This is a genomic window from Commensalibacter papalotli (ex Botero et al. 2024), assembly GCF_947179115.1.
GTDB lineage: Bacteria > Pseudomonadota > Alphaproteobacteria > Acetobacterales > Acetobacteraceae > Commensalibacter > Commensalibacter papalotli.
The window spans coordinates 57,672-115,342 of the sequence record NZ_CAMXCI010000002.1; the positions used below are offsets into that span (position 1 = coordinate 57,672).

General features: G+C 37.0%; 55 protein-coding genes (1 of these 55 only partly in view). 26 read left to right on the forward strand and 29 right to left on the reverse strand.

Going from position 1 to position 57,671, the window contains the following annotated elements; all coding sequences use genetic code 11:
- Positions 1–58: 58 nt before the first annotated feature.
- The 6 genes from QMN76_RS05540 to QMN76_RS05565 all read left to right on the forward strand — a co-directional run bounded on the left by QMN76_RS05540 (position 59) and on the right by QMN76_RS05565 (position 7,434).
- Entirely contained in the window at positions 59–1,261 is a 1,203-nt protein-coding gene (locus QMN76_RS05540; RefSeq protein WP_034339880.1) for an MFS transporter, read from the forward strand.
- 23 nt (positions 1,262–1,284) lie between these two features.
- Positions 1,285–2,394: an S-(hydroxymethyl)glutathione dehydrogenase/class III alcohol dehydrogenase gene (locus QMN76_RS05545; RefSeq protein ID WP_282024389.1), complete on the forward strand. Its 1,110-nt coding sequence runs from the start codon at positions 1,285–1,287 to the stop codon at positions 2,392–2,394.
- Between the two features lie 164 nt (positions 2,395–2,558).
- The gene (gmk, locus tag QMN76_RS05550) at positions 2,559–3,206 is read left to right on the forward strand and encodes a guanylate kinase (protein ID WP_034339875.1); all 648 of its coding nucleotides are present in this window, start codon (positions 2,559–2,561) and stop codon (positions 3,204–3,206) included.
- A gap of 28 nt (positions 3,207–3,234) precedes the next feature.
- Complete coding sequence (gene rfaE1, locus QMN76_RS05555; RefSeq protein ID WP_282024229.1) at positions 3,235–4,680, forward strand: D-glycero-beta-D-manno-heptose-7-phosphate kinase; 1,446 nt, start codon at positions 3,235–3,237, stop codon at positions 4,678–4,680.
- Positions 4,681–4,712: 32 nt separating this feature from the next.
- A complete protein-coding gene (locus tag QMN76_RS05560) occupies positions 4,713–5,858 on the forward strand; it encodes an AGE family epimerase/isomerase (protein WP_282024227.1) in 1,146 nt (381 codons plus the stop codon).
- Positions 5,859–5,928: 70 nt separating this feature from the next.
- A complete protein-coding gene (locus tag QMN76_RS05565) occupies positions 5,929–7,434 on the forward strand; it encodes a replicative DNA helicase (protein ID WP_282024225.1) in 1,506 nt (501 codons plus the stop codon).
- On the opposite strand, the gene QMN76_RS05570 is transcribed toward QMN76_RS05565, so the two are convergent.
- Together QMN76_RS05570 and QMN76_RS05575 are read right to left on the reverse strand one after the other, a co-directional pair.
- Entirely contained in the window at positions 7,431–8,156 is a 726-nt protein-coding gene (locus QMN76_RS05570; RefSeq protein WP_282024224.1) for a hypothetical protein, read from the reverse strand. The two genes, QMN76_RS05565 and QMN76_RS05570, sit on opposite strands and share 4 nt — an antisense overlap.
- 530 nt (positions 8,157–8,686) lie before the next feature.
- Positions 8,687–8,911 (reverse strand): hypothetical protein, encoded by a 225-nt coding sequence (locus QMN76_RS05575; RefSeq protein WP_282024222.1) that lies wholly within the window; start codon positions 8,909–8,911, stop codon positions 8,687–8,689.
- Positions 8,912–9,096: 185 nt separating this feature from the next.
- On the opposite strand from QMN76_RS05575, the gene QMN76_RS05580 reads away from it, so the two are divergent.
- Positions 9,097–9,732: an FMN-dependent NADH-azoreductase gene (locus QMN76_RS05580; RefSeq protein ID WP_282024220.1), complete on the forward strand. Its 636-nt coding sequence runs from the start codon at positions 9,097–9,099 to the stop codon at positions 9,730–9,732.
- An 87-nt stretch (positions 9,733–9,819) separates the two neighbouring features.
- Positions 9,820–10,389, forward strand: coding sequence for a DUF4385 domain-containing protein (locus tag QMN76_RS05585; protein ID WP_282065820.1), 570 nt, complete (start codon positions 9,820–9,822; stop codon positions 10,387–10,389).
- A 121-nt stretch (positions 10,390–10,510) separates the two neighbouring features.
- On the opposite strand, the gene QMN76_RS05590 is transcribed toward QMN76_RS05585, so the two are convergent.
- The 15 genes from QMN76_RS05590 to QMN76_RS05655 form a co-directional block, all read right to left on the reverse strand.
- Positions 10,511–11,056, reverse strand: a complete 546-nt coding sequence (locus tag QMN76_RS05590; RefSeq protein WP_282024216.1) for a hypothetical protein — start codon at positions 11,054–11,056, stop codon at positions 10,511–10,513.
- Between the two features lie 17 nt (positions 11,057–11,073).
- The gene (gene purH, locus QMN76_RS05595; RefSeq protein WP_282024215.1) at positions 11,074–12,648 is read right to left on the reverse strand and encodes a bifunctional phosphoribosylaminoimidazolecarboxamide formyltransferase/IMP cyclohydrolase; all 1,575 of its coding nucleotides are present in this window, start codon (positions 12,646–12,648) and stop codon (positions 11,074–11,076) included.
- Between the two features lie 40 nt (positions 12,649–12,688).
- A complete protein-coding gene (gene rapZ / locus QMN76_RS05600; protein WP_282024213.1) occupies positions 12,689–13,639 on the reverse strand; it encodes an RNase adapter RapZ in 951 nt (316 codons plus the stop codon).
- A 246-nt stretch (positions 13,640–13,885) separates the two neighbouring features.
- Complete coding sequence (locus tag QMN76_RS11015; RefSeq protein ID WP_408869458.1) at positions 13,886–14,101, reverse strand: T6SS amidase immunity protein Tai4 family protein; 216 nt, start codon at positions 14,099–14,101, stop codon at positions 13,886–13,888.
- Positions 14,102–14,297: 196 nt separating this feature from the next.
- Positions 14,298–15,116, reverse strand: coding sequence for a metal ABC transporter permease (locus QMN76_RS05605; RefSeq protein WP_282065822.1), 819 nt, complete (start codon positions 15,114–15,116; stop codon positions 14,298–14,300).
- Positions 15,117–15,143: 27 nt separating this feature from the next.
- Positions 15,144–15,899, reverse strand: a complete 756-nt coding sequence (locus tag QMN76_RS05610; protein WP_282024212.1) for a metal ABC transporter ATP-binding protein — start codon at positions 15,897–15,899, stop codon at positions 15,144–15,146.
- Complete coding sequence (locus tag QMN76_RS05615) at positions 15,896–16,789, reverse strand: metal ABC transporter solute-binding protein, Zn/Mn family (RefSeq protein WP_282024211.1); 894 nt, start codon at positions 16,787–16,789, stop codon at positions 15,896–15,898. The genes QMN76_RS05610 and QMN76_RS05615 overlap by 4 nt, the downstream gene beginning before the upstream one ends.
- 253 nt (positions 16,790–17,042) lie before the next feature.
- Complete coding sequence (locus tag QMN76_RS05620) at positions 17,043–17,990, reverse strand: electron transfer flavoprotein subunit alpha/FixB family protein (RefSeq protein WP_282024208.1); 948 nt, start codon at positions 17,988–17,990, stop codon at positions 17,043–17,045.
- Between the two features lie 2 nt (positions 17,991–17,992).
- Positions 17,993–18,742 carry an electron transfer flavoprotein subunit beta/FixA family protein gene (locus QMN76_RS05625; protein WP_034339832.1) on the reverse strand — a complete coding sequence of 250 codons (750 nt, stop codon included), beginning with the start codon at positions 18,740–18,742 and terminating at the stop codon, positions 17,993–17,995.
- 40 nt (positions 18,743–18,782) lie between these two features.
- Positions 18,783–20,420, reverse strand: a complete 1,638-nt coding sequence (locus QMN76_RS05630) for an electron transfer flavoprotein-ubiquinone oxidoreductase (RefSeq protein WP_282024206.1) — start codon at positions 20,418–20,420, stop codon at positions 18,783–18,785.
- 109 nt (positions 20,421–20,529) lie between these two features.
- Complete coding sequence (locus QMN76_RS05635) at positions 20,530–21,180, reverse strand: hypothetical protein (RefSeq protein ID WP_034339826.1); 651 nt, start codon at positions 21,178–21,180, stop codon at positions 20,530–20,532.
- Between the two features lie 18 nt (positions 21,181–21,198).
- Positions 21,199–22,560, reverse strand: coding sequence for an oxygen-independent coproporphyrinogen III oxidase (gene hemN / locus QMN76_RS05640; RefSeq protein WP_282065833.1), 1,362 nt, complete (start codon positions 22,558–22,560; stop codon positions 21,199–21,201).
- Between the two features lie 18 nt (positions 22,561–22,578).
- On the reverse strand, positions 22,579–23,415 hold the full coding sequence (locus QMN76_RS05645; protein ID WP_034339822.1) for an OmpW/AlkL family protein: 837 nt from the start codon (positions 23,413–23,415) through the stop codon (positions 22,579–22,581).
- Between the two features lie 310 nt (positions 23,416–23,725).
- Positions 23,726–25,444: a stimulus-sensing domain-containing protein gene (locus QMN76_RS05650; protein WP_408869459.1), complete on the reverse strand. Its 1,719-nt coding sequence runs from the start codon at positions 25,442–25,444 to the stop codon at positions 23,726–23,728.
- A 115-nt stretch (positions 25,445–25,559) separates the two neighbouring features.
- Positions 25,560–26,273 carry a response regulator transcription factor gene (locus QMN76_RS05655; protein ID WP_034339818.1) on the reverse strand — a complete coding sequence of 238 codons (714 nt, stop codon included), beginning with the start codon at positions 26,271–26,273 and terminating at the stop codon, positions 25,560–25,562.
- Positions 26,274–26,549: 276 nt separating this feature from the next.
- Between QMN76_RS05655 and grpE the strand changes: the two genes are divergently transcribed.
- The 6 genes from grpE to trmB all read left to right on the forward strand — a co-directional run bounded on the left by grpE (position 26,550) and on the right by trmB (position 33,461).
- Positions 26,550–27,173 carry a nucleotide exchange factor GrpE gene (gene grpE, locus QMN76_RS05660; protein ID WP_034339815.1) on the forward strand — a complete coding sequence of 208 codons (624 nt, stop codon included), beginning with the start codon at positions 26,550–26,552 and terminating at the stop codon, positions 27,171–27,173.
- Between the two features lie 228 nt (positions 27,174–27,401).
- Entirely contained in the window at positions 27,402–29,321 is a 1,920-nt protein-coding gene (dnaK, locus tag QMN76_RS05665; protein ID WP_282024200.1) for a molecular chaperone DnaK, read from the forward strand.
- Between the two features lie 131 nt (positions 29,322–29,452).
- A complete protein-coding gene (gene dnaJ / locus QMN76_RS05670) occupies positions 29,453–30,580 on the forward strand; it encodes a molecular chaperone DnaJ (RefSeq protein ID WP_034339810.1) in 1,128 nt (375 codons plus the stop codon).
- 28 nt (positions 30,581–30,608) lie between these two features.
- Positions 30,609–31,406, forward strand: a complete 798-nt coding sequence (gene dapB, locus QMN76_RS05675; RefSeq protein WP_034339807.1) for a 4-hydroxy-tetrahydrodipicolinate reductase — start codon at positions 30,609–30,611, stop codon at positions 31,404–31,406.
- Between the two features lie 101 nt (positions 31,407–31,507).
- The gene (gene metK, locus QMN76_RS05680; protein ID WP_282024197.1) at positions 31,508–32,695 is read left to right on the forward strand and encodes a methionine adenosyltransferase; all 1,188 of its coding nucleotides are present in this window, start codon (positions 31,508–31,510) and stop codon (positions 32,693–32,695) included.
- A 19-nt stretch (positions 32,696–32,714) separates the two neighbouring features.
- Positions 32,715–33,461, forward strand: a complete 747-nt coding sequence (trmB, locus tag QMN76_RS05685) for a tRNA (guanine(46)-N(7))-methyltransferase TrmB (protein ID WP_034339802.1) — start codon at positions 32,715–32,717, stop codon at positions 33,459–33,461.
- On the opposite strand, the gene QMN76_RS05690 is transcribed toward trmB, so the two are convergent.
- Positions 33,458–34,108, reverse strand: coding sequence for a DedA family protein (locus QMN76_RS05690; RefSeq protein ID WP_084051572.1), 651 nt, complete (start codon positions 34,106–34,108; stop codon positions 33,458–33,460). The genes trmB and QMN76_RS05690 overlap by 4 nt on opposite strands.
- A gap of 540 nt (positions 34,109–34,648) precedes the next feature.
- Between QMN76_RS05690 and QMN76_RS05695 the strand changes: the two genes are divergently transcribed.
- Positions 34,649–36,577 carry an alpha/beta hydrolase family protein gene (locus QMN76_RS05695; protein WP_282024193.1) on the forward strand — a complete coding sequence of 643 codons (1,929 nt, stop codon included), beginning with the start codon at positions 34,649–34,651 and terminating at the stop codon, positions 36,575–36,577.
- Positions 36,578–36,996: 419 nt separating this feature from the next.
- Positions 36,997–38,541: a multicopper oxidase CueO gene (cueO, locus tag QMN76_RS05700; protein ID WP_034339797.1), complete on the forward strand. Its 1,545-nt coding sequence runs from the start codon at positions 36,997–36,999 to the stop codon at positions 38,539–38,541.
- A gap of 1 nt (position 38,542) precedes the next feature.
- On the opposite strand, the gene QMN76_RS05705 is transcribed toward cueO, so the two are convergent.
- Together QMN76_RS05705 and QMN76_RS05710 are read right to left on the reverse strand one after the other, a co-directional pair.
- The gene (locus tag QMN76_RS05705; protein ID WP_282024191.1) at positions 38,543–38,698 is read right to left on the reverse strand and encodes a putative hemolysin; all 156 of its coding nucleotides are present in this window, start codon (positions 38,696–38,698) and stop codon (positions 38,543–38,545) included.
- Between the two features lie 338 nt (positions 38,699–39,036).
- Positions 39,037–39,939, reverse strand: a complete 903-nt coding sequence (locus QMN76_RS05710) for a glycosyltransferase family 2 protein (protein WP_282024190.1) — start codon at positions 39,937–39,939, stop codon at positions 39,037–39,039.
- A 215-nt stretch (positions 39,940–40,154) separates the two neighbouring features.
- On the opposite strand from QMN76_RS05710, the gene hdeA reads away from it, so the two are divergent.
- The 4 genes from hdeA (at position 40,155) to QMN76_RS05730 (ending at position 44,547) form a co-directional block, all read left to right on the forward strand.
- On the forward strand, positions 40,155–40,475 hold the full coding sequence (hdeA, locus tag QMN76_RS05715; protein ID WP_282024189.1) for an acid-activated periplasmic chaperone HdeA: 321 nt from the start codon (positions 40,155–40,157) through the stop codon (positions 40,473–40,475).
- A 164-nt stretch (positions 40,476–40,639) separates the two neighbouring features.
- Positions 40,640–42,019, forward strand: coding sequence for a D-arabinitol 4-dehydrogenase (gene dalD / locus QMN76_RS05720; protein ID WP_034339786.1), 1,380 nt, complete (start codon positions 40,640–40,642; stop codon positions 42,017–42,019).
- A 102-nt stretch (positions 42,020–42,121) separates the two neighbouring features.
- Entirely contained in the window at positions 42,122–43,396 is a 1,275-nt protein-coding gene (locus tag QMN76_RS05725) for an MFS transporter (protein ID WP_034339782.1), read from the forward strand.
- 362 nt (positions 43,397–43,758) lie between these two features.
- Positions 43,759–44,547, forward strand: a complete 789-nt coding sequence (locus QMN76_RS05730; protein WP_034339777.1) for a hypothetical protein — start codon at positions 43,759–43,761, stop codon at positions 44,545–44,547.
- Positions 44,548–44,685: 138 nt separating this feature from the next.
- Here QMN76_RS05730 and QMN76_RS05735 read toward each other — a convergent pair whose 3' ends face one another.
- Both QMN76_RS05735 and ubiA read right to left on the reverse strand, forming a co-directional pair.
- Positions 44,686–45,342 (reverse strand): class I SAM-dependent methyltransferase, encoded by a 657-nt coding sequence (locus QMN76_RS05735; protein ID WP_282024186.1) that lies wholly within the window; start codon positions 45,340–45,342, stop codon positions 44,686–44,688.
- Positions 45,342–46,253 (reverse strand): 4-hydroxybenzoate octaprenyltransferase, encoded by a 912-nt coding sequence (gene ubiA, locus QMN76_RS05740; protein ID WP_282065840.1) that lies wholly within the window; start codon positions 46,251–46,253, stop codon positions 45,342–45,344. Before ubiA ends, QMN76_RS05735 begins: the two co-directional genes overlap by 1 nt.
- A 115-nt stretch (positions 46,254–46,368) precedes the next feature.
- Between ubiA and QMN76_RS05745 the strand changes: the two genes are divergently transcribed.
- Genes QMN76_RS05745 through QMN76_RS05755 form a run of 3 tightly spaced genes read left to right on the forward strand, consistent with a single transcriptional unit; the run spans position 46,369 to position 49,171 of the window.
- Positions 46,369–47,103 carry an RsmE family RNA methyltransferase gene (locus tag QMN76_RS05745; protein WP_034339771.1) on the forward strand — a complete coding sequence of 245 codons (735 nt, stop codon included), beginning with the start codon at positions 46,369–46,371 and terminating at the stop codon, positions 47,101–47,103.
- A 53-nt stretch (positions 47,104–47,156) separates the two neighbouring features.
- Positions 47,157–48,542: a glutamate--cysteine ligase gene (locus tag QMN76_RS05750; RefSeq protein WP_034339769.1), complete on the forward strand. Its 1,386-nt coding sequence runs from the start codon at positions 47,157–47,159 to the stop codon at positions 48,540–48,542.
- 41 nt (positions 48,543–48,583) lie between these two features.
- Positions 48,584–49,171, forward strand: a complete 588-nt coding sequence (locus tag QMN76_RS05755) for a tetratricopeptide repeat protein (protein ID WP_282065842.1) — start codon at positions 48,584–48,586, stop codon at positions 49,169–49,171.
- Positions 49,172–49,251: 80 nt separating this feature from the next.
- Here the strand turns inward: QMN76_RS05755 and QMN76_RS05760 are convergent, their stop codons facing one another.
- Positions 49,252–50,523, reverse strand: a complete 1,272-nt coding sequence (locus QMN76_RS05760) for a DUF2130 domain-containing protein (RefSeq protein ID WP_282065843.1) — start codon at positions 50,521–50,523, stop codon at positions 49,252–49,254.
- 485 nt (positions 50,524–51,008) lie between these two features.
- On the opposite strand from QMN76_RS05760, the gene QMN76_RS05765 reads away from it, so the two are divergent.
- From QMN76_RS05765 to QMN76_RS05775, 3 genes are read left to right on the forward strand one after another with little or no spacing between them, the layout of a single operon-like run.
- Complete coding sequence (locus QMN76_RS05765) at positions 51,009–52,298, forward strand: NAD(P)H-binding protein (protein WP_282024177.1); 1,290 nt, start codon at positions 51,009–51,011, stop codon at positions 52,296–52,298.
- Positions 52,299–52,730: a DUF2269 family protein gene (locus QMN76_RS05770; RefSeq protein ID WP_282024175.1), complete on the forward strand. Its 432-nt coding sequence runs from the start codon at positions 52,299–52,301 to the stop codon at positions 52,728–52,730.
- 4 nt (positions 52,731–52,734) lie between these two features.
- The gene (locus tag QMN76_RS05775; RefSeq protein WP_282024173.1) at positions 52,735–53,202 is read left to right on the forward strand and encodes a DUF2269 family protein; all 468 of its coding nucleotides are present in this window, start codon (positions 52,735–52,737) and stop codon (positions 53,200–53,202) included.
- Between the two features lie 27 nt (positions 53,203–53,229).
- Here QMN76_RS05775 and QMN76_RS05780 read toward each other — a convergent pair whose 3' ends face one another.
- The 6 genes from QMN76_RS05780 to QMN76_RS05805 form a co-directional block, all read right to left on the reverse strand.
- Positions 53,230–53,760 (reverse strand): 6-pyruvoyl trahydropterin synthase family protein, encoded by a 531-nt coding sequence (locus QMN76_RS05780; protein WP_282024171.1) that lies wholly within the window; start codon positions 53,758–53,760, stop codon positions 53,230–53,232.
- Entirely contained in the window at positions 53,761–54,489 is a 729-nt protein-coding gene (gene queC, locus QMN76_RS05785; protein ID WP_282024169.1) for a 7-cyano-7-deazaguanine synthase QueC, read from the reverse strand.
- A complete protein-coding gene (gene queE / locus QMN76_RS05790; RefSeq protein WP_282024168.1) occupies positions 54,489–55,127 on the reverse strand; it encodes a 7-carboxy-7-deazaguanine synthase in 639 nt (212 codons plus the stop codon). The genes queC and queE overlap by 1 nt, the downstream gene beginning before the upstream one ends.
- Positions 55,128–55,265: 138 nt before the next feature.
- On the reverse strand, positions 55,266–55,859 hold the full coding sequence (locus QMN76_RS05795; protein WP_282024166.1) for a YebB family permuted papain-like enzyme: 594 nt from the start codon (positions 55,857–55,859) through the stop codon (positions 55,266–55,268).
- A gap of 84 nt (positions 55,860–55,943) precedes the next feature.
- The gene (locus QMN76_RS05800) at positions 55,944–56,618 is read right to left on the reverse strand and encodes a LolA family protein (protein WP_282024164.1); all 675 of its coding nucleotides are present in this window, start codon (positions 56,616–56,618) and stop codon (positions 55,944–55,946) included.
- A 52-nt stretch (positions 56,619–56,670) separates the two neighbouring features.
- Positions 56,671–57,671, reverse strand: partial view of an iron-containing alcohol dehydrogenase gene (locus QMN76_RS05805; protein ID WP_034339749.1) — the 3' portion only. It continues 163 nt past the right edge of the window; the window shows 1,001 of its 1,164 coding nt (coding positions 164–1,164); its start codon lies beyond the right edge, outside the window — the gene reads right to left on this strand; the stop codon is at positions 56,671–56,673.

Sequence of the window (57,671 nt, forward strand, 5' to 3'; positions counted from 1 at the left end):
AATTTAAAAATACTTAACGTGAAATAATGTTTTTAATTTCAGCATAAGAATGATCCGTATGAACAAATGGTCTAAAAATCAAATTAATACTGTTTTCGCCGCTGTAAGTAGTTGGGGATTAGATGCTTTTGACTTTTTCCTCCTCATTTTTGTTATCAGCGATATTGCTCACACTTTTTCTGTTACAAACAAAGAAATCTCTCTAGCTATTTTTATAACTTTAGCTTGCCGTCCAGTTGGCGCTATTTTTATTGGAAAAATGGCAGAAAAATATGGACGAAAACCCGTATTAATGGCCAATGTTGCAGCATTTTCTATTCTTAGTGGATTATCTGCCTTTGCCCCAACATTAACGATATTTCTTGCTATTCGATGTTTATATGGCATTGCAATGGGAGGAATTTGGGGCGTTGCCTCGGCATTGGCATTTGAAACCATTCCTTCCAAAGCAAAAGGCTTTGTTTCTGGATTATTCCAAGCAGGATATCCCCTTGGATATCTAAGTGCAGCTGTTGTTTACGGGTTATTTTTTGATCATGTTGGTTGGAGAAATCTGTTCTTAATTGGTACATTTCCTGTTTTCTTGGTTGCTTTTATCTATTTCTTTGTCGAGGAATCTTCTGTCTGGAAACAGGCTAAAAATGAAAAAAGACAGAATTTACCAATTATCCCCATCATGATACAAAACTGGCATATTTGTATTTTCGCCATTATCCTTATGATGTGTTTTAATTTTTTCAGCCATGGGACCCAAGATGTCTATCCTCTTTTCTTAAAAGAACAACATCATTTAAATACACATACAGTCAGTATCATAGCAATTTGCTATAATATTGCGTCTATTATTGGTGGGATTTCTTTTGGAACTTTATCTCAAAAAATTGGCCGCCCCAAAGCCATTATAATCGCTTCCTTTTTTGCACTTTGTGCAATCCCTTTATGGGCATTTTCAAGCAACCTCGTCCTCTTAGGGCTAGGCGCTGTTATGATGCAACTTATGGTACAAGGCGCATGGGGAATTATTCCAATTTACCTAACAGAGTTAATGCCTCACAATACAAGGGCTGTTTTACCTGGTGTTGCCTACCAACTTGGAAACTTACTGGCTTCTGTTAACCTTCCATTACAAGTCTATATTGCTGAAACTTATGGTGGTAATTACAGTATTGCGCTTGCTTCTATCGCCATGATGGCATCAATTTGTATTATGCTTTTAATGTTTTTTAATATAAAAAGAGCTTCATCACTGATTTCAATATAAAAGGACTTCTTAGGGTGGAATTTATAAAAACACGCGCTGCGGTTGCATGGAATGCAAAAGAACCTTTAACCATTGAAGAGGTCGATTTAATGCCTCCTCAAAAAGGCGAAATATTAATTCGTATCGTTGCAACTGGTGTTTGTCATACAGATGCCTATACATTATCTGGGGCTGATCCTGAAGGAATCTTTCCGACTATTCTAGGACATGAAGGGGCTGGTATTGTTCAAGCTGTTGGTGAAGGTGTTACCAGTATTTCTGTAGGCGATCATGTTATTCCTCTTTACACCCCAGAATGTGGAAAATGTGACTATTGTCTTTCAGGTAAAACCAATTTATGCCAAGCCATTCGTATAACCCAGGGCAAAGGGCTTATGCCTGATGGAACCACACGTTTTTTTAAAGATGGTAAACCTATTTTTCATTATATGGGCACATCAACTTTCTCTGAATATACAGTCGTTCCTGAAATTGCTGTTGCTAAGATCAGCAAAGATGCGCCTTTGGAAAAAGTATGTTTATTAGGCTGTGGTATCACAACAGGTATGGGGGCCGTCACCAATACTGCCAAAGTCCAACCAGGCGATTCTGTTGCTGTTTTTGGGCTGGGTGGGATTGGCTTATCCGTCATTATGGGCGCAAAAACTGCACAAGCAGGCCGTATTATTGCGATTGATATTAATACTGACAAATTCGATCTGGCTAAAAAACTTGGGGCAACAGATTGTATTAATCCAAAGGATTACCAAGACTCTATTCAAGACGTAATCATTAAATTAACCAACGGTGGGGTAGATTTTTCTTTTGAATGTATCGGTAATGTCAAAGTTATGCGCTCTGCTTTGGAATGCTGCCACAAAGGTTGGGGTGAATCTATCATCATTGGTGTTGCTGGTGCTGGCGAAGAAATATCAACCCGCCCTTTCCAACTGGTGACAGGGCGTGTATGGCGCGGCTCTGCGTTTGGAGGGGTCAAAGGACGTTCTCAATTACCAGGTATTGTAAATGACTATCTACAAGGTAAGTTTAAACTGGAGGATTTTATTACCCATGAATTACCTCTTGATGAAATAAACAAAGCGTTTGACCTCATGCATGAAGGAAAATCTATTCGTACTGTCATTCGCTACTAGCTTTATCGATCACTCATCTCCCAACAAAATGAATTGGGAGATGAAGAATAGTCTTCTAATTTTTAATAATTATTTTTAAAAAATTACCTTTATCTTCCTTATTTATGAAATAAACAATTTCTGCTATAAACAAACAGAATTGACGCTTCATGAAGGAATTTTTTATGCTAGAGCTCCCCTCTCAATCCACACAACCCTCAACTAGAGGAATTTGTTTTGTTCTTTCTGCCCCTTCTGGTGCAGGAAAATCAACGATTGCTAATGCACTTAGAGCTTCTCAGAAAAATCTTTTTCCTTCTATCTCTGTAACCACACGCCTACCTCGCCCTGGAGAAACACACGGTATACATTATCATTTTATTTCCAAGGAACAATTTGAAGATCAGGCTAAGAATGGTGAGCTTTTAGAATGGGCAACTGTTTTCGATAAAGGGTATGGCACTCCCAAAGCCGCAGTAGAACAACAATTAGCCGAAGGAAAAGACCTGATTTTTGATATTGACTGGCAAGGCCATCGTCAAATCAGAGAAGCATTACCCAATGATGTCGTCAGTATTTTTATTCTCCCTCCTTCTATTGAAGAGTTAGAAAAGCGCTTAACCAACCGAGCCTCAGACCATGTCAATGAAATTAATAAACGCATGGACGCCGCGTTAAACGAAATTTCACATTGGAGAGAGTTCGATTATGTTATTATTAATAATAAATTAGACATTGCTATTTCTGAATGTGAAACTATTCTGTCTTGTGAACGCTTAAAAACAAAACGTCAAACTTTTCTAACCAATTTTACCAACAGCTTTTCACGTTAACTCTATCTAAATAAAGAAAGTTACCAAGATGGACTTCTCCAAAATTACGATTTTATGTATTGGTGATGTCATGCTAGACCGTTTCATATATGGCAATGTTCAGCGCATATCTCCTGAAGCTCCTGTTCCTGTTCTACAATTAAATAATAAAAAGGAAATGCTAGGAGGAGCAGGAAACGTTACTAATAATATTCTATCTCTTGGAGGAAAAGCCATCTTGATCGGCCTTATTGGTCAAGATGAGTATGCAGGAAACATTAAAAGACTAACGAACGAGAAAAATATTACCGATCATTACCTCGTTAAATCTCAATACCGTCCTACCATTTGTAAATCTCGCTTTATTGCTGCCAATCAACAAGTTATTCGTGCGGATGAAGAAAGTCTAATTCCCTTACATCATGAAGAAATTGCACAACTTTTAAACTCGATTGATCAAACTATTTCACAAGCAGACGCCATCATCATTTCAGATTATGGTAAAGGTGTATGCCATCCAATTGTTATAAAACATACAATGGAACAAGCTAAACAGCATCAAATTCCTGTTTTTGTAGACCCCAAATCTTCTGATTTCTCACTTTATCAATATGCAACCTGTGTTACCCCTAATACCAAAGAGGCCAGTGCCGCTGCACAATATATTCTAGAAAATGATGAAGATTTTGAGCAGGCTGGTGAAGCATTATTAAATGCTACTCAAGGACAAGCAATCCTTATTACCAGATCAGAAAAAGGCATGACCCTTGTTGAACGAGGCAAACCCGTTACAACGATTCCGTCTCGTGCTAGAGAAGTTTTCGATGTTTCTGGTGCTGGGGATACGGTTATCGCAACCTTAACTCTGGGTTATGCTGCGGGATATAGCCTGTCCGAAGCGATGCATATCGCGAATGCTGCAGCTGGAGTGGTCGTTGCCAAAGCAGGCACCTCTACCACCTCTATTGCAGAGGTTTTAAACGAACTCAAAGCACAAGATCCACGCAGTTTTTCTGAAACTATTGCTCCGACTTTGCTACATCCAGACCAATTGCTGGAACAAGTCAAATTATGGAAAAAACAAAATCTTGTTGTTGGATTTACGAACGGATGTTTTGATATTATTCATCCAGGTCATATCGCACTGCTTAAAAATGCACGCACCCAATGTGATCGTTTAATCGTTGCTTTAAACACTGACCGCAGTATCAAGGCTCTTAAAGGTGAGCAAAGACCTATTAATAACTTAATCAGCAGATCTCAAGTCATGGCTGCAATACGATACGTAGATGCTGTCGTTGCCTTTGATGAAGATACACCTTTTAATCTGATTCACCTTTTTAAACCTGATATCTTGGTCAAAGGGGCGGATTATTATAATAAAGAAGTGGTTGGTCGCGACATCGTTGAACAAAATGGCGGAAAAGTTATCTTGGCAGATTTACAAGAAGGCTTTTCTACAACCAATATTATTGATAAGATTGCTGGTTCTTAGGGCTTTTGACGTTTATACATCATGGAAAAAAAATGAGCATTCCCCATCATATTCGTTATCAACATGACCTTTTTACTCGTTGGTTATTTGATTCTGCTCTTCCTTATTGGGGAACAATTGGTGGGGATGGCTCTTCATACAAACCGTTTCAATGGGGAGCACATGAACAGCTACAAATGGATGGCTCTCCTGATTTTCCTGGGTATAAACGTCTCCGTGTTCAGGCTCGTCAATTATATAGCTTTACCCAAGGTGCCTTAATGGGTTGGACACAAGCAAATTCTATTACCGAGCAAATCTATAACTTTATGCAAAATGCTCAATTAGGCGAAGGCCATTGGGCCAAGACCTTAACTCGTGAAGGAAAAGTTCTAGATTCATCCTCTGATTTATACGATCTAGCTTTTACTATTTTTTCTTTGGCTTGGTATGCTCGTCTCAGCAATAATCAACGCCCTATCCAACAAGCCCGTCAAACAATTCAGTGGATTGAACGTTTTATGTCATACCCCCAAGGAGGATATAAAAATATTATTCCTCTAACTCACGGATATAGGCAACAAAACCCACATATGCATTTACTAGAAGCTGCTTTGGCACTGTATGAAACAACAGGTGCAGAGCAAGACCTTATTATGGCGCATAAACTCATCCATCTATTTAAAACTAAATTCTTTAATCATCAATCTGGTGTTTTAGAGGAATATTTTGTTGAGAACTGGGCTCCAGTTCCTTGCCCACCCGCAACAGAGGTCGAACCAGGCCATCAGTATGAATGGATATGGCTTTTGTCTGAATATAAACGATTAACTGGTATCAACCATGACGCGGAAATGCAGAGAATGTATTATTTTAACGAGCATTATGCGGTTGATCAAGTAACAGGGCTAGTTGCAGATAAGGTTCAAAAAGATGGTACTTCTGTTAATAAATCTGCGCGTCTTTGGGTGCAAACCGAAGCTATTCGTGCTACCAGTTTAATGCATGACGAAAAAAGTTATCAACACCTCTCTAAAATCATAGATAACTTACTTCGTCGCTATTTTAAAAACTGTCCAAATGGCACATGGCAAGACCAACTAACCCATTGTTATGATTATAAAAATAATAAAATTCCAACCAGCTCTTTTTATCATATTATCAGTGGGTACGTGCAACTGCATCACACTTTACAATAATCCACATTATCCACAGATTTCCCCACAATTCACAGCCGACAATAATTCCAAAAAGTGATAATATAAAAACGTGAAAAATATAGAATCGAAATCAGAGTCTCCTTTTTCCCTACTAGGCATTTCTCAACGCCTTCCTCCTGCGAATATTCAAGCAGAACAGTCATTACTAGGGGCGTTACTTACCAATAATAAAGCCTATGAAAAAGTTGCTGAATTTTTAATTAGCGAACATTTTGCAGATCCCATTAATGGAAAAATCTATGATGCCATTGTTCGTCGCATTGAGGCTGGACAAATTGCTGATGCTGTTACGCTAAAAGCTGAATTTGAACATGCAGGCATTCTTGATGAGGTCGGTGGGATTGCCTATCTAGGACAGCTTTTAAAATCTATGGTGGGTATTATTAATGCCAAAGACTATGGGAAAACCATTCATGATGCATGGATCAGAAGACAGTTAATCGATATTGGTGAAGAAATCGTCAATGGTGCATTTGAATCCAATATAGAAGCGACTGGGTCTGATCAAATCTCTATTGGTGAAGAAAAACTTTTTAAGCTTGCTACTCATAAAGGACAAGAAGGTGGATTTGTTTCATTTGAAAATGCACTGACAGAAGCAATCAATATAGCCAATCATGCTTTTTCTAATTCCAGTGGTGTGGCTGGTCTTTCAACAGGCTTAAAAGATCTTGATAAAAGAACGGGTGGATTACATCCTGCTGATTTAATTATCCTTGCGGGACGCCCTGCTATGGGCAAAACGGCTTTGGCAACAAAAATTGCATTTAATGCAGCCAAAAGCCTGTTACGAAATGCTGAAACACAACAAAATGCCAATAAGCCTGTTGGTACAGTCGCTATTTTTTCTTTGGAAATGTCCTCTGAACAATTAGCCACTCGACTTTTATCCGAAGAATCTAGGGTTTCTAGCGAGCGTATTCGTCGTGGAGAAATTGGACAAAAAGAATTCGATAAATTTGTACTCGTAAGTCGTGAACTCTCACAACTGCCTTTATATATTGATGATACCCCAGCAATCAGCTTATCCGTTATGCGCACACGATGCCGAAGGTTGGCACGAACCAGAGGGCTAAACCTCATTGTCGTCGATTACCTTCAATTAATGCGCCCATCAATTGGTAGTCGCACAGAAAGCCGAGTTTTAGAAATATCTCAAATCACCCAAGGGTTAAAAGCTCTTGCCAAAGAGTTTGAAATTCCCGTCATCGCTTTATCACAGCTCTCTCGACAAGTTGAAAACCGTGAAGATAAACGCCCTCAACTCTCTGATCTTCGTGAATCTGGATCTATTGAACAAGATGCCGATGCCGTGATGTTCGTCTATCGTGATGAATATTACCTGCAGCAACGCATGCCGAAACCCATTGCTTTTGAAAGCGAAGATAAATATCAAATTGCTTTGGAAAAATGGCAAGCCGATATGAATAAAGTTCATAACAAAGCCGAATTAATCCTAGAAAAACAACGTCATGGCCCTACTGGTAAAGTTGACCTCTTCTTCGAAGGAGAATTTACACGCTTTAGCGATCTTGATGATATTCATGATTTTTAGAAGAAATAAAAACGTTTTTTCTTCATTTTTTCTTCTGTTTCTTTTTGTAGGATAGCTATTTCTAAAATGGCTATCTTATATTTATATGGATTCAACTTCTCCTTAAACATAAAACGTGCAAATGCAAAAGTTACAAATAGTATAAAGCTTATTACAACAAGCAATATAAATATCATTAAAATAATAAACCACCCTCCTTTTGTATTATTCATCAAATTAGTTATTACATCTCTATTTAACAACAATGTTATAATAGGTGCGATAAACCCTAGCCAACCAACATTATAATTATCAATTCTATTTTCTTCTCTTTGGAAAATAATTTGTATTCTATTTAAAGCATACTGAAGCTCATATAGTTTATACTTTTCACACAACTCAAAAGCTCTATCTTCATAGTATTGTATATAATATGAAGACAAAAATATAAAATTTACCTTTTGTTTTCTTAGTTGTTTGAACTCTTTGAAGCTATCAAATAAAATAACTACAACAACATAAATAAACAATACATAACTCATACCTAGGACGATAACAGTGTAAATTTTATTATTGGTTTGACTTTGCCAAAATAAATATTGCAACACCGCTATGGCCAGCGCAATAAGACTTAACAATACCGCAACACCTAATAACCATTTGAGATAATATGGTTGCTTTTTTAAATTAGTAAAAGGCTCTGTTTTTATTAAAATATCCCAAATCTCATTAAATCTATACATATAACTGCGTCCATATAATTAAATTATGAAATAGTTTTAATTAGCAAATGAGTTGATGTAACGTATTATTATTACAGTTTTAAAATTAAATTCATTTCTCTACTTTCGATAACGTCAATACTTTCCTACCTTTTTCTGATAACCTTAACTTTTGTAATGATGTCTCTTAAGATTGATTGTACGAAAATAAATGCGGGTTTTTAAAATAAGCCTCTAATGATTCAACAAAAAAGGTTAAGATATATCTTCAAAAAGATTATCATTATCGCCCTCTTATTCTATATCTTTATGAAATACGCCCTCTAAAAATTGTTCAAATGTATCTGATAGCAGCACTAAATCAACATTGTGTGGTAGATAAGTATTTGGTTGCTTTAAATCCAAATATAAATCATTTACCTCATGACCCCAATAATAAGTCTTTCCACTGGAATAAAACAAAGCCAGTCACTCTCATTCACCAATGCAATAGCCATAACATCTTCTGGAATTTTATCTTGATAATCATAATTGACAGAATATAAATCCTCTTATTCATCCTTAGAAAACCCTAAAAACATATCAATCGATACATCGCTTTCCCCAGCTATAAGGTTTTCTTTTAAGAGAAATGCAAAATCCTCATTACATTCTACCACATTAAATTTTTTGAGAAAATTTACATATGGACTCTCAAAAATCATTCCAAAGTCTTTTTCTAACTTTTTAATTTTCTTCTCTATGGCACGAGAAACTTTATACTTAGTTCGAAACATATTTGATATTCATTATCAAAAGACAATCCATATTGGAAGTTGGTGATTATAAACTTTACTAAGAACGGAGTTATTCATCATCTATATCATTTTTCTACAAAATATATTTGAATATCGTCGTTATTTTGACAAAAACGTAAGTTATGTTTCATTTAAATTATCTCTATTTGTGAAAGCATTATCTTATGAAAATTATGCATATTGATACAAGTGCTAAAATTGCCGAAAAATCTAACTCTCGAATGTTAGGTCAATTTTTTTTAAAACAGTTACAACAACAAAATATTGATCTTGATATAGATTATTTAGACCTTACAAAAGATGTTCAACCACATCTGACATCAGAGTTTGTTGTCGCAACTTACAAACCTGCAAACGAGCGCACGACTGAAATGAAACAAGTCCTTGCTGCTTCTGATGTTATGTGCCAACGTGTTATCGATGCCGATGCATTGGTATGTGCCATGCCTATGTATAATTGGACAATTCCTGCAACTTTTAAAACATTTATCGATACCATTATCAGAACAGGAGTTACCTACGACCTATTTCCTGATGGCACAACACAAGGGAAACTAAAAAATAAGAAAGTTTTGTTTATTACCACCCGTGGTGCTGATTTACGTTCAGGTGATTTCCAACATATGGATGCAATGACCCCTGTATTAAAAGCCTCTTTTGGATTTTTAGGCGTAGAAAATCCTCAGTTTGTAAATGCACAGCCTTTACAATTTGCTGATCAAGAAGCTCGCACCCAAGCACTGGCAAGAGCAAAAGAAGAGCTTACATATATTGCACATAAGTGGGCATCAGAACTATAAAATAAACGATTTTATAAAAGGTCAATATGTTATATTTCATTGAAAAGGATCAAAACTTAATTATTAAGCTGATAAAAAGGAATGGTTATGGTTAAAGAAAATTTTTCTGAGCCTCCTCGAAAAAAAAGTCGCGTACAGAGTAAAAGCTTTGATTACTCTTTAGATTTTGAAAAAATTAATTTTAAAGAACACCCAGAGCTTTATCGTATAGGTAAAGGAGAACAGGGCGTTTTATCTGTTGAACCTTATAAATCAGAAATACTGCCTTATTGGCGTTTTGCGAGTGTTGAAAAGGCAGAAGAAAGTAGTAATAAGATCTACGATTTATTTTTGGAATATATTAAAAATCAAGATTTTGTTGGTGCTGATATGGCCAGAAAATTTTTACAAATGGGTTATACGCGCGCTCGACGTTACGCGAACCATAAAGGGGGGGAAAAATATGATGGCCCCGTACCAACAGACAAAAAAGGTCTAAGTGGTTCCCATGGTCGTCAAGAACTCCCCAGAACTTCCGAAGATAAGATAAAGGCAGAAGCTGCACGTATTTTCAAACAAAAATGGGACGATGCACGCGCAAATCCCGATTATCTTGCTTTAAAGGAAGTTTTTCTGAGACGATTTACAGAAAATAAATCAGAATGTCACGATTATTAGTGCGAATACTTCATAGCGTTCATGATAATATTCTTAGATATTTTTTAAAAGAATAATAATTTCGTATTCTTTTATATATGATAACTAATAAATACGAAATACGCTATAATTCAATAAAAAATTAATGCTCTTCTACATCGCCTTGCACTAATTGAACTGAATTTACTTTTCCAGCAGTTATACTGACAATACGATATAAAATACCATTACCCTGACCAGCGGCATTCGTTAAATCAGATGACTTGTCATAAGAAGAGTAATCCTCTTTATTTTTAACCACAGGGATATTCATGACAAAAATCCATTTTCCCTCTGGTAGTCCTGTTAGTTTAAAATCTCCATTTACATCACAAGGCACTTTAAAAGCATAGTCATTCATACGAGAATCAAAGTTCTTAATTTTTTTGATATCTCGTATCTTCGTTTGTAAAGATTCTATAATATAGGGATCATAAGGGTAATAAGTAATTTGTTGTCCCGCACAGCTTTTCATCGTTCCATCAACTTCCCGATAAATTCCCATACCAGCAACCATCGCAGTGCCAGAACCTTTAGACCATTGCACCATTGATGGGGTAAATTGGCTTGTAAATTTATATTCTTTGGCCTTTACAGAATGACCGACAAATACAGAAGCTAATAAAACAATAAAAAGCATGCGTTTCATAAGTTTATATCCAAAAATTAATGACGGAAGTGACGCATAGACGTAAAGACCATTGCGATTCCAGCTTCGTCCGCTGCCGCAATCACTTCATCATCGCGCATAGATCCACCAGGCTGAATCACTGCCGTTGCACCCGCAGCAATCGCTGCTTGTAATCCATCTGCGAATGGAAAAAATGCATCAGAAGCAACCACACTGCCTTTGCTCAACGGTTCGGACAATCCAGCTGCCTCAGCAGCTTCGGCACTTTTATGTGCAGCAATACGTGCAGAATCAACACGGCTCATTTGACCAGCGCCCACCCCAACCGTTGCTTTATCTTTTACGTACACGATCGCATTGGACTTTACATGTTTACCCACACGGAAAGCAAAAATCATATCTTCCATTTCTTGGGCTGTAGGTTGTCTTTTAGTCACTACCTTGAAATCAGAAGGGCGACCATTATCACGATTTTGCAATAAAAACCCACCAGCCAATGTTTTAACCATCACCCCTTGTGCCAATGAATCAGGCATTGATCCAGTTTCCAGCACGCGAACATTTTTCTTTTTGGATAAAATGGCTAATGCATCTGCATTCACTTTCGGTGCAATAATCACTTCACTAAAGATCGATACAATTTTACCAGCTAGCTCTGCATCCAAAGGACGATTCATCGCAATGATGCCACCAAAAGCAGATACTGGATCACAACGCAAAGCCAGATCCCATGCCTCGGACAAAGTTTTGGCACTGGCAACACCACAAGGATTGGCATGTTTCACAATCACAATCGAAGGTTCATCAAACTCTGACACCGCTTCAAATGCAGCATCTGTATCATTTAAATTATTATAAGAAAGCTCTTTGCCTTGTAATTGCTTTGCCGTTGCAACGCCTGGTCGGTTTTCATCATTTGTATAAAACGCTGCTTGTTGATGAGGATTTTCACCATAACGTAACACTTCTTTACGTTGACCACTAAAGACAACACGTTCTGGGAATTGCTCTTGGGCTTCTCTGGCAAACCATGCAGAAATCGCTGCATCATAAGCACCCGTTCTGGCATAAGCTGCTTGTGCCCATGCGCGACGTTGTGCAAAAGTTGATCCACCTGTTTTAGTTAAACTCTCAATAAAAGGTCCATATTGTGCTGCATCGGTAAGCACTGCAACATGACTATGATTTTTAGAAGCTGCCCGAATAAGGGCTGGTCCACCAATATCAATATTTTCAATCACATCTTCTTCACCCGCACCAGAAGAAACCGTTGCTTCGAACGGGTATAAATTCACGCATAATAGATCAATTGGTAGAATACCATGTGCTTTCATTTGATCTTGATGATCTTGCAAATCTCTGCGTCCCAATAAACCACCATGGATTTGAGGAACTAAAGTTTTCACACGCCCGTCCAAAATTTCAGGAAAACCTGTAAAATCAGAAACCTCTATCACTCTAATTCCAGCATCACGAATAGACTTAGCCGTTCCACCCGTAGATAGAATCTCTACATTTTGCGCAGCCAAAGCTTTGGCCAACTCAAGTAAACCTGTTTTGTCAGAAACGGAAATTAACGCACGGCGAACAGGAATAACTTTTTGATCCATTACTCAATCCCTAAAATATTTTATTAATAATTAAAAAAACTTATATTACTTGCTCTTGTGGACGAGCAACCCACCGCCAAGTTTGAACGCCTTGACGTGCTAACTCACGATGCATCACCAAAACAGGTAAACCCGCTTGACCCTTTTTAGGATAAGCAAGGCGTTCTGCTAAATCCTCGACAATGGTTACAGACCGATGCCGCCCCCCAGAACATCCGACTGCAATCGTGGCATATTTTTTACCCTCTAAAACAAAACGAGGGAAAATTAAATTCAACATTTCGTCAATCTGATGAACATATTTTTGATAATCTGGATCTTTCTCTACATATTCCTGAACATCTTTATCCAGTCCAGTCTTTTTAGATAATTCTGGAATATAATATGGATTATGCAAAAACCTAGCATCAAAAACCATATCTGCTTCACGTGGAACACCACTTGGAAATGCAAAAGACATCAAAGTTAAGGTCAGAAGTCCCTGATTTTTATCTCGCCCTAGACTGTAACGTGTTTCTACCAGTAACCTCAATTCAAATGGAGGCAAATCTGATGTATCAATCACTAAATCAGCCACTTGCCTTAACGGCTCCATCAATATAATTTCAGCTTCAATGCCTTCTTTGACCGTTCCACCAGCTGCCATTGGATGACGCCTGCGTGTAGCGGTATAACGGCGTAATAATACGTCCGTTTCAGAAGTGGCGTAAATTAATTGAATATGCAAAGAGGGATTTAATCGTAATCTGGTTAATAACTCTATAACGGTAGCAGCCTCGAAACCATTTGTTCTGGAATCAAGGCCAATAACAATGGGTCCCTCGACCTTGCCAACTATATCGCTGATGACCTGCACAGGGGCATTATCAACCAGCTCATACCCTAAATCCTCTAAAGCACGAAGAATGGTCGATTTCCCAGCACCAGACAAACCCGTTACGAAAACTACGGGCTGTTTAATTATATTTGTATTTAGCACATCATCTTGCATCAGAAAAAATCGATCTTGGTAACACATCAATAAAATGTAATATTAAGCAACAATACGTCCTGATACAATAGAATAGTTATAAAATATCAGTTGAAAAAACTTTCATTAAACACTTCGTAACGAATATCAGCTTTTTCTAATGACGTTGAGTTTCCTCTCTTAATTGAACTATGCTTTAATCATAGAAACAGAGCATAAGAACGTAAGTAACAGAAATCTAATTTGTATTTACCACTCATGTGGATATTAGGGATGATCTTGTTTACAGGTTCGATTGGAATGGGCTACGAACTCTTTGGTTAATCGATCCAAATCGTCACTATGGTACAAATCCATACATTTAAATATATATAATTTTGATTTTGGATGCATTTGTGATTTATAAGTTTGTTTTAGATAGTTTTCAATTAATTTGTCTAGCTTTCCCTGTATTTTATTGGGCTGCCCAAAATTATAATCCATCCACAATTCTAAAAAAAACCCGTTGTTGCTTTTGCGTCCTCATTTAAAGTAGGATCGCGACTTCCAAATGCTTTTTGAAAACAAAGAGTCAAAGCATAATCTTTAAAATTAGAGCCATAGGTACGATACCCAATATCTGCTTTGTCATAATGAATTTGGGTTATTTTTTTCTTCTCTTAAGCTCCCAAAATAATACTTAGTTAATTAGTTTTATTTTCTTATAAAAAGATAAATTTTTACTGAATAACAACGAAACCAAATAGACCACAAAGCTTAATAAGCTAATCCAAAAAGAAACAGGGTAATCCGTAATCCATGCCATGATAATCCCTCCCCATGCTTCTGCAACCGCCAGAAAAATAGACAGGAATATCCCTCGCCAAATCGTTGTGCTCAACTGACGCGCAACCGCCGCTGGCCCTACCATCAAGGAAAATGTTAATAAGATCCCCGTAACTTGCACACATGCAGCCGTAACACACGCAACCAACGCTAAAAATAGAATAGAAACACAGCGCAAAGAAACGCCTTTTGCTTCGGCCAAATCTGGCTGCAAAGATGCAAATAACAAAGGGCGCATAAAAAACAGCATAACGATACAACAAATAATACTTAGAATAATTAATCCATATAACGTTTGTATATTAACAGCAAAGATATTACCAAAAAGTAACCCCGTTACTTGAGAGGCATATCGCGTGTAAAAATGCAAAAATAATAGCCCGAGCCCCATCGAAGTTGATAAGACTAAGCCAATAGCAATATCTCTATCTTTTAATTTCGGACCAATGGCTCCAATTAATCCACCTGCACACAGACTAAATAACAATAATCCCAGAAATGGTGATAACCCGACTAGGCTTGCTCCCGTTGCGCCTGCAAATCCAACATGAGACAATGCATGCCCAGCAAAGGCTTCTCTGCGAATTAATAAAAAATATCCAATCAAACCACAAATAATCGCAACAATACCAGATGCAATAAATGCAGTTTGCATAAACTCAAGAGAAAACATCCTCGAACAAACTTTCAAATGAATAAATTAGCAGGATGTTGTTACAAAAAGATGTTGATCCGTTTTAACAACCTCAATAGGAAACCCATATAGTCCACTTAATACCTCAGAAGTCATCACATGATCAACATCCCCCAAGACCGCCTGTTGATTACCAATGCAAATGACTTGATCCATAATTTTCATTAACGGGTTTAAATCATGCGTTGACAGTAAAATGGTTAATTTTCTTTGTGCTTGCAATTCTTTGATAAGAGATAAAATAAGTTTCACCCACTTGGGGTCAAGATTACTAAAAGGTTCATCCATAATAATAAGCTTAGGATTACCTAATAATGCTTGTGCCAACAAAAGGCGTTGCCTTTGCCCCCCAGACATTTCAGAAAGCGGCGTAAAAGCCAGGTCTCTGGCATGAACCTGGTCGAGAACATTATCAATTTGATATAAATCTTTTTTAGTTAAAAAGGGCAACCCCAATTTATGCCCGTGAATACTTGTAGCAATAAAATCCTTTCCCTTTAAACGAAAAGATTCCATCTCGCGATATTGAGGAATATATCCAATTTGTTTCCTAGCTTTTACAGGTGTTTTACCAAGAATTTTAATCTTATTTTCGGAACACGGGATAATACCTAATAACGCTTTCATAAAAGTCGTCTTGCCCGATCCATTCGGGCCAAAAATACCAACAAACTGATTTTCTTGTATCTGCAGATTAAGCCTAGATAAAATTAAATGTGTCCCTAATCGAATATCAAGATTTTGACATTCAATGACATTCATGGATGTTTACTTTTTAAAGCAGCCTCTACTTTATCCAAAACCTGATTCATCCATTGCTGATAGGTCAAATTCGCTGGCATTGTTTCTGAAACTCCAACCACAGCAACGCCTGCTTCCATAGCAATCTTTTTTAACTGTTGCGTTGCAGGGGTAACCACTTGCTCATTATAAAACAAAATTTGGATTTGATGTGTTTTTAAATCCTGAATAAACCCAGCAACCTGCTTTGGTGTTGGCTCGCCACCGTTCATTACGACCCATTGATAGGGTTCTTCTAACATCTCAAAGCCTAATTTTTGCGCCATTAGCCCAAAAACAGGTTCTGTTGCTGCTACTTTGATATGAACGTGTTTTTGCTTAATAGTCTCAATACGCTCTTTGATTTTGTTTAAATCAGTTTGAAAAGAACTTAATTTGCTTTCAAAAACCAACTTTTCATGTGGTTCAAGTTTTACATAAAGCTGCTCTAATCGCCCAGACAAGGCATCAATTGCATCAACATCATACCATAAATGGGGATTATCACCTTCTTTACGGTTTAATAAAGCTTGCACGGAAACAATATCTTGATGATTAAAATGATATTTTGTTAATAAACGATTCATCCAAGAATCATAACCTAACCCATTCACAATAATCAAATCAGCATCAGCAATTTTCTTGCCTATACTGGGGGTTAATTCAAACAAATGAGGATCTTGATCTGGATTGTTTAAAATAGAATCAACTTGTACATATTTGCCCCCCAGTTGCTGAGCAATATCCCCATACATATTCTCTGCTGCAATCACATGAAGCACTTTAGATACTGGTTCAGCATAAGCAGCTGTACAGCTGCTATATATTATAATTCCTGCCAGAATAATTTTTCGATACTGAGAAAAAAACATATTACTTAAACTTTGACTTCAAATTAACTGTTTAGGTTCCATGCACCCCACATCATTAAACCAAGGACAACTATCAATATTCCATGCAAAATCAAAAGCCATTTAATATTAATAACAGGTACATAATATTTATCCTTTGGTATTTCTAGTTCCCATTTCATAATGAATATCCTTATTAATTTAATCTGGTTAAACTATTCTTATTATTATTTTCAAATACTTTTTTTTAAACTAAAAAAGTATTTGAATTAAATTATCTAGCTTTTAAAGCTGCCTCTAATTGAGGTAAAATTTCAAAAAGATCACCCACAATACCATAGTCTGATACTTTAAACATAGGGGCTTCTGGATCTTTGTTAATAGCAACAACGATTTTGCTATCTTTCATTCCAGCAAGATGCTGAATGGCACCAGAAATCGCCACGGCAATATAAAGCTCTGGCGCTACAATCTTACCTGTTTGGCCAACTTGGAAATCATTACTGACAAATCCTGCATCAACAGCTGCTCTGGAAGCACCAATCGCACCTTCTAATTGATCGGCAATTTTTTCAAGCAATACAAAATTTTCAGCACTTTGCATTCCACGGCCACCAGAAACAACAACGCGCGCACCTTCAAGCTCAGGTCTATCGGATTGAGAAAGTTTTAACTCTTTAAATATTGAAAGTTGCTTTTCAGAAAGTGGTAAATTTTCAATTTTTTCAACTACAGCACTGCCACCTGTTTCTGCAACAGCTTCGAAAGTCGTTCCACGAACGGATAAAAGTTTCTTAGCATCTTTAGAAGCTACTGTCGCAAGTATACTGCCTGCATAGATAGGACGTACAAACGTTGACGTATCAATAATTTCTACAACATCAGAAATCGGTTGGACATCCAATAAACCTGCCAAACGAGGAAGAATATCTTTTCCTTCTGCGTTTGCTGGTGCAATAATAAACTCATAAGATTCAGCTATTGAAGCAATCAAATTTGCCACAGGTTCTGCTGGCATATGCGCATATGCAGAATGTTCTGCAACAAGCAATTTTTGCACACCATTTAACTGAGATGCTTTTTGAGATAAGATTTCTAGATTTTCACCAACAAGCAGTGCATGTACTTCTGTATCCAACTGAGTTGCAGCAGTAATCGCAGAACGGCTAATCGGGCGGATTTTATCGCCTTTTTCATAACTTAATAAAACTAAAACAGCCATTTTTAAATTACCTTTGCTTCATTTTGAAGTTTATCCATAAGCTCTTCAACAGAACTAACAATAACACCCTCACGAACAGAAGAAGATTCCGCTACAGATTTTACTTCTAGACGAACAGCTGTATCAATTCCAAGGTCAGCAAGAGCAACGGTCTCGATAGGTTTCTTTTTTGCCTTCATAATATTCGGCAAAGATGCAAAACGTGGCTCATTTAAGCGTAAATCAGTTGTAATTACAGCTGGTAATACAAGCTCTAAAATTTCTTGGCCATCATCGATTTCACGCGTAATTTGCGCTTTACCTTCAGACAGCTCTAATTTACTAACAAACGTTCCTTGAGCCCACCCAAGTTTCGCTGCCAAGATCTGACCAGTCGCATTCATATCATCATCAGATGCTTGCTTACCCATTAAAACAATATCAGGTTGTTCTTTGGTAACAAAATGCTGTAAAATTTTCGCAACACTCAAAGATTCTAGCGCATCTTCAGAAGTAACTAAAACACCTCTATCCGCACCCATTGCCATCGCTGTACGCAAAGTGTCTTGGCTTTTGGCTTCTCCAATAGAGATAACAACAACTTCAGAAACAATTTTTTGTTCTTTAAGGCGAACTGCTTCTTCAACCGCAGTTTCATCAAAAGGATTCATGGACATTTTAACGCCACCAACCTCTACACCAGAATTGTCGGACTTTACCAACGGTTTAATATTAGAATCAACAACCCGTTTCACCGGAACTAATATTTTCATAACACCCTTTCGTTACGATATTATTAACTAAATTAAAATCTTACATTCCACCTGGATAATTCGGACCACTGCCACCTTCTGGCGTTTCCCAATCTATATTTTGTGTGGGGTCTTTAATATCACAAGTTTTACAATGAATACAATTCTGAGAATTAATTTGCAATTTAGGTTCTTTATCAATATCTACTGCCTCATATACGCCTGCAGGGCAATATCTTGATTCAGGAGATTTAAAAGTCTCCCAATTCACTGTTTTCCAAATTGACATATTTTTTAATTTTAAGTGTACTGGCTGGTTATCCCGATGATCAATATTAGCCAAAAAAACTGATGATTCACGGGTAAATGTTAATTCATCATCTGCTTTAGGATACTCAATTTTTTGACATAAAGAGGCTGCCTTTAGTTTTTCATTATCCCCTAAACGATGATGGAACGTCCAAGGAACCTTACCACGAACCATAGAATCAAAACCTGTATATAATGTCGCAATTTTTGCGCCAAACTTAGCAAAAGCAGGACGAATATTACGGACTTGATGTAACTCTTTGTAAACCCATGATTTTCGCATACGAAACTGGTAAGAGATTGGCTCTATTTCTTGTGTAGTCAACGCTTCAACAATCGCTTCTGCTGCAACCATTCCAGACTTCATAGACGTATGTGTACCCTTGATTTTAGGTACATTTAAGAAACCAGCTGCATCACCAACCAGCAATCCCCCTGGAAAAGAGAGTTTAGGAACGGATTGTAATCCTCCTTCAGATAATGCACGAGCAGAATAACTGATCCTTCTTCCTCCCTCTAGATGATATTTAATCACAGGATGGTTTTTAGAACGTTGCATTTCTTCAAATGGAGATAACCAAGGATTGCTATAATCAAGCCCAACCACAAAACCAAAGGAAACAAGATTATCACCAAAATGATACAACCAAGACCCACCATAAGTAAGATCATCTAATGGCCAACCAAAACTATGTTGTATATACCCTGGTTTGTGCTTGTGTTCAGGAATTTCCCATAACTCTTTAATCCCAATTCCATAGGTTTGAGGGTCAACAGATTGTCTTAATTTAAATTGATCCATTAATTTTTTTGATAAAGATCCCCGACATCCTTCTGCAAAAATCGTATATTTAGCCCTCAATTCCATTCCTGGTTCAAAATTCGATCCTTGACTACCGTCTTTCTCAAGGCCCATATCCCCTGTAATGACACCAACAACTTTGTCATCTTCAATAATAAGTTCCCGGCCAGAAAATCCAGGAAAGACCTCAACCCCTAATTCCTCTGCCTGAGCGGCAAGCCAACGACAAAAATCACCCAAACTTACGATAAAATTACCATGATTATTCATCGCTGGCATCAATGGTTTAATAATAGGTATGGCTGTCGATTTCTCTTCATTAGATAAGTAAAACATACGCTCATGATTAACTGGTGTATCTAATGGAGCATTTCTTTGTTTCCAATCTGGAAATAATTCATTTAACGCGGTTGGTTCAAGAACAGCGCCCGAAACAATGTGCGCACCAATTTCAGAAGCTTTCTCAATCAAGCAAATTTCAACAGACGGTGCCAATTGTTTTAATCGAATAGCCGCAGATAGTCCTGCTGGGCCACCCCCGATAATTAAAACATCAAACTCCATTTGTTCACGTGCGATATTACTCATGCTTCTTTATCCTATTTTCTGCCATAACCATAAATATTATAGGAATTTATGACACAACTTTTAATATAAATATAAAAAAAACTAATAAAAATATAAATTATTTCTAAAATCAATAATTAAATGCAAGCTCATGCTTGGCTCGCCAGCTTTGAGATACATAATTTATAATCAAAGTACGACGAATACCACTCATAGGGCGCTTTTGATACCCATGCCATGTATCTTTTCCTGGAATAAAAAGAAAGGCTGAGTTGAATTTGCCAGAGCTTCGAGCCAATGAATCTCCTTGAGCATTCATAATATCAGTACCCCAACTTTCAGCATCTTCTCCTAAAGATAAAGAAACCAGAAAAGTTAGTTTCTTGGCACCAATATCTGTATGATGCTCCAACCAAAACCCCTCTTTATCCAAACAAAGCTCTAGCCTTAACCAAGTATCAGTAAGATCAGCCCCTGTCATTTGCGTAAAAAGATCTCTTGTTTCTTGAGCTTCAAAAGCTTGTGCTAATGCTGCACAACGTTGATCCTCTTTCTGCTTTTGTGAATTTACAAACACACGGTTTTGATTGTTATTTTCACGTCGCCCCTGAATATCCCCCGATACAGCCTTGGCATCAGGCATCCATTCAACCAAAGAATCACAAACATAATCAGGCAATACATCCTTTAATAACCAGTGTTTATAAGGTTTTGTATATTCTGATGCTTGTCCAATAGAATGGCGCACAAACTGACCAGCATCGCTATTTTGAATACTCATTTAAACATCCCTTTGAACTTATATTGCTTGGGCATGGCGTTGTGGAGCAACACGGTAATAAGTATCAAAAACAACCGCTATATTTCTCAAGAAACAGCGCCCTTCTTCTGTTACTATAATCTTATAGCCCGAGATTTTTACTAAAGCATCTTCTTCAAATGGTTTTAATTTGGCAATTGCTTCATCAAAAAAATGCTCTGGTTTATTATATTGCCGCGTTACTAATTCTAAATCAATATGCAAATCACACATTAATCTTTCTATAACGTGCCAACGCAGCAAATCCTCTTCATCACGCTTCAAGCCACGCGCTACAGGAAGCCCCTCTTGGGTCATTGCTTTTTGATACATCGCTACTGCTGAATGATTTTGCACAATCCCCTGAGGAACAATCGATACTGATGAAGCCCCAACACCTAATAAAGCAGGTGCATCATCAACTGTATATCCTTGGAAATTACGATGCAAAGTGCCTTTATCAGCAGCTATACTCATCGAGTCGTGAGGTAAAGCATAATGATCCAAACCAATCACTTGATACCCTGCCCCTTGCAAAATTTCATCAATAACTTGACGCTGTTGAAAACGCTCAACACTATCAGGTAGCACGTCACCTTCCAATAATGTTTGTCGCTTAAATTTCCATGGCACATGAGCATACCCAAAAACAGCCAATCGATCTGGTTTCAACTCCACAACTGATCGAATCGTTGCCCGCAAGCTTTCAACTGTTTGATTAGGCAATCCATATATCAAGTCAACATTCACAGACTGAATATTATTCTGACGTACAACCTTAATACAATGCGCGGTTAACTCTTTACTTTGAATACGTCCACAGGCTTTTTGCACTTTGGGATCTAAATCCTGCACACCAAAACTGACTCTGGTAAACCCCAAAGGATGCAACATGGAAAAATACTCGACAGAAACATGCCTAGGATCAAGTTCAATTGAAATATCAGCATTTTTTTGAATGTCGAATAAAGAATATATTGTTTGCATTACCTTTTTCATTGCATTCATAGGTAATGTTGTCGGAGTTCCGCCCCCGAAATGAATAAAACTTACTGAACGACGCGCTTGAAGCAACCCCGCCAGTCGTTTCAGCTCTTCACACAACAAATCACCATAAGCACTACGCACCAACTCTTGATGAACGACTTGTGTGTTACAAGCACAAAATTTACATAGCTCATCACAAAAAGGAACATGTAAATACAACGAAACAGGCTCCCCCTCTGGAAGAGCCTGTAACCATTCTTTATATTGGTTAAATCCAACAGCTTCTGTAAACTGTACAGCTGTTGGATAACTTGTATATCGCGGTAGATTTCCTTCGTACCGCGCAAGACGGTCAAAGGAAACACCCTTTGTCATTCCGAACTCCGCAAATGGTTAAAAGCGATACCCAATACCCCCACTAACCACTGTAGGGTTCAAAGAAGTACGAGCATCAATTCTGCCTGGACTGTCATTAAGATGCGCACGTTGATTTAACAACATTTGTTTTGCATCGACATTAAAGAACCAGTTTCCAACAAGTTGATAGTCAAACCCTACATTGAAAGATGGTCCAACCGTGGTTTCCATGCCCAATTTTTGAACAATGCCACCACCTGGTTTAATATTATGCCAGAAAGCAACCGTTAAGCCAACACCAACATATGGATTAAATGCTTTATGTGGACGAAAATGCCATTGTGCAGTAAGTGTAGGAGGAAGAACCCATGCTTTACCAACATGAACATCTCCAGCAGCTGTTCCTTTGGCCCAGATACTGTGGCGAGTACTAGATGCAATCAATTCAAAAGCTAAGTTATCAGTAACAAAGTAATTTGCACTTAATTCTGCCATTACGCCGTTAGATGCTGTAACACGTCCACCAACTGAAGTCCGGCTGCTTGTGTTATTAGCAATTGTTGCTAATGCGCCTAAACGTACAATAAAGTCACCCTTTCCAAGACCAATTTTAGTTACACCAGGACAAGTTTGAAACACACCGCAATGTGGCTTTGGTGCTTTTGGTGTTTTATACATTGGAACATCACGATATTGGACTTTTCCACTCCAACCTGATGCCCAAATTTCTTCTCTCACCATTGGCACTGATGCTGAATTTTGTGCTTGGTTAACAGCTGGACCCAAATTTGTATTTGAGTAATTTTGCGCATAACCTGCTGCAGGAGCAAGCATAGCAGCAGCTATAGCGATACGACTTAATGACTTTTTCATATTCGAAAAACCTTACTGACTTAGCAAAGGAACTATACCTCTTTTTAATAAAATCTAGTCGCTATCTAATCAATCAAAAAAACTCATATTCAGCTTCAACAAAAAAACATGTTGCTTAAAAACAACTGTTTTTCAAATTTAGAAAAACTACTTTCCTAGAGCACCCCTTGAAAACTGCAAAAAAAACAAAAAAAATCAATTTTTTAAAGCATTTTTAATGCATGTTTTCAAAATATATAAAGCGCAAAACGAATCGAAAAAAATGTATCCTATTTACACCATTAACCCACATTGTATCGTGATATATTTATCATATCACCCTAGGCAAGGAAACAATAAAACGAGCACCAACAATTTTTCCTTGCGCATCATGTTGATTGTGCGCCTGAATCGTTCCTTTTAATGCAACAACAATTTGTCTACAAATAGAAAGCCCCAACCCTGAATGTTGTCCAAAATTTTCACCCTCTGGACGTTCTGTATAAAACCGTTCAAAAATACTATTTAATTTATTTTCTGGAATACCAGGCCCCTGATCACTTACAATCAACTCAACCCGATCCTTAGTTGCTTTAACTGACAAAGAAATCAAACCATTAGGAGGGGAAAACGAGATTGCGTTTCCAATAAGATTACGCAAAACTTGTACTAATCGGTCTTCCACTGCTAATACTTTTAAATTTTGCTGATGAGGATCGGAATCTATTTCAACGATAATATGGGGATCATTTGGTTTATATGTTGCCTCATATAACTCGGATAATAATTTATAAATTGGCATCACTTCAACAGCCTCTGGAGTCGTACGAGACATTTCTGTTTCAATGCGACTAGAACTGGCAATATCTGTAATTAAACGATCTAATCTACTCACATCATCACGAACCACATAAAATAAACGCTTTTTATGCTCTGGATCAGAAATTCTGGGTAATAACTCTATAGCAGATCGAATCGAAGATAGAGGGTTTTTTAACTCATGACTGACATCTGCTGCAAATCGTTCAATAGCCCCCATTCTAGTCCATAAGGCCTTAGCACTATCCTGTAATGCCCTGGCCAAATCACCAATTTCATCCTTTCGACTTAACAGCTGCTGAGGAACCATACCTGTTGGACGAACAGAATCGCGCATTCTGTGCGTTGCAATAGCCAAAACCAATAAAGGCCTAGCGATCGTTAGCGACAAATACCAAGACATTAAAACGGTAATGACTAAGGCAAGTAAAAATAAAACTAAAATTGAAGAGCGAACTGCAAATAAAGCCTTATCTACATTGGTTGCCTCTCTGGTTAACTGGATAATTCCAACCGTTTTTCCTTGATGTACAATAGGCTCTGAAATCGTAATTAATAAACGATGATCCACAGCCCTACGAATATAAGGGGGCATTTCTTGACTATTAGGATCATTTGTAAATTGTAAATATTTTTTTACAGCATTGGGTACAGCCTCTGGGTCAGCATTCACTGACAAATTCTTAATTTTCCGTTCTCCAGAATAGGGCATCCAACTTAATAAATGAGTATAAACCTTTTCCAACACAGTATCATATCGTGTATTAATTACCTTCTCATTCTCTGTATTTACCTTATGAAATTCATTTTTATATTTTTTATTATAAGAGGGTAAAGATGATTGCGCTCCCTGTTTATATAAATATTGTTTCTCCTTACCTTCAACACCACTATCAACAACTAACTGACCATCTGGGGCATAAACGCGTGCACGGACATTAGGGCTTGGCTCTGTCAAGCTTAACAACAGAGGCCGTGCCAATTCAACAGATAAAAAATGAATATCTATTGGTTTTTGGGTAAACATCACCTCAAAACCACCCTCAGAGATCATTTGATCTTTAATTTTACGCGTTGCACTTTGTCCCAAGGCACCAGCATAAATCTTCGCTTGCTCTCGCAATGCTGTAACTTCTGTTTCCAAAAGGCTATTTTGAAATTGATTTAAATAAAGGAGTGTTGCTACTAAAACGACCAATGGCAGAGCATTAACCAATAAAATGCGCCGCATTAAAAGGGATGAAAAGCGTGCTTTATAATTTATTTTAGAGGTTAAATCCGCTTTATCACGCCTTAAACAGGAAAAAATATGCTTCATCTTTAATTAAAGTGACCTGACTTATTGATCAGTCTTCCTTATATCGATATCCAATACCGTATAATGTTTCTATTTTATTAAACTCAGAATCAACCTGACGAAACTTCTTACGAATCCGTTTAATATGACTGTCTATGGTCCGATCATCAACATAAATATTCTCACCATAAGCAGCATCAATCAACTGGTCTCTTGATTTAACCAAACCAGGACGCATCGCCAGCGCTTTGGTTAACAAAAACTCGGTAACGGTTAATTGGATATCTTCGTTATTCCAACGACATTGATGACGCAAATCATCCAAAGTCAAAGATCCGCGCACCACCATCCCATTGGCAGCACCTCCCCCTTCTACTTCTATTTTATTTACATCATTACGCCTTAATAACGCTCGGATACGTTCCAATAATAAACGTTGTGAAAAAGGTTTGGTAATATAATCATCAGCACCCAAACGCAAACCCATTAGCTGATCTATTTCTTCATCTTTAGAAGACAACATAATCACTGGCATTTGAGAACGATTACGAAGTCTTTGTAAAAGTTCAATTCCATCCATACGAGGCATTTTAATATCTAGGACGGCCAAATCTACAGGGCGTGACAATAACCCCTGCAAAGCACTTTCACCATCTGTATATGTTTGCACAGCAAAACCATCAGCTTCTAACATCATAAAGACAGAGGTTAAAATATTGCGATCATCATCTACTAACGCAATCACATATTTTCCTGCTTCCATATCGATTACTCCATTCATGAAAATCAAAATTATATATACAAACCAATAATGGCAAAAAATACGCATTACGCCCTAATTACCATATATATTTAAAATAAAAACCATTTAACTTGGTCAGCATATTGTAATTCTTATTTGAATTCCTTGTTATCTTTTATAAATTTTATTAAAATAGAAGTATGATAGTTTTAGATTCTAAATTATCTGCAAGTTTGTTATGAAAAATAAGAGCTTGTTTTTATCATAAATGTTAACAACAAAAGTACATAAATTATTATGACACAACAAGAACATGAAAAAAATGAAACAGAGGCTAGCAATGGCTCTGTACAAGAAGATGTGTCCTCTGGACATGAAAGCATTTTTAATCAAACCTCCACAGAAACAAAAAACGCTGCCGAGGATGTTGCTGTTGAAATAGATCCAGTTGAAAAACTGCAAACTGAATTACAAGAAGCCAAAGACAGCTGGTTGCGTTCAGAAGCAGAAAACCAAAATCTCCGCAACCGCCATAAAAAAGAGCTCGAAGATACACGTTTATACGCAGTGCAGAAATTCGCTCGTGACGTTGTTGAGGCAGCTGAAAATCTACGCCGTGGCATCGATAGCCTTCCTCCAAAATCGGAAGACGAGGATCCAATTCTTACCAAAATGCGTGAAGGTTTTGAAAGCACAGAACGTTCATTTCTTCAAGTCCTAGAAAAAAATGGTATTAAATATGAAGATCCAACTGGGGCTGCATTCGATGCCAACAAACATCAAGCTATGGCAGAACAACCTTCTGATGAGCATCCCGCGGGAACTGTTATACAAAGCTGGACGCCTACATGGACATTAAATAACCGTCTATTAAAACCCGCAATGGTTATTGTATCCAAAGCAGGCGAGAAAAAAGAATAAAAACTGATATTAACTTTGATTAAGTTGCTGACTTAATGAAAGTTTTATGTATAATATAGTATTAGATAATTTTTCCTTGAATCAAAACTCAAGGATACATATTTATAGTTTATATCACTCCTGTGGCTTAGCCAAAATTGGGAGATCATAGTAGTGATAATATTTTAAAAAAAAGGACTTTTGCAAGACGCTTCGGGTCTTATAAAAGTTGCTAAAAGGAGCTTATTAATGAGTAAAGTTATTGGTATCGATTTAGGTACAACAAACTCTTGTATTTCAATCCGTGAAGGGAATGAAACAAAAGTTATCGAAAACAGCGAAGGCGCACGTACAACCCCATCAATGGTTGCTTTCACTGAAGGTGACGAAATGTTGGTTGGTCAATCTGCAAAAAGACAAGCTGTAACCAATCCTACAAACACTTTATATGCTGTAAAAAGATTAATTGGTCGTCGTTATGACGATAAACTAGTAGAACGCGATAAAAAACTCGTTGCTTATGACATTGTCAAAGGCGACAATGGCGACGCATGGGTTGAAGCACGCGGCAAAAAATATGCACCATCACAAATCTCTGCATTCATTCTTGGAAAAATGAAAGAAACAGCAGAATCTTATCTTGGTGAAAAAGTTACACAAGCTGTTATTACCGTTCCTGCTTACTTTAACGATGCACAACGTCAAGCAACCAAAGATGCTGGCAGAATCGCAGGACTAGAAGTTCTTCGTATTATTAACGAACCAACAGCTGCTGCATTGGCTTATGGGTTAGAAAAGAAAAACAGTGGCACCATTGCAGTGTATGACTTGGGTGGTGGTACTTTTGATATTTCTGTTTTGGAAATCTCTGACGGTGTGATCGAAGTTAAATCAACCAACGGTGACACATTCCTTGGGGGTGAAGATTTCGATTCTCGTATTATTGAATTCCTTGCAGATGAATTCAAAAAAGAACAAGGAATTGATCTTCGTGGCGACAAACTCGCACTTCAACGTTTAAAAGAAGCTGCTGAAAAAGCTAAAATTGAACTATCTTCATCTAAAGAAACCGAAATCAACCTTCCATTTATCACTGCTGATGCTTCTGGACCAAAACATTTGGTACTTAAACTAAGCCGTGCAAAATTAGAAAGCTTGGTTGAAGATTTAATCAAAAGAACACTTGATCCTTGTAAAGCTGCATTGAAAGATGCTGCATTATCTGCTGGTGGTATTGACGAAGTAATCTTGGTGGGTGGTATGACCCGTATGCCTAAGGTTATTGAAACCGTTAAAGAATTCTTTGGTAAAGAACCTGCACGTAACGTAAACCCTGATGAAGTTGTTGCTATTGGAGCTGCTATTCAAGGTGCGGTATTAAAAGGTGATGTTAAAGACGTTCTTTTATTAGACGTTACCCCACTATCTTTGGGTATTGAAACTTTGGGTGGTGTATTTACCCGTTTAATCGACAGAAATACAACGATTCCAACAAAGAAAAGCCAAACTTTCTCTACTGCTGAAGACAACCAAAGCGCTGTTACCATTCGCGTATGTCAAGGCGAACGTGAAATGGCCGCCGACAATAAATTGCTAGGTAACTTCGACTTAACAGGTATTGCCCCTGCACCTCGTGGCGTTCCTCAGATTGAAGTAACATTTGATATTGATGCGAACGGTATTGTTTCTGTATCTGCAAAAGACAAAGCAACAGGTAAAGAACAACAAATTAAAATCCAAGCTTCTGGTGGTTTATCAGATGCGGATATTGAAACCATGGTTAAAGATGCAGAAGCAAATGCTGATGCAGACAAAGCCAAAAAAGAAATGGTTGAAACCCGCAATCAAGCAGATTCATTGGTTGCTCAAGTAGAGAAAAATCTACAAGAACATGGTGATAAACTTGATGACGCAACAAAAACAGAAATTGAAACTGCTGTTGCTGATGTTAAAGGCAAAAAAGAAACCAATGATGTCGCTGAACTTAAAGCAGCAACAGAAAAGCTTTCTCAACTATTAATGAAAATTGGTGAAACAATTTACAAAGCAACTGGCGGTGCTGATGCTGCGGGTTCAGCAGGCAACCAAGAAAATTCTGAAAAACCTGAAGAAAATGTTGTTGATGCAGACTTTGAAGATGTCAGCAATAACGATAAAAAGTCTACCTGATCATTTCGCAGGTATCTAAATAAATAAGATATATAGCTATATATATATCTTAAATTAATTTGAGGCCCGCGCTTCTTTCCGAAGGCGGGCTAATTTATTATACACCAAAATAAGTTGTTTTGAGAGTATCAATGTCTAAACGTGATTATTATGAAGTGCTGAAAATCAGCCGCACTGCGACCCAAGTAGAAATAAAACAGGCCTATCGTAAAAAGGCAATGAAATATCATCCCGATCGTAACCAAGGGGATCCAGAAGCAGAAGCTAAGTTTAAAGAGATTAACGAAGCCTATGACATTTTAAAAGACGAGCAAAAAAAGGCTGCCTATGACCAATATGGTCATGATGCTTTCCAAAATGGTGGACCTGGTGCTGGTGGTTTTGGCGCGGGTGGTTTTGGTGATATCTTTGATATGTTTGGCGACATGATGGGGATGCGCCGTGGTGGTCAAGGACAAAGACGCACTGGGGCAGATATTCAAGTTCAAACAGAAATTCAACTGACTGAAGCTTTTTCAGGTATAAAGAAAACAGTTAAATATCAAAGCAAGAAATCTTGTTCAAGCTGTGATGGATCGGGTTCAGAAGATAAAAATCAAGGTAGTAAAACATGTCCGACATGTCATGGTGCTGGGAAAATCAGGTCTCAACAAGGTTTCTTCCTTGTGGAACGCCCATGTCATACCTGTCATGGATCAGGTCAAGTCATCAGCAACCCTTGTAAAAAGTGTCAAGGTACTGGCTTGGAAAGTCAAGAAAAAGAGCTTGAAATTGATATTCCAGCAGGAATTGAAGATGGAACCCGAATCCGCATCGCTGGTGAAGGTGAAGCCGGCAGCAATGGCACCCCACCTGGTGATTTATACGTTCATGTGAGTGTATTACCGCATGAAATATTTCAACGTGATGGTGGAACAATTTTCTGTCGTATTCCTGTAAGAATGACCCAAGCAGCATTGGGGGCAGAAATTGAAGTTCCCATTATTGACGGCGGCAGAACCAAAGTTAAAATTCCAACAGGAACACAATCTGGCAAACAATTTCGCCTCCGTGGCAAAGGGTTCTCTGTATTAAGATCTTCTTCTCGTGGTGATATGTATATTGAGGTCAAAGTTGAAACGCCTCAAAACCTTACGAAACGTCAAAAAGAACTTCTTGAAGAATTTGAAAATGAATCTCAAGACGGACACGATCACGGCAGCCCAGAAACATCGGGATTCTTTAGCAAGGTTAGAGATTTCTTTGAGGGTAAATCTTAATTCTATTTCTTAATATGAAAGTTTTAAAATGACATCATCTCCTTTACGAATTGGTATTGCTGGTATTACTGGGCGTGTTGGGCGTTTATTAGTAGAAGAAGTCCAACAACAAGAAAACGCAATTTTATCAGGTGGGACATCTTTATCCAAAGATATCAAAAATGCATCTGATACCATTCCAGTCTTTGATACTATTGATGCGCTGATCCAAGTGAGTGATGTCATTATTGACTTTACCAATGCAGCGATTACTGCAACTCATGCCAAAGCCTTTAAAAACAGCGATGTTGCATGGGTTTTGGGAACAACTGGAATTGATGAAGAAACTCAACGATTAATTCGTGAAGCCGCAAGCACAATACCTGTGATACAAGCCGCGAATTTTTCACCAGGTGTAACATTAATGATGCGCCTTGCAGGTGAATTGGCAAAGGCATTACCTGCCAATCAATATGATGCCGAAATTATTGAAACCCATCATCGTCAAAAAGTGGATGCCCCTTCTGGTACAGCTTTGGCTATTGGGGAATCTATTGCCAAAGCAAGAAATGTGCAACTTAAAGATGTAAAAGAATCTGGGCGTGACGGTGTGACTGGCGCCCGTAAAGAAGGTGCCATCGGATTTGCAGCCCTTCGTGGTGGACAAATTGTGGGGGAACATAGTGCTCTTTTCTTGTCTGATGTCGAAGAAATTAGCCTGACTCATAAAGCATTTGATCGTCGTATTTTTGCCAAAGGGGCTGTTCGTTCTGCTTTTTGGAGTGCAGGAAAACCAGCAAATTTATATGGTATGACCCATGTTTTGGGACTTGATCCTGTGCAATAAACAAAGTTTTTTTTACTTTTGCTCTTGACGTAGAGGTCACAAAAGGGTCTGTTAACAAATTCGTTTTTTTACATTTAATTAGATGGGATAGCAGAAAAATTATGCGAAACAATAGCGATTTTCTGTTCGCTTCTGAATCAGTATCTGAAGGACATCCAGACAAAGTTGCTGATCGTATCAGTGATGCCGTATTGGATACATATCTTGCAGCCGATCCAGAAGCTCGCGTAGCTTGTGAAACTCTTGTCACCACAAACCAAATTATTTTGGCTGGTGAAGTTCGTGGCCCAGAAAGCATTACCAAAGAATTGCTTATTGAAAAGGCTCGTGAAACCGTAAAAGAAATCGGTTACGATCAAGAGGGCTTTTCATGGAGAAATGCTAGTGCCTTAAACCTTCTTCATGCACAGTCTGCTCATATTGCTATGGGTGTGGACAGTGGTGAAGGTAAAGATGAAGGTGCTGGTGACCAAGGGATCATGTTTGGGTATGCTACCACAGAAACAGACAGCTTAATGCCTGCACCAATTTACTATGCTCATAAGATTTTACAAAATCTAAATGATCTTCGTAAATCCAGTGATCCAAAAGGAAAAGGTTTCCTTCCTGACGCAAAAAGCCAAGTTACTTTACAATATGTAAATGGTAAACCTGTTAAGGCGACTTCTATTGTGTTGTCAACTCAACATGAAGAAGCCATGAAACAAAGTGATATTCGTGATACATTACGCGAATTAATCACAAATACGCTTCCAGAAGGTTGGATGTGTCCTGAAAATGAATTCTATGTCAATCCAACAGGCCTATTTATTATTGGTGGCCCTGATGGCGATTGTGGGTTAACAGGACGTAAAATTATCGTTGATACTTATGGTGGGGCTGCACCACATGGTGGTGGGGCATTCTCTGGTAAAGATCCAACCAAAGTTGATCGTTCTGCAGCTTATGCTTGTCGTTATTTAGCAAAGAATATCGTTGCAGCAGGACTTGCAGATAGCTGTACGTTACAAATTTCTTATGCTATTGGTGTTTCTCATCCTTTATCTGTTTATGTTGATTTACATAATAGTGGTAAAGATATTAACGAAGAGAAATTGGAAAAAGTTCTTCGTGAAGTGATGGATTTATCTCCACGAGGAATCCGTAAACATTTACGTTTAAATCGCCCAATTTACAGAGAAACTGCAGCTTATGGTCATTTTGGTCGCACGCCTGATCTCAAGAAAGATAATTTTACTTGGGAACAGACTGACCTTGTTGACACTTTACGTAATGCGTTCAATCGTTAATTTGTAAAGACTGGTTGTTATGAATACTACAAAGAAAAGCTCCTCTGAGAAGGAGCTTCTCTTTTCATTAGAAAATGAAAAGCCCGCAACTGAACGTTTATATGGTCGCCGCCGTGGTCATCCACTTCGTGATCGTCAACAACGTTTATATGATGATTATCTACCCAGAATAAAATTTCCACAATCTGCTTTGAAAAATCCGAAAGATGCCTTTGGTCAAATACCCGAAGAAGTCTGGATGGAAGTTGGCTTTGGTGGTGGGGAACACAGTATTGCCCGACACCGTGCAAATCCTGATGTTGGTTATATTGCCTGTGAAGTTTTTGAAAATGGAGTTTGTTCGCTTTTATCGAACCTATTAGATGAAACTGACGATGAAAAAACAGCACCCATTCCAGATATGCTACGGCTTTGGAATGAAGATGCACGTATTTTAATTCGTGAATTTCCAGATCAATCTATTGATAAACTCTTTTTAATGTTTCCAGATCCTTGGCCAAAAGCTCGTCATTCTAAACGACGTTTTGTGCATCCTGATCGTATTCCTTTGTTACATCGGATTTTACGTCCTGGTGCGCATTGGCATGTTGCCAGTGATGATCCTACTTACCAAGAATGGGTATTGGAGGTCATGGGAAATCAGTCTTATTTCGAAAAAGTTTTAGAAACGTCTGAACGCCCATCTAATTGGCCATCTACGCGATACGAACAAAAAGCATATCAAGCAGGTAGACAGCCTATTTTTTGGATATTTAAAAAAGTCTAATTATTTATACTATGATCTAACTCGGCAGACTCACGCTCAGCTTCTTTCTGAGCGTGTTCAATTAATCTCTTTTCATTTTTATGAATAAACCAGATAAATGAGAGTAAAATAACACCCCCAATAACCCCTAATATAATTCCGATAGTTCCTTCAAGCTGTAAAATTTGTTTACCAAGGAAATAGGAAATATAGCTATATCCGCCAGCCCATGCTATGCCACCCAAGGCATTATAGAACATAAATCCCCTCCAAGGCATTTTATTAGCACCAGCTAATAGCGCTGTAAATAAACGCAACAGCACCATAAAACGTCCAATAAAAACAACTTTACCGCCATGATGCTTAAATAAATATTGACCAAGTAATAAACGCTCTGGGGTTAATTTAAATTTAGGGCCATATTTTTTTAAAAGACGATATCCAATCTTATGCCCAATTAAATATCCAAAATTATCCCCCATAATCGCGCCAATAATTGCAGAAAGTGCAATTAAATTAATATTTAAACCACTTTGATGAGAGGCTGCATAAATAGAAGCAGCAATCAATAATGTCTCGGCAGGAAGCAACAGCCCCATACTTTCCAACATAATCACCAAACCAACAAGCAAATATCCGTAATAACTATAATCACGGATAAAATCCATAAATTGTTCTACCAGTGTTCTATACCCATCAATATATTATAGAGTTATTTAAAATAGCTTTACCTCATTATTTGTCTTTATGAAACCAAAAACTACATATCTACGACATACAAAAGGTTCTATTAAAATTCTTTTACCTCATCAAACCATTCCTTCACTTGATCCTCTAAAATATCCAAATGACACTCTTTTACCAATTGGTAGACAGCATTCCTCGTATCTTCTCGTTCAGTTGTTTCAATATATGGTAATGTATTTATAAATTGAATGAATTCAAAAAATAACATCTTTTACTTCGTTGTTGGCGTTAGCTGCTTCCCTAGCAGCTAATTTATAAGCTCTAGATGCTTTTTTTCATTTTCCACAGACCAACCCGAAAATAAACATCAGTCTCTGTCATAAACCATAATTTACTTTTTAATTTACTGACCGAGAAATAAATATCATCTGTATCAGGTAACTCCTTACAAATTATTTTTATGATATAGTATTATTTCAATAGTAACAGATAATTTAAAGATACTTGTAAAGGTTGTATTGATGACTGATTTGAAAACACCAAGCTTATGCGGCAGCTGGATATCTTCCTTTACCCCTCAAATTGTTAACGGAAAAAATATTATATTTTCAGAACTAACCAGGGATCATCATGATATTTACTGGCTCGAACGTCGCCCAGCAGAGCAAGGTCGAACCGTGTTGGTTAAATGGAATAAGCAAGAGGGGATTAAAGATATCACACTTTCTCCATTTTCAGTGGGTAGCCAAGTGCATGAATATGGTGGAGGGGCATATCATGTTCATAATCACCAAATTGTTTTTAGCGATCAAAAGACAGGATCTGTTTGGTTTATTGATAACAAGCAAGAGCCTGTTCTTATTTTTCAAAATGATCAATATCGCTTTGCCGATTTTCAAATCAAAGGCCAGTATATTCTATGTGTGGCTGAACGTCATCAACAAAAGCAGGTCAAAAATAGTCTTGTTGCTTTGTCTATATCTACACCTCAGCAAATAACAATAATAACAGAAGGTGCAGATTTTTACAGCTTCCCTCGTCTTTCCCCAGACCAACAACATCTAGCATGGATTGAATGGGATCATCCCCATATGCCTTGGGAAGCAACCCGTTTATGTATCGCACATATCAATCAAGCATCTCACCTAGAAAATAAAAAAATCGTTGCTGGTATTGATCAAGAAGAATCTTTAATCCAACCCGGTTGGACATCTGATAATCAGTTAATTGTTTGTAGTGATCGCAATAATTATTGGAATTTATACCAAGTTGACAGAATTAATCTTCAATTAACCCCTATTGCCCCTATGGAGGCTGAAATTGGCTTACCTGCATGGGTGTTTGGACAACAAAGCTGGTATTTCATCCAAAATAATCATTTTATTGCACAAAAAATTACCAATGGCTGTGCTGAAACAATTCTTATCAACAACAATAAAATTACCCCTATTGATTTAGATTATCCCAATACTTGCCCTGTTCCTTTGCAAGATCAAAACAGTTTTGCTTGGATTAATAACTCACCTTATCGGCCCGCACAAATCATGATGCAAGATTCAGCTGGCAAGCAGCATATATTAGCTCAGGCAACCTCTATTAAATTCGACCAAAAAGATATCTCTTATGGTCAGCCTATTTGTTTTTCCACGCAAGACCGTCAAAAAGCCCATGCCTTCTTTTATCCTCCGACCAATAAAGACTATTGCTCTATCCAAGGAGAACTCCCTCCTTTACTCGTACTAGCTCATGGTGGACCAACAGGACAGACAACCAATGCTTTTTCACCACGCATTCAATTTTGGACCAGTCGAGGATTTAGCGTTATTGATGTAAATTATCGAGGCTCTACAGGGTTTGGTAAAGAATATCGTAATGCTTTACAAAAAAATTGGGGCATTCTTGATGTGCAAGATTGTATTGATGCATGCCAATATCTGATTGACCAAGGCAAAGTCGACCCCAAACGAATTGTAATCAGGGGCAGCAGTGCGGGTGGTTTTACCGTTTTAACTGCTTTAATTCAATCCCAACTATTTGCTGCTGGTTCTTGTCTTTATGGTGTAGGCGATTTAACCGCCATGGCCGAGGATACGCATAAATTCGAAGCACGATATCTTGATGGATTAATTGGAAAGTATCCTGAAGAAAAACATATTTATAAAGAACGCTCTCCCCTCAATCATATCCACAACATCAAATCTCCCTCAATTATTTTTCAGGGGTTAAAAGATAAAGTTGTTCCTCCATCTCAAGCCGAAGCAATTATCAACGCATTAAAAGAAAATCATATCCCTTATGCCTATTATACATTTCCAGAAGAAGGACATGGTTTTCGACAAGAGGAAACTTTAACAAAAGTATTAGAAATGGAACTTTCCTTTTTTGGTAAAATCCTTGGGTTTATCCCTGCTGATTTAAACGAAGAAGTTAGTATTTATCGAAAGAGTTAATAAAATAAAAGCACTCTAGACATCACTGAACTTCTCATTAAATTACAAGGATATTTAATTACCAACATTATTGCTTTGGATAAGTGTATATTAACAAATGGTGTCATTTTGGGTTATGTTAATCCTTGACCTATAACGCATCAAATTTGACAAGTTACAGCAATGATCTCAGCAATAACTCATTAATATTGAACTTAATTGCACAGATCCATAGCAACACCGTCAAATAAAAGAGGAAAGTGATATTCCAGAACATATTCAACCTAACTCGAATAATATTATGAATAGAAAATATATCCCATGGCATGATGCAGTCATCAAGAAAATTCAACCTCATATTTGCCATAAAAATAGTTAAATATTTGTAAAATAAACCTTATGAGTATTATTGTCATACTCTTATGTAAAAGATTAAAAATATGAACCGTCGTGATTTTTTAAAACTAACATCTCTCTTAGGTATGGCTGGAACAGGGCTTTTCCCCTATCATCCTGCATTGGCAACACAAGATAGAACAATTTTGCCTATTCCACCGCTATTACATCCTGACGCACAGGGTAATATAAACCTTACTTTACAAGAGGGCAGCAGCCAATTTATCAATGGTAAACGGACAAAAACATGGGGAATCAATCAAGCTTTTCTGGGTCCTGCATTGATATTAGATGTTAATCAAAAAATCTCTGTCACAATTAATAACCAACTACCCGATCCAACTACCCTTCATTGGCATGGATTAATTATTCCCGGATCTTCTGACGGTGGCCCCCAAGATTTAATTCCATCCAAACAAAGCCAAACCGTTCACTTTATCCTTCAACAACCAGCATCGACTTGTTGGGTACACCCACATCTTCATGGACAAACTGGCAAGCAAGTTACGATGGGCTTGGCAGGATTAGTCTTAATACAAGATGAACAAAGCAAAAAACTGCCTTTACCTACAAATTGGGGCAAAGATGATATCCCTGTTATCTTACAAGACCGACAATTTAATACTCAAGGACAATTTGAATACAAGCTGGATATTATGAGTGCTGCTTTGGGATGGTTTGGTAATCATATGCTTACCAACGGCGCATCCTATCCCCGACACATTGCACCCAAAGGATGGTTACGCCTGAGATTCTTAAATGGGTGTAATGCACGAACGTTAAATCTTGCTACTAGTGATGGCAGACCTTTTTATGTAATCGCCAGCGATGGCGGTTTTTTACCACAACCTGTCCAATTAGATCATCTTCCCCTTTGGATGGGAGAGCGTTTTGAAGTGTTAGTCAATACTTCAGATGGCAAAGCATTTGATATTATCACAACACCTACGAACCAAATGGGAATGACACTTGCTCCATTCAATCAAGCTGTTCCTGTTTTAACTATACAGCCTTCTTCGGAAAGTCATCATACAAAACTTCCAGATCATTTAATGAATATATCTGTAATTCCAGAGTTGAGCCATATTCCCGAACGCAAACTACATCTCATGATGAACCCCAAACTCGATATATTGGGCATGCAGGCTTTCTCAAATCGTTATGGCCAACACTCCATGCATCACATGGATATGGCACATGATATGCATTCTGTATCCCAACATTCAGATCAACCATTTAATTTCCACGCTGGAAATATGATTAATGGCGTTCCCTATCATATGAATCAACCTCTTTTTAATGTAAAGCAAGGACAATATGAAAGATGGGTTATATCAGGAAAAGGGGATATGATGGTTCATCCTTTCCATATTCATGGCACTCAGTTCCGTATTTTATCAGAAAATGATGCCCCCCCTGCGCCACACAGAGCTGGGTGGAAAGATGTTGTTCACGTCGAAGGAAAGACTAGTGAGGTCTTAGTTAAATTTGATCATTTAGCTGATCAAAAAAGAGCCTATATGGCACATTGTCACTTGCTGGAGCATGAAGATACAGGCATGATGTGCGGTTTTACAGTGAGTGCCTAGCTTATTTAGATAAAGAATGATCTCTTCGGTATAAAGCCCATTCTTCTATTAGTTCACCACTGGGCAATTTACAATTTGCATATTGCCCCTGTGGATTATTCATCAATATTGATTTTCCATGTAATTCTACACAATAAACAGATGCTGGGTTTGGCATACCAATCACCTTATTATTTTCTGAATGGTGACATCCGCTTATTGCTAGAAAAAGAAAGATTGGATATATAACTCTAAAATTCATAATGACTAACTTTTACTTATAATACTATATATAGCATAATTTTGAACTAAATATTGGGCAAAAACACTTAAAAATCGAAATGACACACATTTTTCTCAAATTGTCAGAAATCTTGTTTGTCATAGAGACAGAATAACTAATGCTATACATAATGGCTCATTATATTATGACCCTATGTATGAAATAATCTTTATAAAGTAACTTAGCTAATTCAAATCAAAATAAAGACTAGCACAGTCTTTGTTCTAATTGTGTTAATCTAGCTTATATTTTCGATTTTCATGACGGCCATATAAATAATAATGCTTAGCAGGATCAACACCAGCTGCCTTAACATCTGGATACATATTTAGATAAAATTCACGATCGAAATCCTTTAAAATCTCCCATTCTGGTATTGTAATTTTATGCCCAAAATCTTTAAACTCAGATAAAAATTCATGTCGTTGTTGTTCGTTAAACCAGGGTTGGCGATATAAAGATTCTTGATTAAGGCCATATAATAAATGCTCATTCTTCTTAGCCTCATCTGGACTACCATTTGAAGGAAGCAGACTTAATTCCAAACCACTATTCATTACCGCATATAATATTGAATTATCTTCTCGGATAAGACCTCCAAATCCAGCTTTAATAAAACGATTAGTATATTCTGTATGTTCGTGACCATAACGACCAAAACGGCTATCCATATAGCCTATCAAAGGGAAGCTCTCTTTACTAATTCCAATAGCAGGCCCCTGTAACGCAGGGCATAATCCTGGGCTTTGAGCTATACATTGACCAAATGACACCTGAGGTTTTACAAAATCAGAAACATAATTAATATGCCCATGAAGTAATGTTCCTTGACACCACTCGACGTCCCATCCGTACATACATGGTAAAATATCATCGTCAAGTAATAAAAAAGCATCTGAAGATGTATAATTAGCTAAATAATACAAACCTCTATTTTTATTCCAAGCAACTCCTTTATTTACACCTGAAATATACGGAATATTTTCCTTTTCCAAGAGATCAAGCGTATTATCAGACGATCCATCATCACAAACAATTATTTCATACTCATTCAAAGAAAATTTGCGAATAAGGCGAATTTGTTTAATTATATGCTCGGCTCTATTAAACGTAGTAATAGCAATTCCAAGTTTCATTTTTACACTTCAAAATTGATTTTTGATTAAAGTCAAATTATATCATAAAAAAATATTATATCTCTAATATTTTCATTAAGTAAATATTAATAATTAATTATTTTTTTTAGAATAAATAATCATTCTTATCCCTTTTTTTTTTAAAAAAAATTATTATCTGAAGTATTATAAATAACAATTACATCTAATTTAAAAATTAAATAGGAAATTACGCAATGATAAAACCAATATTATTCTTAGCTGCATGCATTTTATCTATCGGAACAGTAACTGCTGCAAATGCTATAGAAAAAAAACAAGAAGTAAAACCGGTTGGGCAATTAACCTGCCAAGATTTTTTGATGTTAGATGACAGTTTTAGACCAACAGCTGTCGCGTTTGCTGAGGGTGTGACAAAAAAAGATAAAATTGTAGATCCTACATTAGATGTACAAGGAATTGCCAAAGTCGTTCCTGTTTTAGTTCAAGAGTGTAAGAATACCCCAAAAGATAATTTTGTACATAAAGTCAAAACTCATCTGAATAATAAAAAATAATAACCTAATACATAAACTTTACCTGTATTTTAACCTGATTACTTTTCGTCAGGTTATTTTTTGCCCATCACAACAGTGTGATAGGCAAAAAAACATTACTATCTATCACGAAAATGTCATATAGTTAAGTCATACTAATTTTACTTTTAAAAAGATTTAAGAACATGACAAATATATGGATGCATATTGGTGCTGGATCATTTCATCGTGCTCACCAAGCTTGGTATTTACACCGTTTATTACAAGAGGTTTCCTCAGCAGATCAGTGGAAAATTGCCATAGGTGGTATTCGCAATGATGTTGTACCGCTTCTTACCGCTCTTTCACAACAAAATAACGAATATATTTTAGAAACCGTTACTCCACAAGGTGTACGTAAATACGAAAAAATCACCTCAATTGCTAAAGTTCTACATTGGGATGAAAAAATGACTTCCTTGATTGAACAAGGTGCAAAAACAGAAACTAAAGTCATCGGATTTACAGTAACCGAAGGTGGTTATTATTTAGATACAAGTCATAATTTAGACCCCAACAGTGCTGATATTCAAACAGAACTCAGCGGTAAAATTTGTACAATTTATGGCGCTTTACGAGCAATTTTAAAAGAACGTATTAAACAAAATGGTAATCCTGTTACCTTGTTAAGCTGCGATAATTTACGTCATAATGGGGATCGTTTTCGACATGGCTTCCTACAATTTCTTGAACTTTGCAAAGATCAAGAATTACTTGAATGGGTAAAGAAAAACACCACATCTCCGAATGATATGGTTGATCGTATTGTTCCGCGTCCTGCTGCTGACCTTGCTCCTCGTGTAAAAAAAGAAACAGGTGTTGATGATAAAGCCCCTGTTATGGGTGAAGCTTTCATTCAATGGGTTATTGAAGACAGATTTATCGATGGCCGCCCAGATCTTGAAAAGGTCGGTGCAGAAATGGTTAAAGATGTTCAACCTTATGAAGAAGCAAAAATTCGCATCTTAAATGCTAGCCACAGTTGTATTGCTTGGGCAGGAACCTTAGTTGGATTGAATTATATTCATGAAGGTACGCAAACCCCTGAAATTAAACAATTGGCATGGAATTATGTTACTGAAGATGTCATTCCCTGTTTAACGCCATGCCCATTAGATCTTGAAAAATATCGAGATGTAGTATTAGAACGTTTCAGTAACCCAGATATTCAAGATACCAATCAACGTGTTGCAGCTGATGGATTATCTAAACTTCCAGGGTTTATTACCCCAACGCTTGTGGAATGTTACGAACGTGGTGCTGAACCAAAAGCAACAGCTGTACTTCCAGCTTTATTCTATGTGTTCCTAGAAGAGTGGCACAAAGGAAATATTCCTTATGAATACCAAGACGGCATCCTAGATGCAAAAGCAATGCACACAATGCTTGATAGTAAAGATCCAATTGCACAATTTGCAGGGGATAAAGCATTATTTGGCAGCATCGCTGGGAAACCAGAATTTGTCTCTTTGATGCGTCAAACAATTGAAAAAATGAGAAATTGGAAAAATAACTTTAAAAAGTAATTTTTAATAATGCTCATAAGGCAACACAGATTAAGTGTTGCCTTTTTTTACGCATGAATTTGCTAATTTTTCTAATGGACTTCATCTGTCAAAGAGCATCTTATGAACTCACAAAAAATCTTATTTGGTTTTATGCCTGCAACATTAATTTGGGGCTATATTGCCATTGCCATTTTTATGGCGGGAGACGGTTTCGAACTGGCTTTCCTATCCAAATATATTACGAATATGGGTTTTTCCCAAGAGCAAGCAACCTTTGTTTTTACCGTCTATGCTTTTGCTGCCGCAATTGCTGCGTGGAGCTCTGGAGTTATTGCAGAGATCATTACACCTCAAAAAGCAATGTTCACAGGCTTTGCAATATGGGTTATTTTCCATATTCTATTTATGACTCTTGGAATAGGTCTGCATAGCTATCCATTAATCGTTATTTTTTATGGATTACGTGGATTTGGATATCCTTTATTTATCTATTCTTTTATTATTTTACTTATACACAACCTTCCAGCAAGTAAGATTTCCACAGCAATGGGTTGGTTTTGGGCCGCGTATTCAATTGGTCTAGGAACAATTGGTGGGTTACTTCCTGGATTTACCAATACATCAATTGGTGAACATGGCACGTTATGGCTAGCATTAATTTGGGTTGCCGTTGGTGGGTTGCTGGCACTTTTCACATTACGCAAAGTTAAAATATCTGAGGATAAGGCCAATTTATCCACTTCGGAAAAATTACACGAACTTACCAAGGCAATCACAATTTTATTTACCAATAAATATATTTTTATGTCTGCGTTAATTCGAATTATTAATACAATTCCTTTATTTGGTGTTGCAATTATTATGCCTTGGTTCTTGGAAGGTGATCCAAAACATAACATTGCTGGCCTTGGATTTTCAAATGAAGAATGGCAACAAATTTGGGCATTATTTTTAACCATTACCATTTTCACCAATATCTTATGGGGAATTATGGGGGATCATATTGGTTGGTTAAAACAAGTTCGTTGGGTTGGATGTTTTTGTGGTATATTCTCCTGCTTATCATTCTATTATGTACCTATTTATTTTGGTCATAATTATTATGCAGCCATGATTCCTGCTGTTCTATTAGGTATCACTGTCGCAGCCTTCGTACCAATGACAGCCGTTTTCACAACTCTTGAACCTAATCACCAAGGAGCCGCAGTCTCTATTTATAACTTATCAGCCTCTCTAAGCCAAAGCGTTGCTGCTATTATAGCAGGACTCGTTATTGGTATTTGGGGAGTTTCAGGTGTGTTATGGACATATGCCGCTTTGTATGTTTTTGCAGCAATTTTGACTTACTTTATCAAAGTTGAACAACCGAAAATTACAAAACTTGCTAAAAACTAAACTAAACATTTTAAACCCCCTGTAAAGGGGGTTTATTTTATTCATCACGCATAGGCGTATAAGGGATAATAAACAAATCATTACATCGTTCATCTTTACAACCAAAATATTTTATTCCTTTTCCCTTGTGTCAAGTTGCCGTTTTGCACCACCATTAATATAAAAATCCCATTTTTCCCATTACGAACCTAATTTAATTACATAGGCAAAATACATAAAAACAATAATGAAGAATAATATTTTATTAAGATAGAATAAAAAGCCTACTTTAATATGATTATTTCTATTTTTATTATAAAAACTCTTGTCTTTTTCTTTTTTTCCACTGTAAACAGAAAAGAGTGATTCCAAGGAGAGCCTTCATGAATAAATATGCGTTATATTTAGCTTCCATAATAACTATGTCTTGTATTTCATTTGCACAAGCCAAGGATAATGATCCTCTATTTATTAAACAAGATAAATATGATTCTTGGTTATTATCAGAATATTATAATGCGGTTACGCTAACTAGTGATAAAGGAGCTTCTCCAATCACAGTAGAAATTAAACCCTATGGATACTCTCTTATAATTAACGTTACTCTTGATCAAAAACAAAATAACTTCCCTGCAACTATAGAATTAGATGTTGGAGATTTTACAACAGAACTAAAAAGAGTAAGTCAAACAAATAACTATAATACTACATTAGAACCTATGCCTGCTTTGACTTTAATCAACAGTTTAAAAGAAAATAAGAATATTATTCTTTATACCGATAATAATGATCAAACCATAAATATCCCTTTAAACGGTATTAACAAAGCTATGGACGTTATGGATGGTTTCGCCAAAGATCATTATATTCCACTACCTCAACCCTTTTCATCAAAAATAGATATCTACGCAACCATGTCTATCCCTGATTTTATTCCTTTTGATCTTTATCCTGTTGTTCGTCAACAAAGCTATTATTATGATATTTGTAATGAAAAGGATGAAAAGAAAAGTAAGGGCCAAAATAAACAAGAAGCTTGTAAACAAGATAAACTATTAGTTGATATTTTGAATAAAAAAGGATTTTGTATAAAAGAAAATATTCAGCTTCCACAAAGCTTTATGCAAACTTCTAAAGTCTCCTATGAGTGGGTTGAATGCTCCAAAAAATAATTTTGTGTAGATAGAGTGTTAAAAAACGACCTATAACAGGTCGTTAATAAATTTAACAATTACATAATAGATATGATGTCTTCTCTACATATTTAGTTCGAAATTTTAATTAATCAACGAAGATAATCCACAAAATTTTTATTCACAAACTAACTGATACAAAACCGTATGACGTGACTTACAATCCTCTAACTCTAATGTTGTAGGAATATCATAAGTACATACTGGGTTCAGCTCTTTTTTAGGTAGATAGCTTCGCCCTGGGTCAGCAATAAACACAGTTGCACCTTGTTGTGCACATTGCTTTAACCATGGCCAGATATGCTGGGTCATCGGGGCCTCATAACAGACATCTCCACAAAAAATTATATCCCATTCACAAAGCTGCCCTACGACATCATTGGAATTTTTATCAAGTAAGACATGATTAACTTTGGCATTTAAAGCACAGACCTTTTGTGCCAAAGGGTCAATATCTGCAACCTCTATATACGCAGCCTCGCATTTAGCTGCAGCAATTGCTGCAATTCCACATCCTGCAGCAAAATCAAGAATTTTTTTCCCTTTAACCATTTTTGGATTATCCAAAATATAGCGTGCCAGTGCTTTTCCCCCAGGCCAAGCAAAAGCCCAAAAAGGAGGCTCAATATTTTGATGATTTAACCAAGCCTCTGTAACTTGCCAAATAGGCGTAATTTCACTGGCTTGGTAAAGAGTAATCTCTGGAACAAAATCGGTTTTTTCTAAAATTGTATATTCTGTAATTAAGTTCTCGAACTGGGAAAAATTATTCATTAAATTAAATTGCCTATAAGAAGAGCCAAGGCAATTAGAAGCCCTGCGTCCCTGTTAGATTTAAATAAAGTTAAGCAAATTTTAGGATCGTGTAAATCAAATTTTATAATCTGCCATACGAAATGAATAACAGGAAACAATAAAGCCAACATTGCTATGGATGAATTATGATTTAAAATACTAGTAATCAACAAACAAGCAATACACAGTCCATAATTAACTGCTACAAATTGTTTACCAGCTTCGCCAGCCCAGCGCGCTGTTGATTTTACACCAACACGTTGATCGTCCTCTATGTCTTGATAGCCATATATTGTATCAAATCCGATTTGCCAAAAAATCGTGGCTGAATATAAAGCAGCTTGTGTCCATGATAAATATCCTGTTGCTGCAGCATATCCCAAGGGGGCTCCGAACCCAAAAGTAAATCCTAGTACTAATTGAGGCCACCAAGTAATTCTTTTTGCCCCTGGGTAAAGTGCTACCAAAATCAATGAAGAAGCCCCTAAAACCCATGATAAAGGATTAAGTTGTAATAATATAACGAACCCAATCATCAATAAAAAAAACAAAAATATAAGTGCTTTCTTAACTGAAATCGTGCCATTTGCGATGGGACGCTGTTGAGTACGTGCAACTTGTCGGTCAATATCCCGATCCCAAATATCATTTACCACACATCCTGCACTACGCATGACGACACTGCCAATAGCAAATAGGATAATCAATTTTATACGTGTCATTATGGGAATATCATGAGGCAACAAAATACCCCACATTCCAGGTAAAAACAGTAGCCAACTACCAATCGGGCGATCTATACGAGACAGTAACGCGTAGGGTTGCAAAGATTGAGGAAGAAAACGCACCCAAGACAAATTAATATCTGAACGTGATGAAGACTGATTCACAACAAATCCTGATAAAATAAAAAGAACAATAGAAAACAAGAATACAAGTTTTTATTCTTATAGTAATATCAAATTGTTTTCATTCTTTTTATGACCCAGATTCGATTGAGATTATATGTCTTTTACTCCGCGACTTTACCTTGACCCTTGTGATTTTGAAGCTTTGGCAACAGAAAAAATATTTCCTATTCCCACTGCAACAGCTCATTATTTGGGAAATGTTTTACGCTTAAGACCCTCAGATCAAGTCATTTTCTTTAATGAACGTGATGGTGAGTGGCATTGCGAGATTAGTCAAATAACCAAAAATAAAGGAACTATCACGGCTCAAAAGCAACTGCGTCAACCAATTATCCTTTGTGGCCCAACACTCGTTTTTGCACCTTTAAAACGAGATGCTACGGATTTGGCTGTTCGTATGGCGACTGAACTAGGGGTGCAAACCATTCAGCCTGTCAAAACTCTGCGCACCAATACGATTAAAATTAAAGAAGAACGTTTACGCACCATTACCATTGAAGCCGCCGAACAAAGTAATCGATTAACCATTCCACAAATAAGATCATTACAATCTTTGTTTGATTTTTGTGAGACTTGGCCAAAAAATAAGACCTTGTGGGTCGCAATAGAACGTTGTGTTGATTATCAAATACCCATTGATAAGGCACAAGAATATCGCAGGGATGATGGAATTTTAATTGGACCCGAAGGGGGCTTTGATCCTAATGAAATAAAAAATTTACTTCTTTATGATTTTGTGCGACCTTTATCTCTTGGAAGTTTAGTATTAAAAGCAGAAACTGCTATAGTTGCTGGGTTATCTCGGTTTACTGAGCAGATTTGTGCTTAAGACACTAAATTTTTTTATTTTTTATACATAGACCAGAATAGATCGTTTTTTAAATGTCCAGTATTTTAGATCAAGACCAAACACCAATTACCTCAACCACTCAGTTAGCCGAACATTTAGCTGAAGGCTGTAAGCCCACTTCAAAATGGCGCATTGGTACTGAGCACGAAAAATTCGGCTTTATTCTTAATCAAGAAAATGAACGCTATTTATTGCCTCCAGCTTATGAACCTAATGGAATCAATGCCATTCTAACGTCTATGCAAAGACGCAACTCTGAATGGAAAGGAATCTATGACCAAGGTAACCTTATTGGGTTTGATACGGATCGGGGTGCTATTTCATTAGAACCTGCGGGACAATTTGAACTGTCTGGCGCACCTGTTAATGATATCCATGCAGCAAAACAAGAAATCGAATTGCATTTTCAAGATGTGCACCAAGCTGCTGATCCTTTGAATATTGGTTTTGCACCCATAGGATTCCATCCTTTTGCAACGCGTGCACAAATGCCTTGGATGCCAAAAGAACGTTATAAAATCATGAAAGCCTATATGCCAAAAGTCGGCACTTTAGGTCTAGATATGATGACCAGAACTTGCACAGTCCAAGTCAATCTTGATTTTTCTTCTGAAGAAGACATGGCACGTAAAATGCGTGTTTCTTTGGCTTTACAACCACTGGCCACGGCACTTTTTGCCAATTCTCCTTTTTATGAAGGCAAGCCCAGTGGATATCAATCAACACGTGCTCATATTTGGACTGATACAGATAATAACCGTTCAGGAATGCCACCCGCTTTCTTTGAGGAAGGTTTTGGATTTGAGCAATATGTAGAATGGTTGATTGACGTTCCCATGTATTTTGTTATTCGTGATGGCAAAATGATTGATGTAGCTGGAGAATCTTTTCGAAATTGGTTAAACGGTAAAGCCCCCAATGGGTTCGAAAATCAACCTGTAACGATGGGCGATTTTAAAAACCATATTACGACAGCGTTTCCAGATGTGCGGTTAAAGCAATATATCGAAATGCGCGGTGCTGATGCAGGCTCGCAAGAAATGATGTTAGCAATGTCTGCATTTTGGACAGGATTATTATATGATTCAGCAACATTGATCGCAGCAGAAAAGCTGGTTAAAGAATATTCTTGGCAAGAATATATTGAACTGCGCCCTCAGGTCATCAAAAGTGGTTTATCCGTTTTATTAGGTAAAGAAAATTTACGCCATTTTGGTAAGCGTATCTTAGCTTTGGCAATGGATGGGTTAAAAGCTCGTCACCTTCAGAACCTTCAGGGACAAGATGAGCGTATTTTCTTGGCACCATTAGAAGAAATCGTTCATGGCGGTCCTTGCCAAGCAGAATACTGGTTACAACGTTATGCCACCGTTTGGCAAGGCAACGTAAAACATATATTAGACGAAGCTAAAATATAGTTTATTCTTCACAAAAATTAATAAAGTGGAGAGTGTAAGAGATGCATATATTAAAATATTTTTTATTAATTACTACTTGCACCGCTTATTTTTTTCCACAGACTTTTGCTGTTGAAGTTACTAAAGTAAACATTACCAAGTTAGAGCATAGAGCAAACCAAGACTCGGCAGAAGATCAATATAATCTTGGCCAATTATATGAAAAGACAAATAACCAAGGTATAACTCAAGATTATTTCAAAGCAATCGAATGGTATACAAAAGCAGCTAATCAAGGACTAGCTAAAGCTCAATATAGTCTTGGAAAACTATATGAAAAAAGTCAAGGTGTCCCCCAAGATTATGCTAAAGCAGTTGAATTGTATACAAAAGCAGCCAATCAAGGGCTAGTTGATGCACAATATAGCCTTGGGCAACTATATGAAAAAAAACATCAAAATATGCCTCAAGATTATACCAAAGCAATCGAATGGTATACAAAAGCCGCTAACCAAAAAATTATATTGAATAAAAACAATATAGCTTCTTATGCTATTCCCAGAAACTCTTATTATAGGATTGTTAACTTAATATCATCTGCAGATTTTAAGAAATCACAAAATATACCAATTATTAAAGAGTTTTTTTAAACAAGACTGTTTAAAACAACATCAAAATTCTTGTGATTTTTATAAAAAGCTAAATAATTAAATCTGCTATAAGAGAAATACTATTCCAATAACAAAGAATCCAACTCCAACCCTTCAATCTCTTGTAAAGATTGTCCAACTATGCCTTGTAAATCACCATACATACCAATAGTAGACTCCATCACTCGGTTAATTTGCTCTTCGCGCTTGGACCATTGCTTGGTAATCACTTTTTTCTCTTTATTTAAATCATCTTGCATTGAGTTAAACGCTTCAACAATTGCCTCTACACGTTGGCGAAAACGAGTTCCTGTCAGATAATCATAGATCATACCAGCTTTGGTTTCTTGGCCTTTGGCGCTTTGGCGTGCAAAGTAAATCTGGATCAAAGACTCTCTGAGTAACGACGCAACAGGAAGAATAACTTTGGGGTGGATCACCCATACACCGTCAATACAATCAAAAGATTCAACATTCTGGGGCAAAGCATGGCTGACCATAATGGCAATATCTGCCTTAGCTGTACGTTGATCATCTTTCAGTTTGCTTAACCACTCATTATTCCAATGTTTAGTTCGTTTAGCCTCCCAAATTAGCAACCCACAATTCACACCTTGGGGATTAAAAACTCGTTGCAATATATCCCCACCAAACTCACCTTTGGGTACAGGGGAAATTTGGTCCATGTAAAATTGAGATTGCAAAGTTTGTTCCAACAACAGCTCTTGCACCTCACCTTGTGATTGCTGAGAACCTTGTTCTGCCTTTTGTTTCAACTCTTCAATTTTACGCTGCATTGATTGCATTTTTAATTCATTTTCAGAAATTTTATATTGAAAACTTTCTTCTATTTCCTTGCGGGCTTTCTCATGAATAGCTTGCACATTCTCTTGAACACGTTTTTCAACGGTTAATTCTAATTCTCGTTTTTGATCCTCTAATTCCCGTTGCTTTTTCATAAAATCTGCTTGAGATTGTTGTGCCTCTTGCAATTTTTTATCATTTGTTTCTAAGACCGCTTGCAACTCTTTGATTTCAACGGACTTGCGATGCAGTTCATCCGCATTTTCTTTTTGTAATTTTTGTTTAGCTTCTTCAATAAGCTTTAATCTCTCACCCTCCAACGAAGCTGCAACTTTGTCTCTTATTTCCTCAGCCATCTTTTGTTGATGTTGTTGCAGTTCATTTTCTTTAGACAATAAGAACTGTTCACGCTCTGACATGCTCTTGATCAATTGAGATTTTTTCTGCTCATATTCTTTCTTTACTTCAGTCACCAAAGGTGCAGCAAGAGATTCCGTTAACAAAATATCTGTATGACAATGTGGGCAAGTAATTACGGGTTCAGTCATTAAAAAAGCCTTAGTTTATATAAATTATTAAAATATCAGCATTATATAAAGATTATATCATCATATAATTTAACAATTATTTTCACAGATCAATTACATTCTTATCGAAACTTATCGTAGATTAATGAATATATTGGTTTTAGACGAGCAAATATTGTGTAACATTATATACCATTAAAGGCCCCTCAAGAAAAACCGTTTAATAAGACACCAAACAGAGATTAACCACACAAATTTTCATACTGGTTCAATTAAAATTTCCTTGGCCATGCTATATATAGTCAGGTCAAGATAAATTAACGCATCCCAAAACGTTTTTTCCAAAAAACACTCAATATCACCTTGGCAAAAGGTCATTCAACTGTATATGCTATATACAGAGTATTAAAAGCTATAAATTAAGCTATAAATCTTGATTATACAAAAACCATCATTCCTTTTAATATATGTATAATGCAATGATTTATGCCCCAAAGGAAAAAATAATGAAAATTTGTGTATTGGGTGGAGCTGGCTTTATAGGATCTCATATCGTCAGTGCGTTAATAAAGAATAATCATCAAGTCATTATTGGTTGTCGAGATACTGAAAGAGCTAAAAGTATTTTTCCTAATATACAAGCAATTAAAATTATTGCTGGGGCATCTGACCAAAATCTTATTAATGCTTTGCAAGAATGTGACGTTGTCATTAATACCATTGGTGTCTTGGGAAAACCTGGAACTTCGATTGCCAATGATGCGCATATCGGATTAGTGCAAGAGTTAATAAAAGCATGCCAACAAACCAATACAAAGCGTATTATCCATATTTCTGCTTTGTCTCTAGAGGAAAACCTAACCAGTGAATATGCAGATACAAAGTTAAAGGGCGAGCAAATTTTATGTAATTCAAGCATTGAAACTATTATTTTACGGGCTTCTTTTGTATATTCAACAGGAAGTTACGGTGGCAGTAGTGCTCTACGAGGATTGTGCGCAATGCCTTTCATTGCTTTTTTACCCAATGGAGGCAAACAAAAATTCCAACCTCTTTGGGCATATGATCTTGCAAAAGTTGTATTACAAGCTTGTCGCTCGCCTCTTCCAGCTGACAAAAATTATCAAATTGCGCATGTTGTTGGACCTGAAACGTTGGGTTTTGGTGAAATTATGCAAAAAACTCGTCGTTGGTTAGGAATGAAATCCTGCAAGATTTTTGAGATGCCTATGTTTGCAGTAAAGTTAATGGGAAGGATTGGGGATTATTTTCCTTTATGGGGATTTTCTGCAGGGGTAGTCAGCCAACTGAATACTGATTTTATTGTTCCAGAGGATAAAGTGAATACGCTGGGCATTACGATGCGTTCAATGGATCAAGTTTACCATACACATCCATCTTTTGTACAAGATCGGTGGCATAGTAAACTATTCCTAGCCAGACCTATACTCGCATTATTTTTAGCAATTATTTGGCTAGGCTCTGGCATTGCAGGATTTTTTACCTCAACAGAAACTTTAAAAACCATTTTGCCATCTTTTTTGGCAACAAGTTCAATATCACCTTTTCTGGTATATTTATGCTCTGTAATAGATCTGTATTTTGCCGGCATGATTTTACTTGGTAAATGGTCCAATAAATTATGGCTTTCCCAAATTGCACTCGTTGTCGTTTACACAATTGGATTAACGACATTTGCTCCTGTTTTATGGTTGGATTTATTAGGTTCGCTTTTGAAAAACTTTGCCGTTATTGGGCTAATTACAACTATGTTGTTTATAGCGGATGATCGATAAATGATTGGTTTGTTAAAAACCTTACATGTTCTATGTGCCGTGATGGTAACAGGCATGGGATTTGGAGTATTTGTACATACTATCTTATTGATAAAACAAGGACAAAAAAGACAAAGCTTACAACTGCAAATCGTTGCTTTATGCTCCAGCTTTATTTTATTTTTCCCTGCCTTAATTGCGTTAACTCTTTCAGGCTTTTACCTAAGCTATCTTAGCCAATTTTTGATAACAGAGCCTTGGATTATTCTTGCTATCATCATCGGTATAATCTTTGGCACACTATGCTTGTCCATTGCTTATTTCTGTCTTGCATTGCCGTTTCAAAAAAAGTCTTTTTTTTTAAAAATAGCCAGTGTTTTTAGTTGTATTGGCTGGATAGCGTTTGCTTTTGCAATGGCTGCAATGATTTTAAAACAACCTTTAATAGGATAATTACATGAGCTATTTTCCTATTATTGTGTTTATCCATGTGCTCAGTGCAACCATTTTATTTGCCTCAGGCATTATCACTGCAATAGTGATGATTGAAGCATTTATCAGAAAACATCCCAAAGATATGGCTTTATCTTCACAACGTGTCGTTAGGGCAGATTGGTATATGACCTTACCAAGTGCAATAACTCAAGCCGCTACTGGGATAATTTTAGTCCATCTCATGAATATTCACTTTTCCACCTTGTGGGTTGTATGGACAATTATTTTATATAGTTTTTCCATCATTTTATGGGTTATTGTCGTACAATTACAAATCCATATTGCCGAACTTGCCCAAATCTCGTGGCATCAAAAAACACCTTTTCCAAAAATCGGATGGACTTATTTTAAATGGTGGGTTGCTTTAGGGTGGCCAACTTTTTTTTGTTTTCTTATTATTTTTTGGTTAATGGTTACTCGTCCAATATAACCATAATACATAAATAAATTAACAACCTTAACTGAACTCAGAAATACTCATATCTGCACGATTCCACCAACACTGGTCTGATGGGCGACAATTAGGTATGAACTCAGACGGATTACCCATAAAGCGCACCGTATTTGTCGGTGTTTCCATGATTTCAATTTGGTGACAATATAATCCTGATTGTTCAGCAGATAAGAAACAATTAAGCTTACTCATAAATAAACATGCCAAAAGCTCTGTTGTAGGGTCACCTGGCGTGATTAATAATCTAGGTAAACGCTCTGGCTCATATTGCTTGAACCACTCAACCAAAGGATCATTTTCGGCCAATTGAAAGGCGTGATCGACAGACTGATCAATAAAGCGATGCCACGTTGTTTTGGCTTGTTGAAAAGGTATAACTACATTCATTTTTCCATCGAGGGCTTTGAAATTTTGAGATTTCAGATAAACTTTAACCTCTTCATTATGGCCATGCGGGGTGGCACAAATCTCGCTAGACCCATGAATTAATCGATGTGCCATTGCAAAACGACGTGTAAAAACAAGCTCTAACACTTATTGCTCCTTTTGCTGCACATAATTGTTCCATCCTGCACGACGCAATTCACAAGCAGGGCATTCTCCACAACCATAGCCCCATTCATGATAATGAGAGCGATCCCCCAAATAGCAGCTATGTGTATCTTTATTGATAAGCTCTATCAAAGACATACCGCCTAGTTGTTCAGCCATTTGCCATTCTTGGGCTTTATCTAACCACATCAAAGGTGTTTGCAATACAAAACGATTACTCATCCCAAGATTGATCGCCACTTGTAAAGCCTTGATTGTATCATCCCTGCAATCAGGATAGCCTGAATAATCTGTCTCGCACATCCCCCCTACAATATGTTTCAAGTGGCGACGATCAGCAATAATGGCAGCATAAGTTAAAAAAAGTAAATTACGCCCAGGTACAAAGGTAGAAGGCAGCCCTTGTTTATCCCACTCTATTGCTGTTTCACGTGTTAAAGCTGTATCAGAAATCGCCCCAAGGTCAGAAAGATTCATGACATGGTCTTCACCCAAGCGTCTTTGCCATAAAGGATTGATTTGTTGGATTTTTTTACGAATCTCATGCCGACATTCCATCTCGATACTATGGCGTTGTCCATAATTAAAACCTAAAGTCTCGACCTTTTGAAATCTCTGCAATGCCCATGCAAGACAAGTCGTTGAATCTTGCCCGCCAGAAAATAAAACCAAAGCACTATTGGAAAATAAGGGATTTACTATTTCTGTCATTATGGAATTCCTATAAGCTTATGGGTTTGAAGAGAAAGATGCCACAAAGGGTGTTCCTGACAATATTTAATTGCTTTTTTTATATGCTCTGTCTTGTTCATATCATCTTTGGGTTGCAAACGAAAAGTAGTAAAATCCAATGATGTAAAACGATGAGGATCTAGACCTTCCTGAGGATATATTAATTTAAGCTCATCTCCAGAAATTTGTATTAATTCCGCGCCTGCTTTGGGACTGACACAAATCCAGTCCACACCTTGAGGAACAGGCAGAGTGCCATTAGTCTCAACAGCTATGTAAAACCCTTTTTGCTTTATAGCTTCGATCAAAACCTCATCTAGCTGTAATAAGGGTTCCCCCCCTGTAAAGACAACAAAACGTTGTTTAGGGTCACGTATTGTCCCCCAACAAGCTTCTATTGCATTTGCCAAGGATTGAGCATCAGGAAAACGGCCACCATTTTCACCGTCCATTCCAACGAAATTCGTATCACAAAATTGGCAAACTGCGTCCTTGCGATCAGCCTCTTGACCAGACCATAAATTACACCCTGTAAAACGACAAAATACGGACGTACGTCCTATTTGCCCACCTTCACCTTGAAGCGTTAAAAATATTTCTTTGACTGCGTAACTCATGAAATTGATATCCAGAAAATCCTATAAAGCATAAGCTTATTTAAAATCACTTATGATGAATGTCTTTAATATTAAGCTTATCCAATATCTTTTCAATATCATCGAATAGTAAATTGATCTATATTTTAAACACTCAATCTATAATAACTCTTGATAGCGATAATCATAAATAAGATCAAGTTGCTTGCTTTTAAATTGGCTGGCAGGGGTTACTGTGAGACGTTTCCAAGGAATAAAACCAAAGAACCATATTTTCCAAAAGCGCAGACCATATTCAGGGTTTTTAGACAGTAATTTTTGAAAACTTTCCACTGCTCCTACTTCAATATTGGTGGCTTCTTTAATGACTTCATATACAAACCGAGAGCAAAACTGACCCCGTGAATTAAAATTAAATCCTGTATCATAAATAATATTCATACGTGTTTTACTAGCACGCACAAGAGCCTTTTTTTGCTCGTTACTTAAAGGCTGCTTTAAGCGTGCAATCACAAAAGACTTCTCTTTGGATCTACTGATAAATTTAGATAATGATGTTATTTTTGAAAAAGGAATCGTGCTCTCTGCGACCCAATATTGATTATTTTTAAAACCAACAATCACTCCAACATGATTAACCCAAGAGGAAGTTGCCGTAGCAACATTATTAAAAATAAAATTATCAATACGGATAAAAACAACATCCCCAATTTGTAAATTATCAGGGTGATATCGCATTTGAGTATTTTTCATTAAAAAACAGGCCTATATTAAAATATATACCTGTTAGCTTATCATACTCTGATGATTTGAATATCTTTAGTTTCTAACAAAAATCTATTCGTTATCACCGAAATCCATCTTAAATAATTTATTTTTAACAGAAACACCTGGCTGTAAATCATATAAATCAACCATCGTCGTGCGCCCTTGAGCATCCAGAACACGCCAAGCTTTTAACATGATTGGATTTTGATTGAAGATCAAGGTTAAACTGCCATCAGAAGGCGAGGCTGTACGCACAACCGTAATCTGAAACAATCCATTATTAGGAGGTATAAAATTAGTAACTGTCACATCTCCAGAAAAGCTGAGCTGTGGCTTTAATAATAAACCTAAAGGACTTTGATCAAGAGGAATAGTCGTTGTTTGTCCTACCTCAGCATCATGAAAAACCATTTTACCATCATTGGCCACCAACAATAATTCGCTGGGTTTATTATATTCAAAACGAATACGGCCTGGTTTTTTAATCCATACGACGCCTGTGCTGCGTTGTCCATCAGGGGCAATTTGTTGAAATTTGGCCTGAAGGGTCGTTAATTGATTTATCCAAGTTTGTGCTTGATCAGATAATACTTGATCTTGTGCAGAAATCTGCAATGCCCCATTACCAGGGGCACTGGTAGATACAACAACATCTGCTAACGCTTGATTACTGGAACCTGTTATTCCAAGACAAGCCATTCCTAATAAACTAATACAGCCATAAATAAGACGTATAGACTTCATAAACAGGTTCCTTTTCCTCTATAATGACTTTTCTTTATAGAGGTTTTTTATATTAAAGACTAGCCTCAACAATGCGACGACTAACTTCTAAAGTAATATCCCCGTTTTCTCCTAGAGCTGTTAAGTTATGACGCTTTAATTGCTCAACAACTTTCTCAACAGCAGAGCTATCAACATCATATTCTTTTAAATGAGTTTTGATACCGATACTTTCAAAGAATGTTCGGGTTTTAGCAATGGCTTCATCAATGATCTTTTCTTCATCACTACCCTGTAACCCCCATACTCTGCGACCATATTGTATCAATTTCTCACGTTTTTCTTTGCGCATTTCATTCAACAAAGAAGGTAATAAAATTGATAATGTACGACCATGGTCAATTCCATATAAAATAGTCAATTCATGACCAATCATATGGGTTGCCCAATCCTGTGGAACACCGGCTCCAATTAAGCCATTTAACGCCATCGTCGCAGCCCAGATAAAATTAGCACGAGATTCATAATCTTGTGGATTTTTTAAAGTTTTAGGGCCTTCTTCAATAAGGGTTAGTAATAACCCTTCAGCAAAGCGATCTTGCACCGCAGCATGAACAGAGTAAGTAAGATATTGTTCCATCACATGTACAAATGCATCAGCAACCCCATTGGCAACTTGCCGTTCTGGTAAACTGTATGTCTTGGTTGGGTCGATAACAGAGAATAAAGGAGAAAAAAGTGGGTTAGCAATCCCAATTTTATCAAAAGTCGTTTTGCGAGAAATCACTGCGTTTGTATTCATTTCTGAACCTGTTGCAGGTAATGTTGGAACAAATCCAAAAGGTATAACTTGATTGACCTTTTTACCCTTGCTCGTAATAATTTCCCATGTATCCCCAGAATATTTAACAGCACCTGCAATAAATTTAGTGGCATCCATTACAGATCCACCACCAACACCAAGAACAAAATTGAAATTGTCATGGCGAATTTTTTCAACTGCTTGCATAGAAGTTTCAAATGTTGGATTGGCTTCGATACCTTCAAAAACATCAAAATGGCGTTTACCTAATG

Bases quoted from the DNA above. Each gene is read 5' to 3' on its own strand.
- QMN76_RS05620 (WP_282024208.1), bottom strand. From the start codon at position 17,990: ATGGCTGTTTTAGTTTTATTAAGTTATGAAAAAGGCGATAAAATCCGC.
- queE (WP_282024168.1), bottom strand. From the start codon at position 55,127: ATGAGTTACGCAGTCAAAGAAATATTTTTAACGCTTCAAGGTGAAGGT.
- QMN76_RS05575 (WP_282024222.1), bottom strand. From the start codon at position 8,911: ATGTTTCGAACTAAGTATAAAGTTTCTCGTGCCATAGAGAAGAAAATT.
- dnaK (WP_282024200.1), top strand. From the start codon at position 27,402: ATGAGTAAAGTTATTGGTATCGATTTAGGTACAACAAACTCTTGTATT.
- QMN76_RS05605 (WP_282065822.1), bottom strand. From the start codon at position 15,116: ATGTTTTCTCTTGAGTTTATGCAAACTGCATTTATTGCATCTGGTATT.
- QMN76_RS05750 (WP_034339769.1), top strand. From the start codon at position 47,157: ATGTCCAGTATTTTAGATCAAGACCAAACACCAATTACCTCAACCACT.
- hdeA (WP_282024189.1), top strand. From the start codon at position 40,155: ATGATAAAACCAATATTATTCTTAGCTGCATGCATTTTATCTATCGGA.
- QMN76_RS05625 (WP_034339832.1), bottom strand. From the start codon at position 18,742: ATGAAAATATTAGTTCCGGTGAAACGGGTTGTTGATTCTAATATTAAA.
- QMN76_RS05540 (WP_034339880.1), top strand. From the start codon at position 59: ATGAACAAATGGTCTAAAAATCAAATTAATACTGTTTTCGCCGCTGTA.
- QMN76_RS05695 (WP_282024193.1), top strand. From the start codon at position 34,649: ATGACTGATTTGAAAACACCAAGCTTATGCGGCAGCTGGATATCTTCC.
- dalD (WP_034339786.1), top strand. From the start codon at position 40,640: ATGACAAATATATGGATGCATATTGGTGCTGGATCATTTCATCGTGCT.
- metK (WP_282024197.1), top strand. From the start codon at position 31,508: ATGCGAAACAATAGCGATTTTCTGTTCGCTTCTGAATCAGTATCTGAA.
- QMN76_RS05775 (WP_282024173.1), top strand. From the start codon at position 52,735: ATGAGCTATTTTCCTATTATTGTGTTTATCCATGTGCTCAGTGCAACC.
- QMN76_RS05690 (WP_084051572.1), bottom strand. From the start codon at position 34,108: ATGGATTTTATCCGTGATTATAGTTATTACGGATATTTGCTTGTTGGT.
- cueO (WP_034339797.1), top strand. From the start codon at position 36,997: ATGAACCGTCGTGATTTTTTAAAACTAACATCTCTCTTAGGTATGGCT.
- hemN (WP_282065833.1), bottom strand. From the start codon at position 22,560: ATGACAAAGGGTGTTTCCTTTGACCGTCTTGCGCGGTACGAAGGAAAT.
- QMN76_RS05765 (WP_282024177.1), top strand. From the start codon at position 51,009: ATGAAAATTTGTGTATTGGGTGGAGCTGGCTTTATAGGATCTCATATC.
- QMN76_RS05570 (WP_282024224.1), bottom strand. From the start codon at position 8,156: ATGTATAGATTTAATGAGATTTGGGATATTTTAATAAAAACAGAGCCT.
- rfaE1 (WP_282024229.1), top strand. From the start codon at position 3,235: ATGGACTTCTCCAAAATTACGATTTTATGTATTGGTGATGTCATGCTA.
- QMN76_RS05710 (WP_282024190.1), bottom strand. From the start codon at position 39,939: ATGAAACTTGGAATTGCTATTACTACGTTTAATAGAGCCGAGCATATA.
- QMN76_RS05615 (WP_282024211.1), bottom strand. From the start codon at position 16,789: ATGTTTTTTTCTCAGTATCGAAAAATTATTCTGGCAGGAATTATAATA.
- rapZ (WP_282024213.1), bottom strand. From the start codon at position 13,639: ATGCAAGATGATGTGCTAAATACAAATATAATTAAACAGCCCGTAGTT.
- gmk (WP_034339875.1), top strand. From the start codon at position 2,559: ATGCTAGAGCTCCCCTCTCAATCCACACAACCCTCAACTAGAGGAATT.
- queC (WP_282024169.1), bottom strand. From the start codon at position 54,489: ATGACAGAAATAGTAAATCCCTTATTTTCCAATAGTGCTTTGGTTTTA.
- QMN76_RS05745 (WP_034339771.1), top strand. From the start codon at position 46,369: ATGTCTTTTACTCCGCGACTTTACCTTGACCCTTGTGATTTTGAAGCT.
- QMN76_RS05770 (WP_282024175.1), top strand. From the start codon at position 52,299: ATGATTGGTTTGTTAAAAACCTTACATGTTCTATGTGCCGTGATGGTA.
- grpE (WP_034339815.1), top strand. From the start codon at position 26,550: ATGACACAACAAGAACATGAAAAAAATGAAACAGAGGCTAGCAATGGC.
- QMN76_RS05630 (WP_282024206.1), bottom strand. From the start codon at position 20,420: ATGAGTAATATCGCACGTGAACAAATGGAGTTTGATGTTTTAATTATC.
- trmB (WP_034339802.1), top strand. From the start codon at position 32,715: ATGAATACTACAAAGAAAAGCTCCTCTGAGAAGGAGCTTCTCTTTTCA.
- dnaJ (WP_034339810.1), top strand. From the start codon at position 29,453: ATGTCTAAACGTGATTATTATGAAGTGCTGAAAATCAGCCGCACTGCG.
- purH (WP_282024215.1), bottom strand. From the start codon at position 12,648: ATGGATCAAAAAGTTATTCCTGTTCGCCGTGCGTTAATTTCCGTTTCT.
- QMN76_RS05580 (WP_282024220.1), top strand. From the start codon at position 9,097: ATGAAAATTATGCATATTGATACAAGTGCTAAAATTGCCGAAAAATCT.
- QMN76_RS05585 (WP_282065820.1), top strand. From the start codon at position 9,820: ATGGTTAAAGAAAATTTTTCTGAGCCTCCTCGAAAAAAAAGTCGCGTA.
- QMN76_RS05735 (WP_282024186.1), bottom strand. From the start codon at position 45,342: ATGAATAATTTTTCCCAGTTCGAGAACTTAATTACAGAATATACAATT.
- QMN76_RS11015 (WP_408869458.1), bottom strand. From the start codon at position 14,101: ATGGATTATAATTTTGGGCAGCCCAATAAAATACAGGGAAAGCTAGAC.
- QMN76_RS05650 (WP_408869459.1), bottom strand. From the start codon at position 25,444: ATGCGGCGCATTTTATTGGTTAATGCTCTGCCATTGGTCGTTTTAGTA.
- QMN76_RS05645 (WP_034339822.1), bottom strand. From the start codon at position 23,415: ATGAAAAAGTCATTAAGTCGTATCGCTATAGCTGCTGCTATGCTTGCT.
- QMN76_RS05730 (WP_034339777.1), top strand. From the start codon at position 43,759: ATGAATAAATATGCGTTATATTTAGCTTCCATAATAACTATGTCTTGT.
- dapB (WP_034339807.1), top strand. From the start codon at position 30,609: ATGACATCATCTCCTTTACGAATTGGTATTGCTGGTATTACTGGGCGT.
- QMN76_RS05610 (WP_282024212.1), bottom strand. From the start codon at position 15,899: ATGAATGTCATTGAATGTCAAAATCTTGATATTCGATTAGGGACACAT.
- QMN76_RS05800 (WP_282024164.1), bottom strand. From the start codon at position 56,618: ATGAAGTCTATACGTCTTATTTATGGCTGTATTAGTTTATTAGGAATG.
- QMN76_RS05655 (WP_034339818.1), bottom strand. From the start codon at position 26,273: ATGGAAGCAGGAAAATATGTGATTGCGTTAGTAGATGATGATCGCAAT.
- QMN76_RS05560 (WP_282024227.1), top strand. From the start codon at position 4,713: ATGAGCATTCCCCATCATATTCGTTATCAACATGACCTTTTTACTCGT.
- QMN76_RS05795 (WP_282024166.1), bottom strand. From the start codon at position 55,859: ATGAAAAATACTCAAATGCGATATCACCCTGATAATTTACAAATTGGG.
- QMN76_RS05760 (WP_282065843.1), bottom strand. From the start codon at position 50,523: ATGACTGAACCCGTAATTACTTGCCCACATTGTCATACAGATATTTTG.
- QMN76_RS05755 (WP_282065842.1), top strand. From the start codon at position 48,584: ATGCATATATTAAAATATTTTTTATTAATTACTACTTGCACCGCTTAT.
- QMN76_RS05725 (WP_034339782.1), top strand. From the start codon at position 42,122: ATGAACTCACAAAAAATCTTATTTGGTTTTATGCCTGCAACATTAATT.
- QMN76_RS05705 (WP_282024191.1), bottom strand. From the start codon at position 38,698: ATGCCAAACCCAGCATCTGTTTATTGTGTAGAATTACATGGAAAATCA.
- QMN76_RS05635 (WP_034339826.1), bottom strand. From the start codon at position 21,180: ATGAGTATTCAAAATAGCGATGCTGGTCAGTTTGTGCGCCATTCTATT.
- QMN76_RS05590 (WP_282024216.1), bottom strand. From the start codon at position 11,056: ATGAAACGCATGCTTTTTATTGTTTTATTAGCTTCTGTATTTGTCGGT.